This is a genomic window from Hymenobacter tenuis (genome assembly GCF_054780495.1).
Window position 1 is genome coordinate 287,217 of the sequence record NZ_BAAGWF010000004.1, and the last position, 57,671, is coordinate 344,887.

General features: G+C 57.5%; 46 protein-coding genes and 1 riboswitch. Of the genes, 22 read left to right on the plus strand and 24 right to left on the minus strand.

Annotated elements, in window-relative coordinates:
• The first annotated feature begins 180 nt into the window (after positions 1-180).
• The gene (locus tag ACYVGU_RS14635; protein WP_460622675.1) at positions 181-1,428 is read left to right on the plus strand and encodes a molybdopterin molybdotransferase MoeA; all 1,248 of its coding nucleotides are present in this window, start codon (positions 181-183) and stop codon (positions 1,426-1,428) included.
• Positions 1,429-2,101: 673 nt separating this feature from the next.
• On the opposite strand, the gene ACYVGU_RS14640 is transcribed toward ACYVGU_RS14635, so the two are convergent.
• The 8 genes from ACYVGU_RS14640 to metH form a co-directional block, all read right to left on the minus strand.
• On the minus strand, positions 2,102-2,530 hold the full coding sequence (locus ACYVGU_RS14640) for a putative signal transducing protein (RefSeq protein ID WP_460622676.1): 429 nt from the start codon (positions 2,528-2,530) through the stop codon (positions 2,102-2,104).
• A gap of 79 nt (positions 2,531-2,609) precedes the next feature.
• Positions 2,610-2,756 (minus strand): MFS transporter small subunit, encoded by a 147-nt coding sequence (locus tag ACYVGU_RS14645; RefSeq protein WP_460613367.1) that lies wholly within the window; start codon positions 2,754-2,756, stop codon positions 2,610-2,612.
• A 57-nt stretch (positions 2,757-2,813) separates the two neighbouring features.
• Positions 2,814-4,214, minus strand: a complete 1,401-nt coding sequence (locus tag ACYVGU_RS14650; RefSeq protein ID WP_460613368.1) for an OFA family MFS transporter — start codon at positions 4,212-4,214, stop codon at positions 2,814-2,816.
• 421 nt (positions 4,215-4,635) lie between these two features.
• Positions 4,636-5,160 carry a hypothetical protein gene (locus ACYVGU_RS14655; protein ID WP_460622677.1) on the minus strand — a complete coding sequence of 175 codons (525 nt, stop codon included), beginning with the start codon at positions 5,158-5,160 and terminating at the stop codon, positions 4,636-4,638.
• Positions 5,161-5,261: 101 nt separating this feature from the next.
• On the minus strand, positions 5,262-5,831 hold the full coding sequence (locus ACYVGU_RS14660; RefSeq protein WP_460613370.1) for an energy transducer TonB: 570 nt from the start codon (positions 5,829-5,831) through the stop codon (positions 5,262-5,264).
• A gap of 312 nt (positions 5,832-6,143) precedes the next feature.
• Complete coding sequence (locus ACYVGU_RS14665) at positions 6,144-6,614, minus strand: tetratricopeptide repeat protein (protein ID WP_460622678.1); 471 nt, start codon at positions 6,612-6,614, stop codon at positions 6,144-6,146.
• A 129-nt stretch (positions 6,615-6,743) separates the two neighbouring features.
• Positions 6,744-7,700: a methylenetetrahydrofolate reductase gene (gene metF, locus ACYVGU_RS14670; RefSeq protein ID WP_460613372.1), complete on the minus strand. Its 957-nt coding sequence runs from the start codon at positions 7,698-7,700 to the stop codon at positions 6,744-6,746.
• A 183-nt stretch (positions 7,701-7,883) separates the two neighbouring features.
• Complete coding sequence (metH, locus tag ACYVGU_RS14675; RefSeq protein ID WP_460622679.1) at positions 7,884-11,594, minus strand: methionine synthase; 3,711 nt, start codon at positions 11,592-11,594, stop codon at positions 7,884-7,886.
• Positions 11,595-11,666: 72 nt separating this feature from the next.
• Positions 11,667-11,781: riboswitch (SAM riboswitch) on the minus strand.
• A gap of 421 nt (positions 11,782-12,202) precedes the next feature.
• Between metH and ACYVGU_RS14680 the strand changes: the two genes are divergently transcribed.
• The 8 genes from ACYVGU_RS14680 (at position 12,203) to ACYVGU_RS14715 (ending at position 23,645) form a co-directional block, all read left to right on the plus strand.
• The gene (locus ACYVGU_RS14680) at positions 12,203-13,327 is read left to right on the plus strand and encodes a PA14 domain-containing protein (protein ID WP_460622680.1); all 1,125 of its coding nucleotides are present in this window, start codon (positions 12,203-12,205) and stop codon (positions 13,325-13,327) included.
• Between the two features lie 180 nt (positions 13,328-13,507).
• Complete coding sequence (locus ACYVGU_RS14685; protein ID WP_460613375.1) at positions 13,508-14,641, plus strand: alkene reductase; 1,134 nt, start codon at positions 13,508-13,510, stop codon at positions 14,639-14,641.
• 369 nt (positions 14,642-15,010) lie between these two features.
• Positions 15,011-16,012, plus strand: a complete 1,002-nt coding sequence (locus tag ACYVGU_RS14690; RefSeq protein WP_460622681.1) for a Rossmann-fold NAD(P)-binding domain-containing protein — start codon at positions 15,011-15,013, stop codon at positions 16,010-16,012.
• 318 nt (positions 16,013-16,330) lie between these two features.
• A complete protein-coding gene (locus ACYVGU_RS14695) occupies positions 16,331-16,930 on the plus strand; it encodes a gluconate 2-dehydrogenase subunit 3 family protein (RefSeq protein ID WP_460622682.1) in 600 nt (199 codons plus the stop codon).
• A 90-nt stretch (positions 16,931-17,020) separates the two neighbouring features.
• Complete coding sequence (locus ACYVGU_RS14700) at positions 17,021-18,712, plus strand: GMC family oxidoreductase (protein ID WP_460622683.1); 1,692 nt, start codon at positions 17,021-17,023, stop codon at positions 18,710-18,712.
• 209 nt (positions 18,713-18,921) lie between these two features.
• Positions 18,922-20,259, plus strand: a complete 1,338-nt coding sequence (locus ACYVGU_RS14705) for a glycoside hydrolase family 1 protein (protein WP_460622684.1) — start codon at positions 18,922-18,924, stop codon at positions 20,257-20,259.
• 471 nt (positions 20,260-20,730) lie between these two features.
• Positions 20,731-22,173, plus strand: coding sequence for a M16 family metallopeptidase (locus ACYVGU_RS14710; RefSeq protein ID WP_460622685.1), 1,443 nt, complete (start codon positions 20,731-20,733; stop codon positions 22,171-22,173).
• 8 nt (positions 22,174-22,181) lie between these two features.
• Positions 22,182-23,645 (plus strand): M16 family metallopeptidase, encoded by a 1,464-nt coding sequence (locus ACYVGU_RS14715; protein ID WP_460622686.1) that lies wholly within the window; start codon positions 22,182-22,184, stop codon positions 23,643-23,645.
• 345 nt (positions 23,646-23,990) lie between these two features.
• Here the strand turns inward: ACYVGU_RS14715 and ACYVGU_RS14720 are convergent, their stop codons facing one another.
• Positions 23,991-25,505, minus strand: coding sequence for a catalase (locus tag ACYVGU_RS14720; RefSeq protein ID WP_460622687.1), 1,515 nt, complete (start codon positions 25,503-25,505; stop codon positions 23,991-23,993).
• A 145-nt stretch (positions 25,506-25,650) separates the two neighbouring features.
• Between ACYVGU_RS14720 and ACYVGU_RS14725 the strand changes: the two genes are divergently transcribed.
• The 5 genes from ACYVGU_RS14725 (at position 25,651) to ACYVGU_RS14745 (ending at position 31,268) form a co-directional block, all read left to right on the plus strand.
• A complete protein-coding gene (locus ACYVGU_RS14725; RefSeq protein WP_460622688.1) occupies positions 25,651-26,580 on the plus strand; it encodes a LysR substrate-binding domain-containing protein in 930 nt (309 codons plus the stop codon).
• A gap of 120 nt (positions 26,581-26,700) precedes the next feature.
• Entirely contained in the window at positions 26,701-27,315 is a 615-nt protein-coding gene (locus tag ACYVGU_RS14730) for a TlpA family protein disulfide reductase (protein WP_460622689.1), read from the plus strand.
• A 91-nt stretch (positions 27,316-27,406) separates the two neighbouring features.
• Positions 27,407-28,147 carry an alpha/beta fold hydrolase gene (locus ACYVGU_RS14735; RefSeq protein ID WP_460622690.1) on the plus strand — a complete coding sequence of 247 codons (741 nt, stop codon included), beginning with the start codon at positions 27,407-27,409 and terminating at the stop codon, positions 28,145-28,147.
• Between the two features lie 186 nt (positions 28,148-28,333).
• Positions 28,334-30,343 carry a type I pullulanase gene (gene pulA / locus ACYVGU_RS14740; protein ID WP_460622691.1) on the plus strand — a complete coding sequence of 670 codons (2,010 nt, stop codon included), beginning with the start codon at positions 28,334-28,336 and terminating at the stop codon, positions 30,341-30,343.
• 85 nt (positions 30,344-30,428) lie between these two features.
• The gene (locus tag ACYVGU_RS14745; protein WP_460622692.1) at positions 30,429-31,268 is read left to right on the plus strand and encodes an MIP/aquaporin family protein; all 840 of its coding nucleotides are present in this window, start codon (positions 30,429-30,431) and stop codon (positions 31,266-31,268) included.
• 89 nt (positions 31,269-31,357) lie between these two features.
• On the opposite strand, the gene ACYVGU_RS14750 is transcribed toward ACYVGU_RS14745, so the two are convergent.
• The 6 genes from ACYVGU_RS14750 to ruvX all read right to left on the minus strand — a co-directional run bounded on the left by ACYVGU_RS14750 (position 31,358) and on the right by ruvX (position 37,557).
• Positions 31,358-33,694, minus strand: coding sequence for a patatin-like phospholipase family protein (locus ACYVGU_RS14750; protein WP_460613388.1), 2,337 nt, complete (start codon positions 33,692-33,694; stop codon positions 31,358-31,360).
• 193 nt (positions 33,695-33,887) lie between these two features.
• On the minus strand, positions 33,888-34,259 hold the full coding sequence (locus ACYVGU_RS14755; protein ID WP_460613389.1) for a DMT family protein: 372 nt from the start codon (positions 34,257-34,259) through the stop codon (positions 33,888-33,890).
• A gap of 377 nt (positions 34,260-34,636) precedes the next feature.
• Positions 34,637-35,614 carry a zinc dependent phospholipase C family protein gene (locus ACYVGU_RS14760; RefSeq protein WP_460622693.1) on the minus strand — a complete coding sequence of 326 codons (978 nt, stop codon included), beginning with the start codon at positions 35,612-35,614 and terminating at the stop codon, positions 34,637-34,639.
• Positions 35,615-35,647: 33 nt separating this feature from the next.
• Positions 35,648-36,421: a DUF4241 domain-containing protein gene (locus tag ACYVGU_RS14765; RefSeq protein WP_460622694.1), complete on the minus strand. Its 774-nt coding sequence runs from the start codon at positions 36,419-36,421 to the stop codon at positions 35,648-35,650.
• 129 nt (positions 36,422-36,550) lie between these two features.
• Positions 36,551-37,150: a peptide deformylase gene (gene def / locus ACYVGU_RS14770; RefSeq protein ID WP_460613392.1), complete on the minus strand. Its 600-nt coding sequence runs from the start codon at positions 37,148-37,150 to the stop codon at positions 36,551-36,553.
• Positions 37,147-37,557, minus strand: coding sequence for a RuvX/YqgF family protein (gene ruvX, locus ACYVGU_RS14775; RefSeq protein ID WP_460613393.1), 411 nt, complete (start codon positions 37,555-37,557; stop codon positions 37,147-37,149). The genes def and ruvX overlap by 4 nt, the downstream gene beginning before the upstream one ends.
• 423 nt (positions 37,558-37,980) lie before the next feature.
• On the opposite strand from ruvX, the gene ACYVGU_RS14780 reads away from it, so the two are divergent.
• Complete coding sequence (locus ACYVGU_RS14780) at positions 37,981-39,663, plus strand: S41 family peptidase (RefSeq protein ID WP_460622695.1); 1,683 nt, start codon at positions 37,981-37,983, stop codon at positions 39,661-39,663.
• A 68-nt stretch (positions 39,664-39,731) separates the two neighbouring features.
• Here the strand turns inward: ACYVGU_RS14780 and ACYVGU_RS14785 are convergent, their stop codons facing one another.
• A complete protein-coding gene (locus ACYVGU_RS14785) occupies positions 39,732-40,754 on the minus strand; it encodes a transglutaminase-like domain-containing protein (RefSeq protein WP_460613395.1) in 1,023 nt (340 codons plus the stop codon).
• Positions 40,755-40,946: 192 nt separating this feature from the next.
• On the opposite strand from ACYVGU_RS14785, the gene ACYVGU_RS14790 reads away from it, so the two are divergent.
• Both ACYVGU_RS14790 and ACYVGU_RS14795 read left to right on the plus strand, forming a co-directional pair.
• Positions 40,947-42,155: a homogentisate 1,2-dioxygenase gene (locus tag ACYVGU_RS14790; RefSeq protein WP_460613397.1), complete on the plus strand. Its 1,209-nt coding sequence runs from the start codon at positions 40,947-40,949 to the stop codon at positions 42,153-42,155.
• Between the two features lie 228 nt (positions 42,156-42,383).
• Positions 42,384-42,914: a hypothetical protein gene (locus tag ACYVGU_RS14795; protein WP_460613398.1), complete on the plus strand. Its 531-nt coding sequence runs from the start codon at positions 42,384-42,386 to the stop codon at positions 42,912-42,914.
• Between the two features lie 81 nt (positions 42,915-42,995).
• On the opposite strand, the gene ACYVGU_RS14800 is transcribed toward ACYVGU_RS14795, so the two are convergent.
• From ACYVGU_RS14800 to ACYVGU_RS14815, 4 genes are all read right to left on the minus strand, one after another.
• Positions 42,996-44,552, minus strand: a complete 1,557-nt coding sequence (locus ACYVGU_RS14800) for a hydroxymethylglutaryl-CoA reductase (RefSeq protein ID WP_460622696.1) — start codon at positions 44,550-44,552, stop codon at positions 42,996-42,998.
• Between the two features lie 86 nt (positions 44,553-44,638).
• The gene (locus ACYVGU_RS14805) at positions 44,639-45,040 is read right to left on the minus strand and encodes an energy transducer TonB (RefSeq protein ID WP_460622697.1); all 402 of its coding nucleotides are present in this window, start codon (positions 45,038-45,040) and stop codon (positions 44,639-44,641) included.
• A 124-nt stretch (positions 45,041-45,164) separates the two neighbouring features.
• Positions 45,165-45,932: an energy transducer TonB gene (locus tag ACYVGU_RS14810; RefSeq protein WP_460622698.1), complete on the minus strand. Its 768-nt coding sequence runs from the start codon at positions 45,930-45,932 to the stop codon at positions 45,165-45,167.
• Between the two features lie 76 nt (positions 45,933-46,008).
• On the minus strand, positions 46,009-46,779 hold the full coding sequence (locus ACYVGU_RS14815) for a WG repeat-containing protein (RefSeq protein ID WP_460613403.1): 771 nt from the start codon (positions 46,777-46,779) through the stop codon (positions 46,009-46,011).
• A gap of 224 nt (positions 46,780-47,003) precedes the next feature.
• Here ACYVGU_RS14815 and ACYVGU_RS14820 point away from each other — a divergent pair, with 224 nt between their 5' ends.
• A complete protein-coding gene (locus ACYVGU_RS14820; RefSeq protein ID WP_460613404.1) occupies positions 47,004-47,819 on the plus strand; it encodes a phytanoyl-CoA dioxygenase family protein in 816 nt (271 codons plus the stop codon).
• A 107-nt stretch (positions 47,820-47,926) separates the two neighbouring features.
• Positions 47,927-48,709 carry an SDR family NAD(P)-dependent oxidoreductase gene (locus ACYVGU_RS14825; RefSeq protein WP_460613405.1) on the plus strand — a complete coding sequence of 261 codons (783 nt, stop codon included), beginning with the start codon at positions 47,927-47,929 and terminating at the stop codon, positions 48,707-48,709.
• 145 nt (positions 48,710-48,854) lie between these two features.
• On the opposite strand, the gene ACYVGU_RS14830 is transcribed toward ACYVGU_RS14825, so the two are convergent.
• A complete protein-coding gene (locus tag ACYVGU_RS14830) occupies positions 48,855-49,493 on the minus strand; it encodes a phosphatase PAP2-related protein (protein WP_460622699.1) in 639 nt (212 codons plus the stop codon).
• A 192-nt stretch (positions 49,494-49,685) separates the two neighbouring features.
• On the opposite strand from ACYVGU_RS14830, the gene ACYVGU_RS14835 reads away from it, so the two are divergent.
• Together ACYVGU_RS14835 and ACYVGU_RS14840 are read left to right on the plus strand one after the other, a co-directional pair.
• Positions 49,686-50,996 (plus strand): zinc-binding metallopeptidase family protein, encoded by a 1,311-nt coding sequence (locus ACYVGU_RS14835; protein WP_460613407.1) that lies wholly within the window; start codon positions 49,686-49,688, stop codon positions 50,994-50,996.
• Positions 50,997-51,161: 165 nt separating this feature from the next.
• The gene (locus ACYVGU_RS14840; protein WP_460622700.1) at positions 51,162-52,046 is read left to right on the plus strand and encodes an ATP-grasp domain-containing protein; all 885 of its coding nucleotides are present in this window, start codon (positions 51,162-51,164) and stop codon (positions 52,044-52,046) included.
• A 186-nt stretch (positions 52,047-52,232) separates the two neighbouring features.
• Here the strand turns inward: ACYVGU_RS14840 and ACYVGU_RS14845 are convergent, their stop codons facing one another.
• Positions 52,233-53,015, minus strand: coding sequence for an SDR family oxidoreductase (locus ACYVGU_RS14845; RefSeq protein WP_460622701.1), 783 nt, complete (start codon positions 53,013-53,015; stop codon positions 52,233-52,235).
• Between the two features lie 288 nt (positions 53,016-53,303).
• Here ACYVGU_RS14845 and ACYVGU_RS14850 point away from each other — a divergent pair, with 288 nt between their 5' ends.
• Positions 53,304-55,781: a M4 family metallopeptidase gene (locus tag ACYVGU_RS14850; protein ID WP_460622702.1), complete on the plus strand. Its 2,478-nt coding sequence runs from the start codon at positions 53,304-53,306 to the stop codon at positions 55,779-55,781.
• A gap of 122 nt (positions 55,782-55,903) precedes the next feature.
• On the opposite strand, the gene ACYVGU_RS14855 is transcribed toward ACYVGU_RS14850, so the two are convergent.
• On the minus strand, positions 55,904-56,659 hold the full coding sequence (locus tag ACYVGU_RS14855; protein ID WP_460622703.1) for a hypothetical protein: 756 nt from the start codon (positions 56,657-56,659) through the stop codon (positions 55,904-55,906).
• 76 nt (positions 56,660-56,735) lie between these two features.
• Positions 56,736-57,461 (minus strand): tetratricopeptide repeat protein, encoded by a 726-nt coding sequence (locus tag ACYVGU_RS14860; RefSeq protein WP_460622704.1) that lies wholly within the window; start codon positions 57,459-57,461, stop codon positions 56,736-56,738.
• Positions 57,462-57,671: the final 210 nt, after the last annotated feature.

A 57,671-nucleotide genomic window follows, 5' to 3' on the forward strand; every position in this document is an offset into this window, starting at 1 on the left:
TACAGCCGCTCAAATTGGAAAGGCGAAGCGGCTTAAGCAACAGCTCCTGATACGCGAACCGTTACGTTTGCGCTGCCTAACTGGCCAGAACGAGTTGCCGTTGCGGCATCTTGCCAAACAACCAACCTAATTACCCGTTGGTTAACGGCGCAAGCTAACGCTTACCCTACATTCGTGCCCATGCTCACCGTTCAAGAAGCCACCCGCCTCGTACTCGCTACCATCCACACGCTGCCCCTAGAGCATCTGTCGTTGCCGTTGGCGGTGGGGCGCGTGCTGCGCGAAGACCTACGCGCCGATCGGGACTTCCCGCCCTTCAATAGGGTAGCCATGGATGGCATTGCGCTGCGGTTTGCGGCATTGGAGGCCGGACAGCTAGAGTTTCGCATCGAAAGCACGCAGTTTGCGGGTCAGCCCCCTACCCCCCTGCAAGACCCTAGCGCGGCCATTGAAATCATGACCGGCGCCGCACTGCCCGAGGGCCTTGATACGGTCATCCGCTACGAAGACCTCACCTTCCGGACTGATGAAGCTGGTAACCGCCTGGCCGCCGTGCAGGCGCTACCCCCGCGCCAAGGCCACAACGTGCACGCCCGCGCCGCCGACCGCCAGCAGGGCGACTTGCTAGTACCGGCCGGTACGCGCCTGGAGCCCGCCGAGGTAGCCGTAGCGGCTACTATAGGAGCCGCCACGGTTGCCGTCACGCGCCGGCCTAGGGTGGCCGTGGTTAGCACCGGTGATGAACTGGTGCCCATCACGGAGAAGCCCGCCGCCCACCAGATTCGGCGCTCCAACGCCCTGATGCTGCAGGCCGCGGCCTGGCAGGCCGGCGCCGAGGCCGACACCTTTCATTTTGATGACGACCCCGCGGCCCTGCGCCATGGCTTACCGGCGTTGCTGGAAGGCTATGATACTGTGGTACTCAGCGGGGGCGTCTCGAAGGGAAAGGCCGACTTTCTACCCGAAACCTTGCGGGAGCTAGGCGTAGAGCAGATTTTTCATGAGGTGCAGCAGCGCCCCGGCAAGCCGTTCTGGTTTGGACAGCATCCGGGCGGCGCCGTGGTGTTTGCCTTGCCGGGCAATCCAGTTTCCACCTTTGTGAATTTTTACCGCTACGCCCGGCCCTGGCTGCTAGGGGTACAGCAGCCCGCAACCCCATCAAACCTGGAGGTAGTTTCTGGTTTATTGGGTGGCCCAGTGCCTGCCGTGCTAGTAGAGGATATTCAGTTTCGGCCCCGCCTCACGCATTTCCTGCTTGTGAGCCTAACTCCTGGCCCCGATGGCCGCCTGCTCGCCATTCCCGAACGCGCCGGTGGCTCCGGCGACATGGCCAGCCTGCTCACGTCCAGCGGCTTTCTAGAGTTACCCCCAGAGCAGGAGAACTTTTCAGCCGGCAGCGTGCTACCCGCGTGGCGGTTTCGAGAATAAAAATTACTGCTTCAGTAGCGCGTGCAACGTTGCTCCTGTTTGGAGAATCTGCCGACGGTTTGGCTCTCGTCCTTCGCACTCCTCAAAATAGTCAGGTGCGTAAAAGCTGACTTCTCGCGCGCCAGTGCGAGTCAAGAGGTGTAGCGTAATGGTATCGCCATCGTCAATAACACATACAGTATGGGTAGCGCTGTTGCGGATGTGCCAAAGCTGAGTTGGACGCAGACTTCTCCATGCTTGTGCCGAGGTCAACGGTAGTACCGGCTGGAGCAGTAAATACTGGTTGGTATCGGGTAAGGTGCTTTTGAAACGACTTTGCCGTAGAGCAAATTGCTCATGTAGTTTACCCGGCACGTATCGGCCTATAGTGCCGTAAGGGCTCCGGTACGTAAAGAAGTACACATTCTGACCCTGCTTGGCTAGGATTAGCATGTTGGGCCCAGGTGACCATGTTGAAGCAGTTAGATACACCAGTGTGCTGTCGAAATGCTGCTGAAAAAACCGGAATAGTGGCGGGGATGTCGTCCGCTCCTGCGCGCAAGCTGGGTAGGAAACCAGACTAGTAAACAGCAGACTGCCCGCCAGCAGTAGAGGCAATAGCTTTATATATGATAACAAATATATCAAGCAGTGAAGGTGGAGAATAGAAAGTAAATCATAGGCGAGCTTATCCTTATCCCTCGAAATCGTGGCCGCAGGTGAAGCAGTGGCATTGGGGCTTTTCGGGGGCTAGTAGCCAGAGGCGCAGCTTGGTGAAGAGGGTATCGGTGGGTTGGGGTAGATGCCGACACACTACATCGTGGTGCTGGCAGCGGGGGCAGCGGGGCGTGCCAGCAGCGGTTTCGGCGGCTTCGTGGGGTAGTGCGTGCATGGGTGTGCGGTGCGGGTGCAGCAAGTCCTGTGCAGCCGCTACATCGGGCTCCCGCACATACAGGCGCACCCCACCCGAGAGCACCGAGCCATACGGTCGGTTTTCATTGCTCAGAAAGCACGGGATGCCCTCCGCATCGAGCCGGTTTTTTGCTAAGTGAGCCGCAATAGTATCCGCAAAGGTGTCGAGCAGCACAATGGCCGGACCGGCGGCGTCTGAATCAGAGAACATGTGCTTAGAAAGGGTTTGCCCAGTAACAACAAAAGCACCCGCGAAGGTGCTTTTGCTGCTGAAAAGTACTGGCTGGCTGTTACTTAAACAAGGCCAACGCTTTCACAAAGGTCTGGGTGACGCCCCAGGCCAGCGGAATGCCTACAATAAGCCAGGCAATGGCTACCGATACGGTCGAGCTGGGCGAGGCATCGGGGGCAGTGGTACGGTTTGCGGAAGTATCCATTTGCAAGTGAAGTCGGAGTAAGGAAAAATAAGACTAGGGCCTCGTGAGGCACCAAGCCTAGGCCACGGCTTTCTGAGGAGCAGCTTCTTTCTCGAAGTACTTTTCTGCCACCGGCTTTACCAAAAAGTTGGCAATCAGGCCAATGACAAGCAGGCCCGCCATGGCGTAGAACACGTTCTGATAAGCCGCCGCGCCTTGCAAATTGTTGGCTTTAGCATTGCTGTGCAGGAAATTCACAATCAGCGGGCCTAGTACACCGGCCGTGCTCCAAGCCGTAAGCAGGCGGCCATGAATGGCTCCTACCTGTACTTTCCCAAACAAGTCGGAGAGGTACGCCGGAATGGTCGCAAAGCCGCCACCGTACATACTCAGGATAACACACGACACCACCACGAACAGGGCCAGCGAAGCACTAGCTCCCAGGGTAGGCACCAAGGCATACAGCAAAATGCCCAGCCCAAAGTAAATGGCATAGGTGACCTTGCGCCCTAACTTATCGGAAGCCGACGACCAGAAGAACCGACCAAGCAGATTAAACAAGCTCAGCAGCCCGACGAAGCCTGCTGCGGCCGCGGCCGTTACGCCTCGGCCTGCCCCCATCACGTTATCCGAGAAAGACTCCTGAATAAGGGGCGAAGCAGTTTCGAGTACCCCAATACCGGCCGTTACGTTCGTGAGCAGCACCACCCACAACAGCCAGAACTGCGGCGTTTTGATGGCGTTATCGGCCGTAACGTTGCCACTTGTGATCAGCGCGCTGTGCTCGGTAGGAGCCACATAGCCCTCGGGTTTCCAGTCATCGGCCGGCACCCGAATGCTCCAGACGCCAAACTGCATGAAAATCAGATAAATGACACCCATGGCAATGAAGGTAGGCGCCACGCCAAGCGGTGCGGTATCCTTGAAATGGTCCATTAGCGCCACCGATAGGGGCGAGCCGATCATGGCGCCGCCGCCAAAGCCCATGATAGCCATGCCAGTTGCTACCCCCTTGCGGTCGGGAAACCACTTGATAAGCGTACTCACCGGCGAGATATAGCCAATGCCTAGGCCTATTCCGCCCACAAACCCGTAGCCGAAATACACCAGCCATAGGTTGTGCAGGTGCACGCCCAACGATGCAATAAAAAAGCCGCCGCTAAAACATAGGGCTGAGGCCATCATGGCCTTGCGGGGGCCAACCCGTTCCAGCCACTTTCCAAACACCGCCGCCGACAAGCCCAGCAGCACAATGGCAATAGAGAAAATTACGCCCAGTTGGGCCGGAGTCCAGTCGGTGGGAGCCGGAGCATCGGGGTTACCGCTGATGAGCGCCCCCAGTGGTTTCTTGAATACGCTGAACGCATACGCCTGCCCAATGGCCAGGTGAATGGCCAGTGCAGCGGGCGGAACAAGCCAGCGGTTGTAGCCTGGGCCGGCTATAGTTCGGCTGCGGTCCAGTAAGGAAGCGTTTGCCATACGTGAAGGGGTGTTTTTGTAGTAGAGAAAAGAACGGACTGACCACCCGTTAGCTGGCTGGAAGCGCTCAGCTTTACGTGTTGGTCCCTGATAAGGTAGAAGGCTTTTACAGGCTTTCTAAGGAAGAGTTCAACTATTTTTTGCTAACTACCTATAGCTTCAGCCGTTACATAGGGCTTTGACTTCCAGTGAATCTGCAATCCTACCAGTTCAGCTCAGGCTAATATCTGTATCTACATGCTTGTTTGAGGCTTTTTTCAGAAACCCTGGCAACCTGAGAACTGCTGAGTAGGGAGTGCGAAAGTGTTAGGTGCTGCTGTGCCCGCAACCTCTGCTGCCGACGCTAGGCTTCGGGCCCGGGCATAAAAAAAGCTCCACCGTGAGGTGGAGCTTTGGAATAGGGTTGAGGCCAGAAGGCAACCTAGGGCTGCTTTACGGCTTCGCCGAGGTCTTTTACGTCGCGGCCGGTTTCCAGGGCCGTAAACTCGGTTTGCAGCGCCCGGATGTGCAGCTCGTCGCGGCCCTTGATATCGAGGCGGATGGCCCGGAACTGTGCGTTCAGGCGGCGGCTGATGGTAGTGGCATAATCCCAGTCGCGCTGGGTCCATTGGGTGCGGTTGGCGCGCACCTGCTTCATAAACTGTACAAAGGCAGGCTCAATGGTTTGTGGAGTAAGCTGCTCTACGTTGGCATAGGTGCCGAGTAGCTCATTCGTGAAGGCTGCTTCTGCCGCTTTATCAAGCGGCTGCCGGCTGCGGGCCCGCGAAACGGAATCGAAGCGGGCGGCCCGGCGGCCGGCCGTGCGCAGCTTAGTTGCCGCCCGGTCAGCCAGAGTATCTAGCTTGCGGGCTTCTTCTTTCACAATATCCTGACGTTCGCGTGGGGTGGAGTCGCAGGCAGTCAGCAGCAGAGCAGCCGGAAGCACAAGTAAACGGAGGTAGTTCATGCCGGAAAGGTAAGAGTTGTACGCAATAGGTAGCGCCGCCTAGCCGGCGGCAGTACCTCGTACGGGAAAACCCTGGCGGAAGCTGCGCCGCTGCTAGGTGCTTACTGCGGCCGAAGCCGGAACGTAAACGGCAGCTCGTGCCGCGACACCACGGCCCGGCTACCAATGCGCGCCGGAATCCACTGGGCCGGAATGGTCCGGGCCACGCGCAGCGCTTCTTCATCGCAGCCGGAGCCAATACCCAGCAGCACCTGGTGGTTAGAGGCCTGGCCTAGCGTATCCACCACAAACGATACCAGCACCCGGCCCTGCACGTTCTTGCTTTGCGCCGACTCAGGGTAGTTGAGCTTCGACATGTATTGTGCCAGGGCCGCGTCGCCGCCTATAAAGAATACGGGGTGCGTAACCCGCTGGCGCGTCCATTCGCCAGAGGGCGTTTGCACCTGGTAGGGAATATCATCAAACGGACGATAAAACAATAGCTTCTTGGCGGTGTGGTCGTACTTCTGGGCCACTACTTGGCTTCCGTCACGGGTATAGGCGTAGTATTCCCACACGCCCACTTTTTCGCCTTTTTCAAGCGTACCGCTTTCAATTTCGTTTTTACGCAGCTTTTGCGCCTGGGCTGCGCTGGTACCCAATAGTAAGAGTAGAAGTAACAGGTGTTTCATGCTGTACATGACAAGAGTGGGAATTCGGGGAACGGGTAGGCAAAAAAGGGCAGGCAGCCGACTGAACGAGCAGTCGGTATGGAACCGATTGTAAAAACGAGTCTTAGTTTAGTTATATGCAGCGCCTGGGCTGCTAAAGGTGGGAATTAGGCGGGTGGGAGCATGTACGCACTGTTGTACGGCAAAAAAGAAGCTGTTATTGGTGGGGGGAGTTACCAATATCACAGCTAGTGCCGGGAAATTTACAAATTTCCATCCAGCCTAACAACAAACTTGTAAATGAGGTTGCTAGCACTCAGCAACTTAATCTTTTTACTCCTCTAGCCGGTCGCGCAGGTCGCGCAGCTGGCTCTGCAGGCCCGGCCACGCTGGGCATAGCGCCTCCAACCGACCTAGTACCCGCAAGGCGCCCCGGTCATCGCCAAGCATGCGCAGCATGGTGGCCCACCCCGAGAGAGCCCCAAAATGGCGCGGCTCCAGCCGCAGCGTTTCGCGCACATCGCGCAAGGAAGCATTGTACTCGCCCCGCAGATAATAGGCAGTGGCGCGTTTGTTCCAGCCCTCTGCATACTGCGGGCTGGCTTCAATAAGGGCATTAAACTCGCTGATGGCCGTGCTGTAGTTATCCGCTGCCAGGTACCGCATGCCGGCTTCTAGGTGCTTATCGAGCACCAAGTTGCCGGTAGTAAGCCAAATCTGCCAGATACCTTCCTGCAGCACCTCAATTTCGGCGGGCGTTGTGGCCTCCCGTAGGCGGGCAAATAAGTCGTCGAGGGAGTCCAAGTAGTAAAGTTATGAAGGGTGAAGTTGTGCGTTTTACGCACGGTTAGCGCCAGTGGTGCAGTCAATGATACTAAATCGGCTACTTACCTGCTACAGTGTTTCACAAGTTCACCCTTCACCAGTTCACTCTTAAAAAAGGGCCGCCGCCACCCGCCGGATGCTCTCCGATTTTCCCATACTATAGTAGTGCAAACAGGGCACACCATGGGCCATCAGCTCTTTGCTTTGGTTGATACACCACTCAATCCCGATTTCGCGGGCTGCATTGTTATCCGGCGCTAGGTGCACCGCATCGGCCAGCTCTTCCGGAAGGTTCAGGTAGAAAGAGCGCGGCAGCATGCTCAGCTGGCTTTTAGTGGTAAGTGGCTTCAGGCCAGGAATAATAGGAACCGTGATGCCCGCTTCCCGGCAGCGCTTCTCAAAGTTGAAAAACTGCTCGTTGTCGAAGAACATTTGGGTCACGATGTAGTCGGCGCCGCGGTCTACTTTGTGCTTAAGGTAGCGCAAGTCCGCCGCATAGTTCGGCGACTCAAAGTGCTTCTCAGGGTAGCCCGCCGTCCCGATGCAGAAGTTAGTGGCCCAGGTATCGTCCTGCTCCTCATCCAGATACGCGCCTTTATTCAAGTCAGCCACCTGCCCGATGAGGTCGGCCGCGTAGGCATGCCCGTCGGGGTCCGGCTTGAAATGGCCTTCCGACTTGATTGGGTCGCCACGCAGGGCTAGCACGTTGTCAATGCCCAGGAAGTGCAGGTCAATCAGTGCGTTTTCAGTTTCCTCCTTCGAGAAGCCCCCGCAGATGAGGTGGGGCACGGTATCTACATCGAAGCGGTTTTTGATGGCCGCGCATATGCCTACTGTGCCGGGGCGCTTGCGCACGGTTTTCTTCTCCAGAAACCCGTTGGGGTGCTGGCGGTACACGTACTCCTCGCGGTGGTACGTCACATCAATAAACGGCGGCTTGAACTCCATCAGGGGCTCAATGTTCGAGAACAGGTTCTGGATGTTCTCGCCCTTCTTCGGGGGCAGTACCTCGAAGGAAAACAGCGTCTTGCCGTCGGCGCGGGTCAGGTGTTCGGTTACTTTCATATAGAGCACCAGCGGGTGGCTAGTGAGTCGAGGGAGTAGTAATCTAAACTCCCCTCCTCAGATGAGGAGGGGCTGGAGGTGATTGAAGCGGCCTAGATTGATAACTAGCCTTAGTTACTAGCTCTAGTTTTTCAACCACCCCTAGCCCCTCCTCAGCTGAGGAGGGGAACTAGTTTTAGTGGCCTACAGCGCCGTTACGGGCACGCTGGCCGGGTCGTAGTTTAGGTTGGGGGCCAGCCAGCGCTCTAGCTCTGGCAACGGCATGTTCTTGCGCTCCGCAATGTCCTCTACCTGATCCTTGCCGATGCGGCCGAGGCCGAAGTAGCGGGAATCGGGGTGGGCATAGTAGAGGCCGCTTACCGAGGAGGCCGGATACATGGCTAGGTTCTCGGTGAGACGGATGCCGGTGGCGTTTTCCGCGTCGAGCAGTTCAAACAGGGTGATTTTCTCGGTGTGGTCGGGGCAGCCGGGATAGCCGGGCGCCGGGCGCACACCTTTGTATTTCTCCTGAATGAGGTCTTCGTTGGAAAGGTTCTCGGCTGGGTCGTAGCCCCAGAACTCTTCGCGCACGCGCTGGTGCAGGCGCTCCGCAAACGCCTCGGCGAGGCGGTCGGCCAGGGCTTTCACCATGATGCTGGAGTAGTCGTCGTGCTCCTGCTCGTACTTCTCCAGCAGCTTCTCGATGCCTAGGCCAGCCGTTACGGCAAACCCACCGATATAATCTTCACGACCGGTTTCCTTGGGTGCCACAAAGTCAGAGAAGGCCAAGTTGGGTACGCCGGGTGCTTTCTCGCTCTGCTGGCGCAGAGTGAAGAACTCGGTCTGAATTTCCTGGCGGGTGTCGTCCTTGAAGATCTGGATGGTATCGTAGCCTACGGTGTTAGCGGGCCAGAAACCGATAACGGCGCGGGCCGTTAGTAGCTTCTCGTCGATGATTTGCTTGAGCAGCTTCTGGGCGTCGTTGAAGAGTTGGGTGGCAGCTTCGCCCACGTTCTCATCGGTGAGAATTCGGGGGTAGCGGCCCTTCAGCTCCCAGGTCTGGAAGAAGGGCGTCCAGTCGATGTATTCGGCCAGTTCAGCTAACGGGTAGTCTTCTAGGGTTTTGGTGCCCAGGAAGCTCGGCTTTACTATGCGGCTGGTGTCCCAGTCAGCCTTGAACCCGTTTTCGCGGGCGGCTTCAATGGTCAGGTAGTTTTTATCACGCTGGCGGCCGGCGTAGTCCTCGCGGAGTTGGCGGTACTCCTCGCGCACGGTGCGGGCGTATTCCACATCGGCGGAGCCTAGTAAGGCTGCAGCCACGCCTACGGAGCGAGAGGCATCGTTTACGTGTACTACCGGACCGGAGTAGTTAGGCGCGATTTTCACGGCGGCGTGCAGGCGAGAAGTAGTGGCGCCGCCAATGAGCAGCGGGGTTTTGAGGCCGCGCTTTTCCATTTCTTGAGCTACGTACACCATTTCATCCAGCGAGGGCGTGATCAGGCCGCTCAGGCCAATCACGTCTACTTGCTGCTTGGCGGCTTCGTCTAGGATTTTCTCCAAAGACACCATCACACCCAGGTCCACGATGTCGAAATTGTTGCAAGCCAGTACCACGCCCACGATGTTCTTACCGATGTCGTGTACGTCACCTTTCACGGTGGCTAACAAGATTTTACCAGCCGTTTGCCGGTCGCCGCTTTGCTTGTCGGCCAATAGGTAAGGCTCCAGGTAGGCCACGGCCTTCTTCATTACGCGGGCTGATTTTACCACCTGAGGCAGGAACATTTTGCCGGCGCCAAACAGGTCACCGACTACGTTCATGCCGGCCATCAGCGGGCCTTCAATCACTTCGAGTGGCCTAGCAACCTGCTGGCGCACTTCCTCGGTGTCTTGGTCGATGAACTCGGTAATGCCTTTTACTAGCGCGTGCTGTAGACGCTCCTTCACCGGCAGGCTGCGCCAGGCGTCGGCTACTACCTCCACTTTGTCCTTCTGCTTCACCGTGTCGGCAAAGTCTACGAGGCGCTCAGTGGCGTCGGGGCGACGGTTCAGCAGCACGTCTTCCACCAACTCCAACAGATCCTTGGGCACTTCATCGTACACCGCCAGCTGACTTGGATTTACAATGCCCATGTCGAGGCCGGCCTGAATGGCGTGGTAGAGGAAGGCCGAGTGCATAGCCTCGCGCACTACGTCGTTGCCGCGGTAGGAGAAGCTGATATTGCTGACGCCACCACTGGTGAGGGCGCCGGGCAGGTGTTGCTTGATCCAGCGGACAGCCTCGATGAAGTCCAGCGCGTAATTGCGGTGCTCCTCCATGCCGGTGCCCACGGTCAGGATGTTGGGGTCGAAGATGATGTCCTCGGCTGGGAAACCCACTTCGTTCACCAGGATGTCGTAGCTGCGCTGACAGATTTCGATGCGCTTCTCCAGTGTGTCGGCCTGGCCCTTCTCATCGAAAGCCATAACCACCACGGCGGCGCCGTACTGGCGCACGGTGCGGGCCCGCTCCTTGAAGGTTTCTTCGCCTTCTTTAAGCGAAATGGAGTTGACGATACTCTTGCCCTGCACGCACTTAAGGCCGGCTTCCAGCACGCTCCACTTCGAGGAGTCAATCATGATCGGCACCCGCGAAATGTCGGGCTCCGAGGCAATCAGGTTCAGGAACGTGGTCATGGCCTGCTCCGAGTCGAGCATGCCTTCGTCCATGTTCACGTCGATGACTTGGGCGCCACCCTCTACTTGGTCGCGGGCTACTTGCAGGGCGGCTTCGTAGTTGCCGGTCCGGATGAGGCGGGCGAAGGCGCGGGAACCCGTCACGTTGCACCGCTCACCCACGTTTACAAACAGGCTTTCGGGATAAATGCCGAAGGGCTCTAGGCCACTCAGGCGGGTAGCTTTGGGTAGCTCGGGCAGCTTGCGTGGCTCGTACTTTTCCGCCAGACGGGCCAGCTCACCGATGTGCTGGGGTGTGGTGCCACAACAGCCACCTACCACCGTCACGAGACCTTCCTTGAGGTAGTTTTCCACTACCCCCGCAAATTCCTGAGCCGACTCATCATAGCCACCAAAGGCGTTGGGCAAACCGGCATTCGGGTACGCCGAAATATGCACATCCGCAATGCGGCTTAGCTCCTTTATATACACTTGCAGTTGATCAGCGCCGAGGGCGCAGTTCAGGCCCACGCTCAACAGGGGCAAGTGACGAATCGAGTTCCAGAAGGCCTCTACCGTTTGCCCCGAGAGGGTGCGGCCGGAAGCATCGGTAATAGTACCCGAAATCATGACGGGCACCACGCGGCCACCTTCGTCGAAGAACTTCTGCACGGCGTACAGTGCAGCTTTAGCGTTCAGCGTGTCGAAGATGGTTTCGATGAGCAGGGCATCGGAACCACCATCAATGAGGCCGCGCACCTGCTCGTGGTAGGCAGTGGCCAGCTCATCGAACGTCACGGCCCGGAAGCCGGGGCGGTTCACGTCGGGGGAGAGGCTAGCGGTGCGGTTAGTGGGCCCGATGGCGCCGGCCACAAAGCGAGGCTTGTCAGGGTTTTGGGCCGTAAACTCGTCGGCTACTTCCTTGGCTATGCGCGCCGACTCGTAGTTGAGTTCGTACACGATATCCTCCAAAGCGTAATCGGCCTGCGCGATGGTGGTGCCGCTGAACGTGTTGGTTTCCACCATATCAGCGCCGGCCGCGAAGTAGTCAGCGTGGATGCCTTTGATGATATCGGGCCGGGTGATGCTGAGTAGGTCGTTGTTACCGCGCAGAGGCTTGGGGTGGTCAGCGAAGCGGGTGCCCCGGAAATCATCCTCAGTCAGCGTGTGACGCTGAATCATGGTGCCCATGGCGCCATCCAAAATCAGGACGCGCTTGGCAAGAATATCGTGGAGCGGGGAGGTGGTGACGGTCGGCATATCGGCTCTTCAAGTAAATCGGCAACGAAAAAGTGCCTATCCAGAAAGAGCCGCGTGGAGGCGCGAGTCCTGTACTTATCTTCTTCCAACGCATACAAGCTGCATTGAAACGGGAGTTAGCACCTTGTGTTAAGTCAGGTTGCTAAGACGTCATAGGGCCCAATCCCTCGGTCTTTCTGGATAAGTAACACAGCGAAGATACAACCAGATTCTTCAAATTTCAATTCTGATGGCTGAAGGAGTGGCCTAGGCCAGCAGGTTTTAGCGTGGAGCAGGCCTAGAACAAAATCGTTGTCATGCTTGATCTGGCGTCCGCGTAGTCGAAGCATCTTTACCGCTTCGTCGCAGTTCTAGGCCAGTAGTTAGCCAGAGGTAGAGAGGCTTCGACTACGCGGACGCCAGATCAAGCAGCACAGTATAGTAGAGCGTGATAAATGCTGATAATTCGTTGCGCTCTGCCTAACGATATATCAGCATTTATCACGCTCTACTATATAGGCCTGGCAGAATGGTTCGTTGAACAGGAGAGGCGGGCTCGTTGAATAAACTTTGCGCCGCCTGATTTTCTGTTCATCTTATGGTCAATGCGTTAACAACTTATTGCTGCTATGATTCTATCTAGTCTTTATAAGAAAGCTCTAACCGCTGGTTTGCTGCTTGTAAGTGGCCTAGCGCTAGCCCAGCACCAGCCCGGCACAGGCCTACGCGGGCAGTACTACGAGGGCAAGAACTTCGAGAAGCTGGTACTGACGCGCACTGACCCAGGCATCGACTTCAACTGGACCATCGGGCCTACCGGCGACCATTTTGTATCACCGGGCCCGGGGGTGCCGGGCGAATACTTCTCCGTGCGCTGGGCGGGCCACATTTACGCGCCCGTAACGGGCCTGTACACCTTCCAGATTGCAACCGATGATGGTATGCGCGTTTGGATAGGCGGGAAGAAGGTGCTGGATTCGTGGCGCGACCAGCCCGCTACTACCTCTGTTGCGCACCTAAAGATGAAGTCGGGCGGCTACTACGCGGTGCGCGTGGAGTATTACCAGAGCGACCGGGATTCGAAGGCGCAATTAGCTTGGCAGCTGCCGAATACAACCGATGAGCCTCAGCCCATTCCGACAGATAATCTGTACCAGAGGCTACCTAGTAACGTGCTAGTGCTGATAGAAGCCGCGCCATCCAAACCTAAAGCCATTGCAGCGCTGGCTCCTACTCCAGCACCGGCAGCCCCTCAAGCGCTAGCTCCCAAAGCGGTAGTAAAGCCCGCTGCTGCAGTAGTGCCACGGGTGGCGCGCCGCACTAGGCCAGTAGCACTGCCAAAGCCTGCGCCCGCCAAACCACTTGCTCCTGATACCGTTGCCAACGAATTGCCCGACTTGACGGCGCTCAGCAAAGGAGCCGCCGTGACGCTGCCCAACCTCTACTTCACCCAAAGTACGGCGGCCTTGCTGCCCTCTTCGCGCCCAACACTGAATGCCCTGGCCCGCACTCTGCGCCAGCAACCCGCCATGCGACTGGAAATAGCCGGCCACACCGATAACGTAGGCGAAGCGGCCCTGAACCTGCGCCTCTCCGAGCAGCGGGCCCGCGTGGTGCGGCAGTATCTGGTGCAGCAGGGTATTGATTCCGTGCGGCTTACAGCCCGTGGCTACGGGGGCGCTAGGCCAGTAGCCGACAACCGCGACCCGCAGCAGCGCCCTCGCAACCGTCGGGTGGAAGTAATGGTGCAATAGCGCACTTGCGCTTCGGCAGCCCGCTGCATACGGGCGCTAGCAGGACCTAGGCCACTTGCGAGCTTACTTGGTTATCGGGAGCAAGGCGAAAAAAATATAGCTAAACGAAAACATATATGTAGCAACACCAGTTACAGTTCGCGAATCGGCATGGAGCTGATTCCCAAACTTTGTTTTGCTATGAATCACACTCCCCATCTTTTCTCGCCTGTACAAGTAGGCGCGCTTACTCTGCCCAACCGCTTTGCTATGGCCCCCATGACGCGGAGCCGCGCCACCAATGAGGCCACCGTACCCACGGAGTCGGTGGTAAAATACTACGTGCAGCGCGCCTCGGCCGGCCTGATTATCACGGAAGGTTCGCAGGTGTCGCCCCAGGGCGTGGGCTATATCAACACCCCCGGCATCTACTCCGAGGAGCAGGTAGCTGGCTGGAAAAAAGTAACCGATGCCGTGCACGCCGCCGGAGGCCGCATTTTCATCCAGCTCTGGCACGTAGGCCGCGTATCACACCCGTTCTTCCACAATGGTGAGCTGCCCGTAGCTCCCTCGGCCATTAAGCCCGAAGGTGCCAAAGCCTTCACGGGTCAAGGCTTCGAAGACGTGCCTACGCCACGCGCGTTGGATCTGAGCGAAATCCCAGGCGTAGTAGACCAGTTCCGTCAGGCCGCTCGCAACGCTAAGTTGGCCGGCTTCGATGGCGCTGAAATCCACGGGGCCAATGGCTACTTGCTCGACCAGTTCATTCAGGACGGCTCTAACCAGCGCACCGACGAGTACGGCGGCAGCCTGGAAAACCGCACCCGCTTCGTGAAAGAAGTAGTGCAGGCTGTAATAGGTGAGTTGGGTGCCGACCGCGTGGGCATTCGCCTGTCGCCCCAGGGCAGCGCCAGCATCAAGGACTCGGACCCGGTAAAAACCTTCAGTTATGTTACGGAGCAGCTCAACCAGTTCAACCTGGCCTACCTGCACGTAATTGAGGCGCTACCCGGTCATCCTATGGCTCAGCCTAGCGTACCGGCCGTAGCCGCGCACCTGCGCAAAATCTTCAAGGGCACCTTTATCCTGAACGGTGGCTACACCCAGGAAACCGCCGAAGAAGCGCTGGCCAACAACGAAGCCGACGTTATTGCTTTCGGCGTACCGTTCATTGCCAACCCCGACCTAGTGGAGCGTTTCCGCATCGGGGCTGCCCTCAATACCCCTGACCCCAGCACGTTCTACGTGCCCGGCGACAAAGGCTACATCGACTACCCCTCCCTCCAAGACCAAGGCGTAGATGTGAAAGAGCCCGTTGATTATCAGAACAACTAACTGAACTGGCCTAGGCCAGTCTGATTTACGGAAACCCGTCTCGGCGCAAGCAGGGGCGGGTTTTTGCTTTATGAAAAATTGTATGCCTCATAAGGCCGTCATGTAGAGCTTGGCGAGACATCTCGCGTGCTGACTTTCCCATACTATCTGTCATGCTTGATCTGGCGTCCGCTTGTCGAAGCATCTTTACCTCTGGCTAATCCAACTGGCCTAGCGAAGCGGGAGAGATATTTCGGCAAGCTCAGCATGACGGTCTTTGTAACCAAGGGCACTAGGTTGAATGGAACGACTACCCTAGTAAGCCAATGCTTTAGCTGTCGAGGCCGAAATCTGCGTAAGCAGAAACCTCAACTATATCCCACTACGCCGATGGCCGCTAAGAAAACTTCTGCCTCTTCAGATTCTGCTAAGCCTGCTTCCAAGGCTGCAACCACCAAAAAGTCTGCTGCTACGCCTGCCGCCAAGAAAGCATCGGCTGCGGCCTCTGCGGCCCCCAAACCTGTGAAGCGGCCTACGGCTAAGGAGATGAAGGAACACGCGCAAAAGTTGCCCTACCCCGGCAAGCAAGCCGATATGAAGCTGCAGCCCGCCATGAGCTTCTCCACTTACAGAGCCGCCGGCAAGCTGCAAGACAAAATTGCCCTCATAACCGGCGCCGATTCGGGCATCGGGCGGGCGGTGGCAGTAGCATTTGCCATGGAAGGCGCCAACGTGGCGGTGCTCTATAACGAAAACACCGTGGATGCCGAGGAAACTAAGCGCCTCGTGGAAGCCCAAAACCGCCAGTGCCTGCTGCTGCAGCTAGATGTGCGCGACCCCGAGCAGTGCAAACAAGCCGTGCGCCTGACGCGCAAAGAGCTGGGCGGCCTCAACATCCTCGTCAACAACGCGGCCTTCCAGATGAGCGCCGAAAAGTTCGAGGACATACCTGAGGAGCAAATCCGGCGCACTTTCGATACCAACATTCTCGGCTATATCTGGATGGCCCAAGCCGCCATTCCGCACCTCAAGAAAGACGACTGTATTATCAATACGGGTAGCATCGTAGGCCTTACCGGCATCCCAATTCTGGTGGATTACGCCAGCTCCAAGTCGGCTATTCATGCCCTTACCAAAAGCCTGGCTACCTACCTCGGCGAGCGGGGCATCCGGGTGAACTGCGTAGTGCCCGGCCCCGTCTGGACGCCCAACATTCCCGGAACTATGCCCCGCGAGGAAATCGAGAAGTTTGGCTATGAAGTGGCCCTAGCTCGCCCCGGTCAGCCCGAGGAGCTGGCGCCCGCTTACGTGCTGCTGGCCTCCCAAGATGGCTCCTTCATGACGGGCTCCTTGGTGCACGTAACGGGCGGCAAGATGAGCAGCGACCAGTAGGATAGATAATGAGGATACACTAGGTGTGGCCTCGCGCCCATGAGTGAGACCGTCCTGCTTGATCTGGCGTCCACTTGTCGAAGCATCTCTACCGGTTCGTCGCTGTTCTAGGCCAGTTGATTGGCCAGAGGTAGAGATGCTTCGACTACGCGGACGCCAGATCAAGCGTGACGGTCTTTTTTGCTAACCTAGACATGATTCATAAAAGCGCCTTCTCTGCTCAGGAAAGGCGCTTTTATTGTTCAGCTAAAACATTCGACTGGCCTAGCTCGTCAGTATAGCAGTAGCCCTTGTATCTCACGGCTGATTCTACTTCCCATGGCTTCCCCTCACTATCCCGAAGGCACCGTGCGCGCCCTGCTCCAAACCGACCTGGTGACGGAAGCTACCCGCGCGGCCCTATTACCCCGCCTCGACAACGCGCCCTATACGCCTCAGTTCTTCGATGCTGCTACCTACGAGTTGCTGCGCGCCGTAGCGGCCCGCATCTACCCGCAACCCGACCGTGCGGAGCCGATTGAGCTAGCCCCAGTGGTCGATAAACGCCTGGCCGAAGGCGACTCCGACGGGTGGCGCTACGATGTCATGCCCCCCGACCGCGAAGCGTACCGCCTAGGCCTAGGTGGCATCAACCAAGCGGCGCAGGCACAGTTTCAGCGGCTGTTTACGGAACTCACAGAAGCCGAGCAAGACCAGGTTATTGAGGCCGTAGCTCTGGCCAATGCTCCCGGCGAAAACTGGCAACAGCTCCCGGTTACCCGCTTTTTTGAGGAATTGCTGGCTGAGCTAACGGAGGCCTACTACTCACACCCCTTAGCCCAGGAAGAAATTGGGTATGTGGGCATGGCCGACGTGCCGGGCTGGACCCACATCGAGCCCAACCAGCTAGATGCCCGCGAGCCGGAAGCGGTGAAATAGAGCACTGGCTGAATAGCGAGTTTGGCGCTTTGTAAAGCTGCTAATTCAGCCGCTCACAGTTTATCATTTCACCACCCACTATTGCACTTTATGCCTGACGAAGAAGTAGCCGAAGAAGGCGTGCTGAACCCGGTAAAGCCCGAAATTCAGGACCCTTTGCTCAAAAGCATACTAGCCGATAACGAAGCTGCGCCAGCAGAAGCACCTATTGAATTAGAACAGCCCGCCCCGCTTCCTGACACAGAACATGAAGTAGATTGTGTCGTGATTGGTACTGGCGCCGGCGGTGCGCCCTTGCTGGCGCGCCTAGCCATGGCTGGTCTAAAAGTGGTTGCGCTGGAAGCCGGACCTAGGCGCGACCCCACCAAGGACTACGCCACCGACGAAAAGGCCCAGCACTTCCTGTTTTGGAACGATGAGCGCCTGTCGGCCGGCCAGAACCCGGTTTCGTTTGGCAACAACAACTCCGGTACTGGCGTGGGTGGCTCTACGCTGCATTATACTGCCTATACGCCGCGTGCCCACCGCGGCGACTTGCAGTTGTTCACCGATTTTGGAAAGGGTGTCGACTGGCCTTTCGGGATTGAGGAGTTGGAGCCTTACTACGAGGAGCTGGAACACTTCCTGGGCATCAGTGGGCCCACACCGTACCCCTGGGATGCCAAGCGCCGCAAAGGCTACCCGCTGGCTCCGTTGCCGCTCAATGGCGCGGCGCTGCTCATGCAGAAAGCGTGTGCTGGCCTAGGAATTAAAACGTCGCCAGCTGCTAACGCGGCACTATCGGCGCGTTACTACCAAGAGAGTATTGGCTGGCGCGAGGCGTGCACCAACCGGGGCTTTTGCCAGGCCGGCTGCAACCGCGGTGCCAAAGCCAGCATGGACGTTACCTTCCTGCCCTTGGCCGAAAGCTATGGTGCTGAAATCCGGGCTGATGCTTTCGTGACGGAGATTGAGCGCGATGCTAAGGGCCGCGTAAAGGCGGTTGTCTACACCCAGAACGGTGAGCAAAAGCGCCAGCGCTGCCGCCATCTGTTCCTGTGTGCCGGAGCCGTAGAAACGCCGCGGTTGCTGCTGCTCAACGAGCTAGCTCTTACTAGCGGACAAGTCGGCAAGAACTTCATGGCTCACCCTGGTATCCAGGTGTGGGGTACATTCAACGAAGACATCCGTCCCTACAAGGGCATTCCCGGCGGGCTTATTTCCGAGGATACGCACCGGCCTAGCGACGCTGATTTTGCCGGCGGCTACCTGCTGCAAAGCATTGGGGTGATGCCCGTCACGTTTGCCTCCCAAATGGTGCGCAAGCGCAAGCTTTGGGGCCAGCCGCTGCGTGAGTATATGCGCACGTACAACAACACGGCCGGCATCAATATCCTCGGCGATTGTCTGCCCCACGAGGCCAATTTTCTGGAGTTAGCCGAAGAGAAAGACGCCCGCGGCCTACCCAAACCGCGCGTGCACTTCACGGCTCAGGAAAACGAGCAGCGCATGAATGCCCACGCCGAAAAGCTGATGCGTCAGATTTGGGAAGCCGCCGGCGCCCGCGACATCTGGGCGATTGAGCGCTATGCGCACACCATAGGTACCGCCCGCATGGGCCTTTCCGGCGACGATGCCGTAGTAAATGCTGACGGTCGTGCCTTCGATGTGCCCAACCTCTACATCTGCGACAACTCCGTCTTCCCCAGCGCCCTCAGCGTCAACCCAGCTCTCACCATCATGGCCCTCAGCCTGCGCACCGCCGATAAATTCCTGGCCGCTCAGCAACGGCTGGATGGGTAGCAAAACAGAACGTCAGCTCCCCTCCTCAGATGATTTCGCGCATCAAGCGGCGAGGGGCTGGGGGTGGTTGATAGTTGTTAGAACAATTTTCACCACCGCTTTTCTCCTCCATCAACTAGCAATACTAAACAGAAAGCCAGCACCGTGGTCAACCACCCCCAGCCCCTCCTCATCTGAGGAGGGGAGCTGACGTTCACCTCTCTTCCTTCATGGCCAAAAGCTTCCTAACGCACATAAAAAACACCTTCGGCGACGGCCTCTATGAGGGCGACGAGTATGGAGGAGCGGCCGGTCATGACGGGAGTGGCCTACCGACTAATAGCCCGGGCAACTTCATGTTTGCCACCGGCATCGAGTGCTCTTACCCCACTATTGCCAACGGTACCATTCGGCGCGACTTGCTGGCCGAAACCGACCACTACAATCGGTACAAGGAAGACCTAGCCCTAGTAAAGGAAATGGGCCTGAAGGTGCTGCGCTACAACCTGCCGTACTACCTGATTCATAAAGCGCCGGGCAAGTTCGATTGGGAGTTTGCCGACAAAGCCATGGCCGAAATTCAGCGCCTGGGTATCACGCCCATTTTGGACCTGATGCACTTTGGCGTACCCGACTGGATTGGCAACTTCCAGAACCCTGAGCTGCCCGTGCACTTCGCCGAGTACTGCGGAGCCGTAGCCCGGCGCTATCCCTGGGTGCGCTTCTACACGCCCGTAAACGAGATATATGTAACGGCCCGGGCATCGGCTAAAGATGGCATCTGGAACGAGCAGCTCAAAGACGACCGGGCCTTCATCACGGCCATGAAGCACATCACGGCGGCCAGCATTATGGGCAATCAGCAGATTGCCAAGTATCGCCCCGATTGCATCATTGTGCAAAGCGAATCGGCGGAGTACATCCACGAGATGCGCGCCGTGCCTACCCCGGAAATCTGCCTGATCAACAAGCTGCGCTTCCTGTCTTTGGATTTGCTCTATGCCCATCCCTTGGATTCAGAAGTGCTGCTCTACTGCCTCGATAACGGCATGACGCGCCAAGAGCTCGACTGGTTTATGGCCGGCGAGCCGCCCGGCTACCAAATCATGGGCAACGACTACTACGGCCGCAACGAACGGATTATCAAGCCCAACGGCGACTGGTGCGCTGCCGAAGACGTGCTGGGTTGGTACACCATGACGCGCCAGTACTACGAGCGTTACCGCAAACCCGTGTTCCATACCGAAACCAACACCTTCAACGCCAAAGACGCCGAGTGCTGGCTCTGGAAGCAGTGGGTAAACGTGCAGCGCATCCGCCAAGACGGCGTGCCGGTCGTTGGCTTCACGTGGTACAGCCTCCTCGATCAGCTCGACTGGGACATCAGCCTCGCTGAAAAGCGGCTCAGTGTCAATGCCTGCGGCCTCTACGACCTCGACCGCAACATCCGCCCGGTAGGGGAGAGCTACAAGATGATGATCCGCGAGTTCGGCCAAATCACCATCATGCCCCACGGCGAAATGTTCGAATTCACCTCCCGCCCCGCCACTCTGAAGGTAGAGAAGTAAGATTGGCCTAGCTTGGTAACTAGAAGCTAGTATTTAAGAAGCTCCCCTCCTCAGATGAGGAGGGGTTGGGGGTGGTTGAAGTGGCCTAGAACGACCACGTTATAACGTCCCATTGGCCCGTCATGCTGAGCGCAGTCGAAGCATCTCTAACGCTTCGCTAGGCCAGTAGGCTCACCAGAGATAGAGATGCTTCGACAAGCTCAGCATGACGTTCCTTATAAACAACGATTATCAACCACCCCCAACCCCTCCTCATCTGAGGAGGGGAGCTTCGGTCTTGTCGTAATGCTTACTAGGCCATTCTTAGCGCTAAAGCGCCCGTATTCGTTGAGCAAAACTAGCTGCGAACCCCCTGCTAGGCCACGTTTGTTGATAAACAACTATTCTTATATAAGGTAGGATTAATTCTTTGCGTTAGATTATGTAGGTTGGTGTCGATTCCTGATTCTCTACCCTACTACCTCTCTGACTATGAAGCTAATTACTCCCCTAGGCCACGCGTTGGGTTGGAGCGCGGCCTTCCTGCTGACCCTGGGCGCTTGTAGCCCCAAGGCTACCTCAGTGGCCAGCACCAGCGCCACCCCGCCGCCCACCGCCGAAGCAGCGCCAGCCCAGCCCGCTGTCTCGTCGTTTCAGATTCCAGTAGAGTATTACACGCTACCAAATGGCCTGAAGGTGGTACTCTCGCCCGACCACACGGCCCCCACGGCTACGGTAGCGGCCTACTACAACATTGGGTTTCGGAATGAGCCCCGCAACCGCACCGGTTTTGCACATCTGTTTGAGCACCTGATGTTTCAGGGCTCGCAGAACCTAGGGAAGATGGAGTTTATTCAGCTCATTCAAAAGAATGGCGGCATCCTGAATGGCTCTACTCGCTTCGACTTCACCAACTACTTCGAGGTAGTGCCCGCCCACAAGCTCGAAACCATGCTCTGGGCGGAGGCCGACCGAATGCGGGGCCTCGCCATCAACCAGGCTAACCTCACGAACCAGCAAGGTGTAGTGAAAAACGAGGTGCGCGTAAATGTGCTCAACCAGCCCTACGGCGGCTTTCCGTGGCTGGATATGCCCCAGTACGCCAACAAAAACTGGAACAATGCCCACAACTTTTACGGCGACCTGAAAGACCTCGATGCCGCCACGCTGGAAGATGCGCAGCAGTTCTTCAAGACCTACTATGCGCCCAACAATGCCGCCCTGGCCGTAGTCGGTGACTTTGAGCCCGCCGAGGCCAAAGCGTGGGTAGAGAAGTACTTTGGCAACATTCCGGCCGTGACGCAGCCGCCCAAGCCGGACCTCACCGAGCCGCGCCAGGAAAAGGAGCAACGCTTCACCAAGGATGACAAGCTAGCCACCAAGCCGGCCCTGGCCTTCGCCTACCACATGCCAGAGCGCAACACGCCCGAGTACTACGCCCTCATCCTGCTCGACCAGATTTTGCTGCAAGGCAAAGACTCGCGCCTTTACCAAGCAATGGTGCAAAAGCGTGGCCTCACCGACGACGTAAGCGGCGGCATCAACTACCTCGGCAATGCCTTCAACTACGCCGGACCCATGCTCTGGATGGGCAACCTCGTGTACGACCAAACCGTGAAATCTGACTCCGTGGTGAGCGTGCTGGATCAGGAAATCAACCGCTTAACCAAAGGCGGCATCGACCAATCGACGCTGGATTTGGCCGTGGTGAAGCTCCGCTCCAACCTCTACGACCAGCTTTCCGGCTCCGATAACTTTGGCCGCGCCGATATGCTAGCCGCTTTTGCGCTGTTCGATAACGACCCTTCGCGCATCAACAAGCTGGAAGATGAGTTCCGCAAAATCACGCCTGAAGTGATGCAACGCACTATTCAGGAATATCTGCGCCCCACCAATCGCACGATTGTGGTAGTAAACCCACTGGCTAAAAGCTAACCCGACCTATGAAAACACTGTATCTCGGGTTGCTAAGCGCCGCCCTACTCTCCACTGGCCTAGAAGCCTCAGCTCAAAAGAAACCGGCCGCCAAACCAGCTACGGCAGCTAAGCCCGCGGCCGCGGCGCCGGTTGCCACAAAGCCCAAAGAAACGCCTCCACCCGGCGGTACGCCCCGCGACTTTGCCTTGCCCGCCAAGGAAGAGTTTGAGTTGCCGAATGGCTTGAAAGCCAAGCTGGTGCCCTACGGCCAAGTGCCCAAAGTCACGATGATGGTTTCCATTCAAGCAGGCAATGTACACGAAGCCGCCGACCAGGTAGGCGTAGCCGATTTGGTGGGCCGCCTCATGAATGAAGGCACTACGACCCTCAATGCCACCCAACTAGCCGATAAAGTAGCCCGAATGGGTGGCTCCCTCAACATCTCCGTGGGCCAGGATCAAACCAACATTTGGGCTTCCTGCCTCTCAGAGTATGCGCCGCAATTGGCTATGCTGCTGGACGATGTAGTGCAGCACCCCGCCTTGCCGGCCAGTGAGCTGCCTCGCATCAAGAGCGACTTTAAGCGCCAGATGAACCTAGCCCGTGCCCAACCCGGCACCCAGGCCCGCCAGAAGTTTACCGCTGCGCTCTACGGCAACCACCCCTACGGTAGGCCACTTCCCACCGATGCGGCCATCGACGCCCTCACGCTGGAACAGGTAAAAGCCTTCTACCAAAGCCAGTATGGTGCCCAGCGCACTAGCGTATACGTGGCCGGCAAGTTCGACCAAGCGGCTTTGCGCGACGCCATCACCAGAAGCTGGAGCGACTGGGCCAAAGGCCCCGTACCCCACATCGAAATTGCCAAAGCCCAAATCCGCCCCGATGTAATCACGCTGGACAGGCCTAGCGCGCCCCAATCCACTATCGTCATCGGGATGCCCGTAGTAGACCCCTCGCACCCCGACTACATGAAGGTGAGGGTGATGAACTCCCTGCTGGGTGGTTCTTTTGGCTCACGCATCACGCGCAACATCCGCGAAGACAAGGGCTACACCTACTCGCCCTATAGTTTCGTGGAGACGCATTATCGCGCCGGTAACTGGAGCCAGAACGCTGATGTAACGACCCAGGAAACTGGCAACTCACTCAAGGAAATCGTGTACGAGATTGAGCGCCTTCAGAAAACGCCTCCTACCCCAGAGGAGCTGGAAGGCATCCAGAACTATGAGTCGGGCCTGTTTGTGTTGCGCAACTCCACGCCCAGCGGCATCATCGGCCAGCTCAACACCCTAGACCTGCACGGCCTCCCCGACAGCTACCTCACCGAGCAGGTAAAGAACATTAATGCCGTAACGCCCCAGCAAGTCTCGGAAACCGCCCGCAAGTACGTCCGCCCCGAGGCCATGACCATTGTAGTAGTTGGCGACAAAAAGATCATCGACCCACAGATCAAGAAGTTTAAGGAAAGCCGGAAAAAGGCGTTGTAAACTAGAGCTAGAAAGTTAGTTCCCCTCCTCAGATGAGGAGGGCTAGGGGTGGTTGACTGGCCTAGAACGAACTGTGTATAACAACCCATTAGCCCGTCATGCTGAGCTTGCCGAAGCATCTCTACCTCTGGCTAACTAATGAACTAGAAACAATTCAACGAAGCGGTAGAGATGCTTTGACTCCGCTCAGCATGACAACGATTCTGTTCTAGGCCAGGTCAACCACCCCCAACCCCTCCTCATCTGAGGAGGGGAACTGATGTTCTCAGTATGATCTTAAAACAAACAGCCGCCCCGGAGTCCGGAGCGGCTGTTTTGTGCAATGGGTGTGCGAGGTTGGATTATTTATACAGCCGCTTCTGCGGGCTGGGGGTGTTGCGTGGGCATTTCTACATCCACGCCTAGGCCTTTGGCAATGGCCATGCCCAAGCGGATATCGGCGCGGAACCAGTGGCAGAGTTGGCGCTGGGTGATGAGGTCCTTTTTCGGGCCGTTGATGCCGCTCATAGAGCCCACTACGTTGTCGATGAGGTTGCGCTGGGCCTGAGCGTCGAGGAGGCGGAAGAGGTTGCCGGCTTGCGTGTAGTGGTCGTCGTTGCCGGGGCCTTCGTTGCGGTCGTAGCGGGCGGCAAAGCCGTCGAGCTCCTGGGCGGGCTCACCCTGGGTTTTGTCCTCTACGGGACCATCGAAGGAGTTGGGGAAGTAGTTTGGGCCGGGGCCACCGTTGTCGCCGAGGGCCATGTGGCCGTCGCGCTGGTAGTTGCTGAAGCCGAAGGGGCAGGCATTTACGGGCAGGTGCTCGTAGTTGGCGCCAATGCGGTAACGCTGGGCATCGGGGTAGCTCAGGATGCGGCCCTGCAGCATTTTATCGGGCGAGTAGCCAATACCATCTACCACGTGGGCGGGGGCGAAGGCGGCCTGCTCTACGTGGGCGTGATAGTTTATGGGCACCTCGTTGAGCTCCATCACGCCTACTTCTTGCAGCGGGAACTCGCCCTGGGGCCACACTTTAGTCAGGTCGAAGGGGTTCCAGCGGAAGTCGCGGGCCTGCTCCTCGGTCATAGTCTGGATGAACATCGTCCACTTCGGAAAGTTGCCGTTATCGATGGCCTCTACCAAGTCCTGCTGCGCGAAATCGGGGTTTTCACCTTTTAGGCGGGTTGCCTCTTCGCTGGTCAGGTTCTTAACGCCTTGCTGGGTGCGGAAGTGGAATTTCACCCACACCCGCTCATTCTCAGCGTTGATCAGGGAGAAGGTGTGTGAGCCATAGCCGTGCATGTGGCGGTAGCCGTAGGGCGTGCCGCGGTCCGACATCAGGATGGTGACCTGATGCAGGCTCTCGGGGTTCAGGCTCCAGTAGTCCCACATCATCGTGGGCGACTTCAGGTTGCTGCGCGCCTCCCGCTTCTGGGTATGGATAAAGTCCATGAACTTGATGGGGTCCTTCACAAAGAACACGGGCGTGTTATTGCCCACCAGGTCCCAGTTGCCGTCTTCTGTATAGAATTTCAGGGCGAAGCCGCGGGGGTCGCGCTCGGTGTCGGCGGAGCCTTTCTCGCCGCCTACGGTGCTGAAACGGGCAAACATCTTGCACTCATTGCCCACCTTGCTGAAGAGCTTGGCGCGTGTCAGGTGGGTGATGTCGTGGGTGACGGTGAACTTACCGTAGGCGCCGCTGCCCTTGGCGTGCACCACGCGCTCGGGGGTACGCTCGCGGTTGAAGTGGGCTGATTTCTCGTGCAGGAAGTAATCCTGAAGCAACAGCGGACCGCGCGCACCGGCCGATTGCGTGTTTTGGTTGTCAAAGATTGGACGACCAGAAGCGGTGGTCAGCTTCTTCGGTTGAGTTGATTCTTCCATGGGGAAAGAGAGAGTAGAATAGGAGGTTTCGGCAGTTGGCTGCGGCCTGATGAGGCTGCAGATCTTGGACAAAGGTTGAGCTTAGTTATGTATAAGAGAAATCGATTGTTTTTATACTACTATAGCGTGTGTCTATATTTGATGCATGAACATTCAGCAGCTGGAGTACCTAGTAGCCCTCGACACGCACCGGCAGTTTGTGCTGGCCGCCGAGAAGTGCCACGTCACGCAGCCCACACTTAGCATGCAGCTTCAGAAGCTGGAAGAGGAGCTAGGTGTACTGCTCTTCGACCGTACCACCAAGGGTGTGCAGCCCACCGCGGTGGGGGCGAAAGTGGTGCAGCAGGCCCGGCAGGTGCTGCGCGAGGTGAAACAGCTGCGTGAGGTAGTGCAGGTAGAGAAAGACGAGCTAGTGGGCGAGCTGCGCCTGGGCATTATCCCGACGCTGGCGCCCTACTTGGTGCCGCTGTTTCTGGTGGAGCTAGTGGAGCGCTACCCCCAGCTGCGGGTGCAGGTAGAGGAGCTGCAGTCAGCGCAAATCATGCAGCAATTGAAAGATAATCAGTTGGATATCGGCCTGTTGGTAACACCCCTTGATGACCGGCAGCTGCGCGAGATTCCGGTGCTGGAAGAGCCGTTTTTGGGCTACATTTCCGAAAATCATGAGCTGTATTCGCAGGCCACCATCAGCCCCCAGGACATGGGTGCGCCGGGCTTGTGGCTGCTACAGGAAGGGCACTGCTTCCGTCATCAGGTGCTCAACATCTGCTCTCCGGCCCCGGTAGATACCACCCGGCCCTTCACCTATGAAAGTGGCTCCATTGAGACCCTTAAGCAGTTGGTACGCCACAACCACGGGTACACGCTAGTGCCCGAGTTATCGGTGCTGCCTGAGCTGGACAACCCCATGGTGAAGCGTTTTGAAGCGCCCGAACCCGTGCGGGAAATCAGCCTCGTGGTACACCACGGCTTTGTGCGTCTGCCGCTGCTTGCTACCCTCCGCGATATTGTTCTGGGCCAAGTGCCGGAGCGCCTGCATGCGGGTAAAGCCGGTCAGAAAATCCGATGGAAATAATATTCGGTACCTAGAATGCATGGCGGCATTAAGGAGGTACGTTAGGGAGCTGTACTAGGGCAAGTGCACGGCTGAACTCATCCTCAGCCCTACCTTGTTGGCTTATATTACCTACCAACTATGCAGTTCTCGAAAATAAAATGGACCACCGCTGCCCAATGGGTAGGGCTGGTTGCCTTCCTGGTGATACTGGCCACCGACCTACGTACGCCGGTATTGGGCGGAATGCAACGCGCACTGCTGGCTACTGGCCTGTGGCGCCCTACGCTACCTGCCGCTCCGGCCCAAGCCCCCGTGACGCTAACGGCAGGCTCCTACCCACACAACCTGCCGCTCCTCACTCTAGACGGCAAAGTTGTGAACCTGCGCGACTTACAAGGCAAAGTGGTGCTAGTAAATTTGTGGGCCAGTTGGTGCCCGCCCTGCGTAGCTGAAATGCCAGGCCTGCAGAAGCTTTACAACCAGGTTGATAAGCGGAAAGTCGCCTTCGTGATGCTGTCGATGGACCAGAATGCGGCCAAAGCGCGCCGGTTGGTGGAACGCCGCAGCTATACCTTTCCGGTGTATTTTCCAACTGGTCCGCTGCCACCGGCTTTCGACTCGCAGGCCATTCCGACTACCATCATTCTCGGCCCCAATGGACAGATAGCAGCCCGCCACGAGGGTATGGCCGACTACGATACGCCTGAGTTCAAGGCTGCTTTGGAGAAACTGGCAGGCCCAGCTCGGCTGTAACCCGCCGAATCTACGTACAGCCGGTACCCCACCCCCGGCTGCAGCAGGGCGCTGTTGCAGCCGGGGTGGGGTGTCATCTTGCTCCCTCCATATGCCTGCTGTACCTGCGCTTACCTTTATTGGCCTGCACTATTGGGCTGGCTCCGGCCGTGAGTTTCAACGCGTAGCCGAGCTGTTGGCCCCCGATTATCCCTTTCTAGCCCCCGATTTACTAGGCTTCGGGGAAGCACCAACCCCAGAGGTGCTCAGTTTTTCGCTAGATGCCTATGCCAACCAGGTAGCCGCGTTTGTAGCTGAAAAGCAAGTAGAACGATATGTGCTGGTAGGGCATAGCATGGGCGGCAAAATTGCCCTGGCCTTGGCTGCCCGCCAACCTAAGGGTTTGGCTGGAGTAGCGCTGCTCAGCCCGTCGCCTCCTTCGCCGGAACCCATGACTGACAGCGACCGAATGAGCAGTATGCGCGCCTACGGTAAGCAAACGGAAGCCGAAAAAACCTTGCAGAATATCACCGCTAGGCCTCTGCCGGAGGCAATCCGACAGCAAATTCTAGAAGATAACCTGCGCAGCACCCGGCTGGCCTGGGACGCCTGGCTACTGCACGGTAGCCGCGAAGACATAAGCGCCCAGATGTACAATGTGCACATACCCTGTACCATACTAGCCGGCGACCAAGATAACGTGATGTCGCCTTCAGTGCATGGGCTGGAAACACTACCCTTGCTGCCAACGGGAACCCCTCTGGAAATTATTGGTGGCGCTGGGCATCTGCTGCCCTACGAGGCGCCAGAGGAGGTAGCCGAGCTATTGCGGGCGTTTGTCAGAAGGCTATAGGGCTTGCCTGCGACCTAGTAGGAAGTTGAGGCACAAGCCTTCTGACACTTTACTAGGTGCTGCTACCTAGTAAAGCAACGCCGTATGGATGGGTTTGCGCTAATTACTAGGGATAGTGAAGCTGTAAACCGAGTGCTTCGCGCTCCAGCCTAAAACTCCGAACTTACGGGCTCATTCCCGACCCGTATGAAATTCTGGTTTCTGCTACCCTTGCTCCTGGCCCTAACTACTCTTACCACCTGCCGCACGGCCCGCGTAACGGATGCGTACGCCGCGTACCCTACCTATGACGGACCCGACCTGGGCCTGACTTTTGTGCGCGGCCAGGCGCAACTGCGCGTGTGGGCGCCTACGGCGGAAGCACTGGCACTCAAGCTGTACGCAGCAGGAACCGGGGGCGAGCCAGTGGCCGAGTACGCTATGCAGAAATCAGTGGGTGGCACTTGGCTTTACACCTTGCCGGCCCAGCCGCCCGGCCGTTTTTATGTGGTGCAAGCCACCATTAAGGGCAAGCAGATGGCCGAAGTGCCAGACCCCTACGTGCACGCAGTGGGCCTGAACGGGCAACGCGGCGCCCTGCTCGACCCTGTCACCGCTAGCCCGCCGCAGTGGGACGAGGATTACCGCCCTAAAATGAAGCACCCCACCGATATTGTAATTGGGGAGCTGCACATCCGCGACCTGACCATGCATCCACAGTCGGGGGTGCAGCACAAGGGCAAATTCCTAGGTGTGGCCGAAACCGGGACCCGCGGTCCGGGTGGCGTCCGGACGGGCCTTGACCACCTCACCGAGCTAGGCCTCACGCACGTGCACGTGCTGCCCACCAATGACCATGCCTCCGTAGATGAAAGCCGGCTGCACGAAAACCACTACAACTGGGGCTACGATCCACTTCACTATTCCGCGCCTGAAGGCTCCTTCGCCACCGACCCCGCTGATCCCGCCGCCCGCATCAAGGAAATGAAGCAAATGGTGCAGGCCCTGCACAACCGCGGCCTGCGGCTGGTGCTTGATGTGGTGTATAACCACACCGCCGATGCCGTCCGCAGCTCCTTCGAGCAGTTGGTGCCCGGCTACTACTACCGCCACAACCCCGATGGCTCGTATTCCAACTCTTCGGCCTGCGGCAACGAGGTGGCCTCGGAGCGGCCTATGGTGCGCAAACTCATCGTGGAGTCGGTGGCGTACTGGGCCCGCGAGTTTCACGTAGATGGGTTCCGGTTTGACCTGATGGGCATTCTAGACATTCGCACCATGCGCTCGGTGCGCGTAGCCCTGGACCAAATTGACCACAGCATCTTGGTGTACGGCGAAGGCTGGGCAGCTGGCGCTAGCCCCTTGCCCGAGGCCGAACGTGCCCTGAAAGCCAACGTGCCGAAGCTCGACCGCATTGCCGCCTTCGGAGATGAGTTGCGCGATGGCGTGAAAGGTCACTTCGCCCGCCAGACGGAACGCGGTTTTGCCAGCGGCCAATTAGGGCTGGAAGAAAGTGTGAAGTTTGGTATTGTGGGCGCCACCCAACATCCGCAGCTCGACTACAGCAAGGTAAATTACTCAAAAGCGCCTTGGGCCAACTCGCCCATGCAGGCCATCAACTACGTAGCCTGTCACGATGATCGGGTGCTCTGGGATAAGCTCGTGGTGGCTAATCCTGGCGCTTCGGAAGAAGAGCTAATCCGGATGAATTTGCTCAGCAACGTCATCGTATTTACTTCGCAGGGTATTCCGTTTTTGCCCGTTGGAGATGATTTCCTGCGCACCAAAGGCGGCTCGCACAACTCGTTTAACCTGCCCGACAGCGTAAATCAACTCGACTGGGCGCGCAAAGCCAGGTATCAGCGCATCAATCAGTTTTACCGCCAGCTCATTGCCATGCGCCGGGCGCATCCAGCCTTTCGGCTACCTACCCAAGAGCTAGTGCAGCAGCATCTGGAGTTTCTGCCCAATCTGCCGGCCACTACCCTTGGGTATCGCCTGAAAGGCCATGCTGGCGATGATGCCTGGAACAACATTGTGGTGCTGTTCAATGGCAATCGCCAACCCGCTAGTCTGCCTATTCCGGGTGGCCGCTATTCGGTGGTACTTGCCGCCGACCAGATTAATCTGCAAGGAATCAGGGCGGTAGAAGGCGCTGGAGAAACTATGATGGTGGAGGTTCCGGCTTCCTCGGCTTTGATTCTGGTGCAACCCTAGTCTTCCGTTGCTAGGTCTTGTATAGGTAACCACCACAGGCCAGGCGCGTTGTACTAGGTATCTGCTGCCTCTGAACCTGCCGCCTATGTCCTTTGCTGTTCGCTTGTATGCTGCCTTGCGCCGCCATTGGGCGCATTATGTGGCGGAAGCAGCCGGCATTGCCTTTTTCATCATCTGTGCCGGCTCCCTTACAGTGCTGCTAGAGCATCCGGAGTCGCCGCTGGCTCCGGTAGTGCCGGCTACCCCGATGGGGCGGCGTGTACTGCTGGGGCTGGGCATGGCCGTGGTTATTCTGCTGATTGTGTACAGCCCCTGGGGAAAGCGTTCCGGCGCCCACATCAATCCGGCCGTGACGCTGGCCTTCTGGCAGTTAGGTAAGCTCCGCACCCCCGATGCCGTTTGGTACGTGGGGTTTCAGGTGCTGGGGGCCCTAGTAGCGGCTTTGCTGATGCGGGAAGTGCTGGGTGAGTGGTATGCGCACCCGGCCGTGAAGTTCACCGTTACAGAGCCTAAACCCGAGCCAGGGGGCGTGGCGTTGGCCTTCGCCGGCGAGTTCATCATCTCCTTTATCCTGATGGGCGTGCTGCTGTCGGCCCTGCACTCGCGCCGGTTTAAGGAGCGCGCCGGCTGGCTGATTGGGGCGTTGTTGGCGCTATACATCATAGTGGAGGCACCCTTGTCGGGCATGAGCCTGAACCCGGCCCGCTCCTTGGGCACTGCCGTAGCCGCTAATAAGTATGAAGGCCTGTGGGTATATTTTGTGGCGCCGCCGCTGGCTATGTGGCTGGTTACGGTGCTGTTCCGGCGCTTTTATCATGGCGAAGACCTGGAGTGTGCTATTCTGGCCGGCTGCGGCCCCAGTCCTTCCTCCCCCCACTCGCCCGGCGAAGAACCCCCACACTACCCCGATGAACAGGCCGCATAAGCGGGCACCAAACAGCGAAGGGGTTGAGCCCGCAACTGCCCTAGGCCGGTCGCGGGCTCAACCCCCTCATTGGTTTTAAACGGGCCGCACTACTCCAACGAACGGTCGCGGAAAAGGACGTAGCCGATGTGTGCGAAAACCCCGAAACGGTGGTTCCGGTCGTCGTAATGAATAGCCTGCACCGACAGCGGGCCGACGGGTGTCTGATACACTAGGCCGGTCATGAGGGTAAGGTAGGGGCGGCTCACTGTGTTTTTGCGGCGCACCAGCACGGGGTTTTCGGGTACCTGCTCCCACGGGCGTACCAGTACGTGAGCAAACGCCTCCGTGCGCCATTCAATACCCCGGAAAATGCCCTTCACATAACGCAGGCCACCTCCGGCGTAGGCGGTGCCTCGGTAGTTATCCAGAAATAGCGTGCGCGAGTCGGGCAGGGGCATGAAGGCCGAGGAGGTAGTAAGGGTAGAGCGGTAGGTAGCAAATGGGCCCTGAGAGGTAGCCACGGCATCTACCACCCAACCCCAAGAGTTGGTTTTGGTGCCTACCGAGTCGCTTTTGCTTAAGGAGAAGTACTGTTCCGAAAACACTGACATTTTAAGCCACCGCTGGTTTTTGGTGCGGTCGGGCACTTCGTTGGCAGTGGTGCCGGCCTCGTATTTTTCCTGCCCCGTTACGCCCCGAAATGCAAACCGCACCCGCCGGCCTTTGGTAGCATACTGGCGCTGGTCGAGGGAGTTGCGCTCAAACCGAATGCCGCCCGTCAGGCCCTGAAAGCGGTTTAGATCCAGCTCATCGGTGCTGCTAACTTCGGGCGTATTGGCAAACCGGTCGCGGTTGGTGAAGGCCCCAATATCTAGAATGTAGCGGCTGCGGTAGTTGGGGCTGATGCCCACTTGCAGTGCTGTTTTTAGGTCGCGCTGTACCAGCTGGGTATTGTCGGCGCTGGCACCTAGCAGGGAGCCAGTGTCCTGGTAGTTCAGGTTATTAAAGGTCACAATGGGCTCAAAGTAAATCGGAATCTGGCCCGGAATACTGATGCGGAAAGAGCCCTGCACAGCGTTATAAAAGCGGCCAATGGTGGCGTTGGCCCGCACGGTGTAGAGGTAGCGGTTGAGGTAACGGTAGGCGCCGCCCAGATAAAAGTTGCTCATCGAGCGAGATGACAGCAGCACGCCCAAATCGGCGGTGAGGTTGTTGGCCTGACGGGCATCAATACCGAGGGTGTAGCCTTTTTGCTCCTCGTTGTAGCGGACGCGCGGATACACGTTGGTGAAAAAGTCGTTGCTAACGAGGCGGAAATACCCTTCCTCAATGTCGCTGGGCGAGTAGGTGGAGCCGCTGCGCTGGAAAAACCGCCGCACAAAGTCCTGCTGCTGGCGCGGTAGGCCCTGCACCGTGATGCGGGTAAAGTTGGGCCGCGGTGCCCGCTCCTGAAACGCCCGGCGTCGCTGCTGCAGAGCCACTGTATCTTCCCGCCGCGTGATGCGCTTCATCATCTCATCGAGCTTGTCTTGCGTAGCCGTTTCGCCTATGGCTACTAGGCGGCGTACGCGGCCAAAGTCGGCGGCTGTGTAGTCGGCTACATCGGGCTGAATGAAGATGCCATTGGGGCCTACGGATAGGGTATCGGCCGCATTCGAGCCTAGGAACACCAGCGTGCTGGTCAGCAGCTCATCATCCTTCTCCTTGGGGTACTTGCGGAAGGCCACGTCGCCCACGTTCACCCCAATAATCACATCGGGCTTAAATTCCTCACGGATAACACCGGTTGGGAAATTGTCGACGACGGCACCATCAAATAGGTAGCGGCCATCTTCCTGCCGGATTGGCCGGAATGCCAATGGAAACGCCATGGAGTTACGCACCGCATCAGAAAGAGAACCGTTGCGCTGCACCACTTTCTGGCGGGTAAACACTTCCGAGGCCACCGCTCGGTAGGGTACAAAAAGGTTATCGAAGTTGTAATTAGCTACGGCACTGGCGGGTGCCAACATGGTGGCCAGCACGTAGTTAAGTGTGGCATCGTTAATAATGCGTGGCGTTACGCGGGTCCGGAACGACGAGTCGATGGCCAGGCCTAGGTGCAGGGCCGCCGGCGAAGGGTCTGCATCGTAGAAGTTGAACACCTTGCCTTCGAGCGGGCGGTTAGCCACCCAGTTCTGGAACTCCGGCTTGAGTACGATTTCCTCGATTTCGGCAGGTGAATAGCCAGCGGCGTACATGCCGCCCACAATGGCGCCCATGCTGGTGCCCACAATGTAGTCGATGGGGATACGGTTCTTTTCCAGCACCTTCAGCACGCCTACGTGGGCCAGCCCTTTGGCGCCCCCGCCGCTTAATACAAGCCCCACTTTTTGGGCTTGGGCAAAAGAAACACCTAGCAACCAAACGAGGAGCAAGGTACATACACGGTAACAGTGAGGCATATAGCAGGGAAGTAGCAACGAAGAAAGCCCGGCACTAGGGGCGCGTTTCCTACGCATATCCCGGAGCGGAGTTGTCGGCAATTCGCTAGGCCTTGGCTGATTGTTGCCGCCGGAGCGTTTTCTGCTTAAGCTCAGCACTACTTACGGCTCAGCGAACAGTCGGTTTGGCCGCGCAACACAGCTAGTCGGCCCGTTACCACTTCTTAAAGATAACGTAGACGGCGGCCACCAGCAAAGCAAACCCGACCACGTGGTTCCAGGCCAGCTTATCAGTTTTGAAAACGTACACCGCGCACAGTGTAAACACCGTGAGCGAGACGACCTCCTGAATTACCTTCAGCTGAAACAAGCTGAATGGCCCGCCATTCTCCTCGAACCCAATGCGGTTGGCCGGCACCTGAAATACATACTCGAAAAAAGCCAGCCCCCAGCTTACCAGAATTACACCCACCAAGCCCAGGCCATGTAGCCAGCTGATTTTCTTGAACTGCAGGTGCCCGTACCAGGCAAATGTCATGAACAGGTTGGAAATCAGGAGCAGCGTAATGGTGTACAGGCTTTTCACGAGGTGCGGGTTGGGCAAGAATTATTGATATGGCCCGATGAGGAACGGGCAGGCTATCTACCTTTTTTGGGTGGTTAAGTTTTCGCCGCTGCCTTCTGCGCCATATTCTTCGGTCCAGGCACTAAGTGGCAAGCCATAATATTCTTCAGCTATTTCCATGCAGTCTTGTATAGTGTCTTGCAAGTCATCAAAGGTGCAATGGCCATTGGAGTAGACATACAAATACACTCCTATATCAGGAGAATCTTCCTCTATCTTGAAAGTAAGGTCTGGCGTAGTTGCTACGAATGTCTTAAAGTGCATACTGGTGTTATGTGTCAGTAAGCGAATAGCCTGCGCCTGCTAAAGCTGGATTATTACCTATATATTCTGTGGGTTTACTCTTCGTGGCCGGCTAGTGGAACTGGGGTAGCTTCGGCTTGCTGTTTGGCTTCCTGGGCCAGGCGTTGTTGTTCTTTTTCGGAGGGCATGCGAGGTAGCTTGTCCAGGTCGGGCTGGCCGGCATCAACCCAGGCAGTGTACCAGAACGCGCCCACTAGCCGGAGGGCCAGCCGCATCTGCCGCTCTACCTGTCGGTTGAGGCGCTGGTGGTATTCGCGGGCAAAGTCGCGGGAGTACGTGCGTACTGTTTGGGTGCCGCGCTGCTCGAAGCCGTACTTGCGGTCATCTGGTGTTTTCCGGCTTACCTCCCGCTCCATGCCTAGTACTGAGTCGAGGGCGGCGTACGAACGGCCCACGGCGGTCCAAATGGCATCCGTAGGACGGTCGAGGTAGGGTGCTGGGCCAGTAAAGAAGTCGTAGTCGGAGCTGAGCAGTTCGGGCAGGCGGCTTTCCCACAGCGCATGAATGCCCCGCTGCCCCGTTAGCTGGCCGTTATAGTTGTGGGTGGTATGCAGGGGCACGCAGGCATCGGCTACGTAATGTCCTAGGTCGGCGGAAAGGTGCAGAATCCGGTCGGTGTCGTGGGCCGCGAAGGCCGCCGTGAGTTGGCCTTTCATGCGCGCCACCTGCCAGGGCACAATGCCGTGCTTTAACAGCGAATCTTCCCCTAGCAGCGCTACGGCATCGGGGTAGGAGCGGGGTAGCTTGTACAAGGCCGAGTCGCCGTACACGTCCAGATCCAGGAAGTGGCGTGCAGCCTCGCCGGGTACTACCGTGCGGCGCGAGTCGGGCCGGGTGGCATTGTCGGTAAGGTAGTCGATGTTCGTTTTATAGAACCCAATCATTTCACGCGGCAGCGTGTACACCGCCAGCCGATTGATAAGCCGATGACTGAAAAAGCCCCACGCCTGCACCGTAACAGTGGAAGTGAGGACAAGTAACCCAGTGATGCAGAATAAAAATAAACGCCGCATAAGTAGATAGTAAACGAACAGAAAAGAAGTCCGTTACCAAGAAATAACCTGAAAATCGGTTAGCAGCCGGCAGGGTTGGCGCTGGGCATCCAGGCCCACGTAGGTGGCATAGTAGCCATCCCCAAAGCCTGTGGAGAAGGTCGCTACGGTATCGGGCGGCATGGCGTATAGAAAACCCGTACTCGACGAGTTTGTGTCCAGCTGGAAGCTTGTAATCATCAAGTTTTCAGAGGCCTCCCTGTTGGCCAGATACCGCATTAGGGGCTCAACGCTGGCCGCATCCATAAAAAAGGCCATGCCTGCATCAACGGGGTAGCCGTAATACTCTTCGCTGCGGAGCGGCAGCGGCTCCTGGCCGGGCAGTAAGGCTGGCTCCCAACTCACCACGGGCGCATCTGAGAACAGAATACGGGCAAAGGCTACACGCTCGTCGCCGCTGAAGCGAGCTACAGCCAACTCTACCGGAAACCGGCCCCGGGGAAAGCGGCTCGTAAACGGCAGGGTTTGTGGATGCAGCGAAACAGGATCAGCAGCCACTATCTGGCCCGATGGCACAGGCAGGTTGCCCAAAAAACGGCCGTGCAGCGTACATTGCAGGCTATCCTGGCTGATTTGGGTGCCGGGAAAGAAGCTGGTTTCAAAGATGGCTGGCTCGGCCTGTACTTCATACGGAAGCCGGTTGACCGTTGCTCGTCCTGGTGAAAGCACATAGCCCGTAACTACAGGCAAAGTATAGGTTGTAGGAGCGGTGCAACTACCTAGTAGCGCGGCTGCTACCGTAAACCGGGCTAGAATAGAAATAAACACAACGCAATATGATAAGAAGAGTAAGGTAACGAGCTCCTAAGGCCTCTATGCAAACAGGTGGCAAAATAATGCTCCGTTGTTCGGAACATAATCTTGCCACCTGTCATTAGAAAACTTGCCTTACCGGGTTTACCGCCGGCCCTGGCCCACAAAGCGCATGCGGTAATCAGCGCTTACGTCGCCTTTGCTGATGCGCGCTAGCTTTCCTTTGAGCAACTGCTTTTTCAGGCCCGAGGCATAGTCAGTGAACAGAATGCCTTCCAGGTGGTCGTACTCATGCTGGATAACGCGGGCCGTCATGCCCGAGAAGGTTTCTTCGTGCTGCTGGCGGTTTTCGTCTTCGTAGCGCAGCACAATGGTAGAGTGCCGCACCACTTTCTCGCGGATGCCCGGAATGCTCAGGCAGCCTTCCTCAAAGCCCCATTCCTCGCCGGTTTCGCTTACCATGCGGGGATTAATGAAGGCGCGCTTTACCGGGGCCGCGGTGGCTTCTTCTACAATGGGGTTGCCGTCCTCATCCTCATCCAGCATGGGCTCGGAGTCGATAACGAACAGGCGGATGCTTTTGCCAACCTGCGGCGCGGCCAGGCCCACGCCGTGCGCGTGGTACATGGTGTCGTACATGTCGGCAATAATCTGCTTGAGCTCACTAGGGGAAAAGTCAGCCGGAATGTCTTTGGCCAGCGTTTTGAGTACTGGGTCGCCGAAGGCAACAATGGGGTAAATCATCGGGATTCGAGGAAAGATTGCAAAATGATGGTGGCCGACACCCGGTCGACGGTGGCTTTGTCGCGGCGGTCTTTTTTGCTGAGGCCACCCGCCAACATGGCGGCGTGGGCCATCCGGGAAGTAAACCGCTCATCTACCTCATGCAGCGGCACCTCCGGAAACTCCTTGCGCAGCCGGCGCACTACGCCCACTACGGCACTGGTAGAGTCAGTGGCTTCGTTGTTCAGGTTCTTGGGCATGCCAATTACCAGCGCCGCCAGCGGCTCGCGCAGGTGGTAGGCTTTCAGGTAGGCCAGCAAGTCCTGGCTGTGCACCGTTTCGAGAGGAGTAGCAATGAGTTGCAGCGGATCCGTCACGGCCAGCCCCACGCGCTTATGACCGTAGTCGATGGCAAGTATACGCCCCATCGCAAAAATAAAAAGTAGAAAGCCAAGTAGCAACGGTTCAGTCCATTACCCCGCGCCACATCCCAAAGATACGATACCGCCTCGGAAAGGTGACACTAGGGTAGCGCAGCAGTGCAATCCGGTCGTGCGGCGGTAAGGGCGGTTTATCGGCAAAAACCGGGGCTTAAACGAGTCAGGCACATCTTTCCAAAATCATAAAATAATATTTGCAGGTAGTTCATCTTCAGGGCTTTTTACCACGGGGCTAACCCAGAATAAATGGGCTTTTTATCGTTTAAGAAATAAAAAATTGCATTGTTATTTGAAAATGCCTATTCCCCTATGTAGTAGATGGGTTTCTTGGAATTGTTTCAATATTTTTGAAGAACTGTCTGCCTTGATTACTGCTGCTTATAGCTTAAACTATTACTCTCTCAACGCTTTATGAACATCGAGCCGAACGACTCGTCGCATCCTGCGTCGGAGCCTGCCCCGCGTAATACCCGGCGGCAGGTACGTCAGCCGTTGTTACTGGCCCTAACGTTGGCGTGCGGCATCCTACTTGGTGCTAACCCGTTCCGGCCAACCGGGCAGAACCCCGACCTCACCGCCCGTGGCTATCTAAAGTTCAAAGAAATCCTCAGCTACGTAGACCGCGACTACGTGGACTCCGTGAATGCCGAGGAGCTTTCAGATTACGCCATCAGCCGCATGCTGGAGCGCCTCGATCCGCACTCGGTGTTCATCCCGGCCAAACAACAGCAGCAGGCTTCCTCTTTTCTGCAAAGCGACTACGACGGTATTGGGGTTGAGTTTAATCTGTTTCGCGACACCGTAACAGTAGTATCTCCGTTAAGTGGCGGCCCCGCGGAGCAGGCTGGCCTGCAGCCCGGCGACCGAATTCTGGCCGTAGACGGGCAGCGGGTGTCCGGCGTGAATACCACTACAGAGCAGATGTTCGGGCAGCTACGCGGCCCCCGTGGCAGCAAAGTGCAGCTCCAAATTATGCGCCGCGGCCAAGCAAAGCCCCTGAGCGTGCAGGTAACGCGCAACCGCATTCCAAACTCCTCAGTCGATGTGGCCTATATGGTAGATAACCAGACGGGCTACATTAAAGTAAGCCGTTTCGCGAGCGGCACATATGATGAGTTTAAATCGGCGCTAGGTGATTTGCGCCGTCAAGGCCTGGCGCGCCTTGTGCTTGACTTGCGTGGCAACCCCGGTGGTTACCTCGACCGCGCCACCAAAATGGCCGACGAGTTCATTGGGGGCACTAAGAAGATTGTGTACACCGATGGCAAAGGCGACCAGTACGATACCCAGACGTTTTCGCGGGTAGTGGGCGAGTTTGAGGAAGGCTCCTTGGTAGTGCTTGTGGATGAAGGAAGTGCCTCTGCTGCGGAAGTGCTGGCCGGTGCCCTGCAAGACCACGACCGCGCCATTCTGGTGGGGCGCCGCACGTTTGGCAAAGGCCTGGTGCAGCAACCCATTGCCCTAAATGACGGCTCGGAGCTTCGGCTGACCATTGCACGCTACTACACGCCTTCGGGCCGCAGCATCCAGAAATCGTACCGCGGCGGCTTGGCCGAATATGAAAAGGACTTGCAGAACCGGCAGCGCCGGGGCGAGTTCTTCCACGCCGACAGCATTCACTTTGCCGACTCCTTGCGCTACCGTACTGCCCACGGCCGGGCAGTGTACGGCGGCGGTGGCATCATGCCCGACCTCTTTGTACCGCGCGACACCAGTGCGTACTCGGCGTACTACACGCGTTTGCAAAGCCTGAACTTGGTGCGCGAGTTTGCCCTCGATTACTACCAGCAGCACAAAGCCGAACTGGAAGGCCTGCGCTTCGGGCAGTTTAACCAATCGTTCCGCATCACGGATGCGCAGCTGCAGCAGTTGGAAGCCAAGGCAGCCAAAGATGGCGTAGCACCTAATGCCGCCGATATGCGCCGCAGCGCCGCATTACTCCGCAATCAGCTGAAGGCCCTCATTGCCCGCAGCGCCTACGGCAAATCGGCGTATTACCAGGTGCTGAACCAGGATGATGCGGAGATGCAGCAGGCACTTCGCACTATTCAGGAGCCTAGCAACACAGTAATGCTAGGGTTGCTGGAAAAGTAAAGCGCCTACAATGCAACAGGCCCGCCGCGCTCAGAGCGCGGCGGGCCTGTTGCATTTAAATTGGGTTGCTATTTCTTCACTACATCCTGCACCCGAAACTCCTGTTTGATATTAGCAAGCGGCTTGCCATCGGCCTCGGCGTAGGGGTAAATGAAGTAGTTGAGGGCCGGGTTGTTCTGGCGCGGTACCAATACTAGGTCGCGGCCGCGGGTGAACTCCAGGCGGTTTTCATCGTGGGCCCCAAAGAAGTAGTTGCGGCGGTCGGGGTTTTTGGCAGCTTCCGAGGCATCGACAGGTACCCAACCGGTTTCGGGGGTGTAGAACTCGGCCCAGCAGTGGTAGCCTTTAATTTCGGCGGTGCCGCGCTCAGGTGGCAGCGGAAAGCCAATGCTGAAGCGAGCCGGAATGCCTAAGGCGCGGCAATAGCCAATGAACACAGCATGAAAATCGGTGCAGTTGCCGCGGCGGGCGTCGCAGGCGTAGTAAATGTCGCCGCGGCCCCAGCCTTGGCCGGTTTTGTCGTACTTCACGGTGCTTACCACGTGCTCGTACACGGCGCGGGCTTTCTCCAGGTTGGTATGGGCGTTGGCTTTACTAGCTACCTCCAGGGCCCAAAGCCGAATCTGCGGATCAAGCGGCACGAGGCTGTCGGCGGCCAGCCAACGGTTCAGGTTAGGGTCGGCGGCTTCGCGGGGCGGGCGTTGGCCATTAAAAGCGGGGGCCAGATGTTCGCGCCGAGTCGCTTTCAGGCGCATATCCACGGTAAAGCCTTCCAGAGCCTTGCCCGTGGCGCGCAGATGCAGAATACGGTTGCCATACGCACCGGTTTCAATGGCATACGGCACGGGCGAGGTTACCTGCAAGTCGCGGATATCCTGTGATTTATCGTCGTGCGGCACCGGCAGCCATAAGTCTACCACCTTGGTGCCGGCGGGCTGAGCCGGAATAGTAGCCGCGTAATCGAAGGTGAAGGTGCGGGTGCGAGGGGCCGGGGTAAGGGGCCGCTCCAGCGTCAGAACGGAAAGCAAGGGTAGTAAAAACGAGAGCATAGCAACAGCAGGGGCAACAGCCGAGTCCCGGCCGGTAATCATAGTGCAAAGAAACAACCCCGGCGTTTGTTATGGTTCAGAAAGTCAGAATACACCGGCGGGCTAGGGCCTGAGCAGGTGCCAGCCTTAGCCAGGCGGTTTGCCCGTACCGTAGGGGTAGTAGCCTACGCCAAACTTTGTACCTTCACGCTACAGCCTACTACCCGCGTACTTCCACCCGAAATTTCCACCCGTATGCCTTTTTATCAACGACTAGGTCAGATTCCGCGCAAGCGGCATACCCAGTTCCGGCAGCCCGATGGCTCGCTCTACCACGAGCAGTTGGTGGGCACACTGGGCTTCCACGGCGTTTCGTCGCTGCTGTATCATCGCCACGCGCCCACCGAAATCCGGAAGGTAGGTACTCCCGAACCTTACGCGCCCAAGCTGCTGAAAGACCGACCCCTGGAGCCGGCCCATTTGCGCACCCTGGCCCAAACCAGCACCGGCGGCGACTACCTGCAGGCCCGCCAAACCTTGCTCGGCAACGCCGACGTGACCATGAGCATCTGCAACCCCACGGAGCAGCGCATGGACTATTACTACAAGAACGCGCTGGCTGATGAGGTGATTTTTGTGCACGAAGGCCGCGGCGAGCTGTGGAGCCAGTTGGGCAAGGTAGCCTTTGAGCCCGGCGACTACCTAGTGATTCCGCGCACCATCATTCACCAGCTGCACTTCGAGGAAGGACCGGTGCGCCTGCTGATTATCGAGTCGTTTAGCCCCGTGGAAACGTGCCGGCGCTACCGCAACCACTTCGGGCAGCTGCTGGAGCATGCCCCGTATTGCGAGCGGGACTTCCGCGGCCCCTCGGAGCTAGTAGAAAACGACGTGCGCGAGTCGGGCGAGTACACCGTGCGCGTGAAGAAAGACGGGCTGCTGCACACCTTGGTCTATGGCCACTCGCCGTTTGATGTGGTCGGGTGGGATGGGTATTTCTACCCTTACGCTACCAGCATTCATGATTTTGAGCCCATTACTGGCCGTATTCACCAGCCGCCACCCGTGCACCAGCAATTCGAGGGCAACAACTTTGTGATCTGCTCCTTCGTGCCGCGGTTGTTCGATTATCACCCCTTGGCCATTCCGGCGCCCTACAACCACTCCAATGTCGACTCCGACGAGGTGCTGTACTATGTGGCCGGCAACTTCATGTCTCGGCGCGGTGTCGATCTGGCTTCGTTTACCTGGCACCCCAGCGGCATCCCGCACGGCCCGCACCCCGGTACAGTGGAGGCCAGCATCGGCAAAAAGGAAACCCATGAGCTAGCCGTGATGGTAGATACCTTCCGGCCGCTCTACCTCACCGAAGCTGCCCTGCCTTACGTGGATGGCCGCTACCCCATGAGCTGGCAACCCGACTTCAAGCACGACGCGCCACGGGCAGCCGATATGATGGATTAACGGTAGTGCAGTTACAGAGAAAACGCGAGGATGTTGGGCAACCAGCATCCTCGCACTGCTTTCACGTAAGGTTATATGGATACTGAACTGCAGAAGTAAGTGGGCAAGCTCAGCATGATGTTCTTTGTAGCTGCTGATACAACGGCTACGGTTGCTTTTCTACTAGGTAGCTCGGCACTAGAAACCAGTAAGAAAAGGATTTCGTAACTTCGCCGAAACTGCAACTCCATGAAAAAAATCCTGTTTTTAGCCCCACTGCTTCTGGTGCTGGCCGTACTGTCGAGCTGCGACAAGCTGGATAAGCTGCTGACTTTTTACATCGAAGATTCTCAGTCGGTGAAAATTGCCAGCAACTTCCCCTTTGGTCAGTTCGCGCCGCTTTCCCCCATTCCGGTTACCACGCGCTCCGACGAAAAATTCAAGAACGAGAACACCAGCGCTAACTTGGTGAAGGATGTGAAGCTCGACCGGCTTACGCTCACCATCACTGACCCCAACGCCGAAAACTTCGATTTTCTGCAAGGCATTAACATCTACATCAGCACCGAGCAGAGCGACAAAATTCTGCTGGCCTCGTTGGACAATGTGCCCATGGGCGTGAACACGCTCCAACTGACGCCCACCTCTGAGAAGCTGGATAAGTACGTGAAGGCCAACAGCTACACGCTGTCTACGGAAGCTAAAATCCGTAAGCCTATCAGCCGCGACATCACCATCCGGACGGATACCCGCTTTAAAGTAACTGCTGATCCGCTATAGGCTCCGGCAGTACTAGGCCCCCAAAAAAGCCGAACTCCACAGCAGGGGTTCGGCTTTTTTTAGAGCCTAGTGATTTCAAGGTTAGCGGTTGCGGCCATATTGCTCGTGGCTACTCACCCAGTCAGACGAAGAAATGGCCGAGCCCAGGCTTAGCTCGCCGGCCAGCACCACGCCCGCCACAATTTCCGCAAACTTATTCACGGTTCCGCGCCCCACACACCCTAGCATTCGGAGGCATTCGTTTTGGGTGGCCAACCCGGTGCCGCCGCCGTGCGTGGCCACAATCAGGGAGGGAATGGTAATGCTCAAGTACAAGTCGCCTTCGGGCGTCACTTCGGAGTACAGCACCCCCGCCGACGACTCCGACACGTTGGCTACATCCTGGCCGGTGGCAATGAACATGGCCGTGATGCCGTTGGCGGAGTGGGCCCCGTTGTTGTTCGCACCGGAAAGAAACGCGCCCACATTACTTACCTGGCCATGATAAGCCAATTGCTCGGGCGTTACGCGCATGCGCTGTTGCAGCACGTCGCGCTTTATCACGGCCTCGGCCACTACGCGCTTGCCGCGGGTACGCATCACGTTAATCTGCGAAGCTTTTTTGTCGGTGGCGAAGTTGGACTCGAGGTAAAAGTGGCGAATGGGCGCGCCCTTGTAATGCTCCAGAATCCAGGAGCAGGCTGCGAAGGTAGCGCGGCCTACCATGTTCTGGCCCGCCGCATCGCCGGTTGAAAAGTTGAAGCGCAGGTACGCGAACTTATTGGCCAGGTAGGTATCAATGTACTGGAGCTTGGCCACGCGCGAGGTGCTTTCAGCCTCGGGCCGGATTTTCTCGATTTCCTCTTCCACCCACTTGCCAAAGTCGCGGGCGCCACGGGCATCATCAAACACAAACACCGGGGCGCGTTGCATGGCGTCGCCGATGACGGTACACTTCACGCCGCCACACAGGTTAAGCACCTGAATGCCGCGGTTGTAGCTGGCCACCAAGGTGCCTTCGGTGGTCGCCATCGGAATGAGGAAGTCGCCCTGAGCGTGCTCGCCGTTTACGTGCAGGGGGCCGGCTAGCCCCACCGGAATCTGGGCCACGCCCGTGAAATGCTCACAGTTGCCTTGCAGCATGTGGGCGTCAAAGGAGTAGTGCTTCAGGTGTTTAAACTCCTCGCCCGAAAACTCCTCGGCGAACTGCTGCCGGGCCTGGATGGCGGTTTCTGAGTAATCGTCTTCGTCGGAGCGCGGAATACGGGTGCGGTTTTCGGGCCGGTTTACAATGGCGTCTTCTACCTCCACGGTGAGCTCCCCAAACGGGTCAGCGGCAAAGTGCACCTGCACGGTATGCAGTCCTTCTTTCAGTGCCTCCGTGTCAAGGTGGAACGTAGCCGACTGCCCCACGGGAAGCGTGAAGCCGGTGCTATCGGCATTAAACGCAGTAGCGGGCCGTACGTCGCCTTCGCCCAGATCCAGCGCAATTTGCTCCACACCAATCTTTACTCCATCAATCTGCACATAGTCAACGCGCGTAATGCGCACGGTGTCGAGGCGGTTTTTGATGCTAAAGGCCACGCCTTCGGGCGTATTGCGGAGGCTGCCGCGCGTATAGAGCAGCTTGAGCAGCATGGGGCTGGGCGTGAAGATCATCGGGCGGGAGAGGGTTAGTTAGTATTGCGGGTAATGTCTGAAACTTCTGGTAAAAAGCGAGAAGCCGCAGCTTTTTATGGGTTACGTTAATTCAGGAAGAAAGAAACTGGTACCACCATTTCGTGCGGCCGTGCTACTCCGCCGCATACGGCTGGCGAAAAGCGGCCAGACAGTAACTGGACTGCCCGTAAAGCTTCCGCATCAAAATCCGGATGGAGTGATTTTAGGATTTTGGTATGGTACACGTTGCCGTCTATACCAACCACAAAGGAAACGAACACCTTGCCTCCTATATCCATTCTCAGTCCTATGGCAGGCCAATGCAAGTTCTCTTGAATGAAGCGAGGAAGGCTATCTTTTTTGTTGCGCTTTATATAAGCCGGCATGACTTCACAAAGCATTGGAATAGTGCCTCTTTTGTAAGCTGACTCGTAATCTGCTAGCGTAATAGTGTCTGATAAGCCATCCTTTTGCAGAGTAATGGCCATGGCCTTCATGGGTACGTACCGCAGTTCAGCGGTATTTAGGACCGCGCCTACTTGGGCAGCGGCAGGCTGGCTACCAAAGGACAGGAAAATAACTCCTAGGAAAACGAGTAGCTTATTCATCATGCTAGCGTTTACTAGGTAAGGCTGGCGCTGCTGATCCTTGAAACGTAATCGGAACGGTGTAGGTAACAGATACGGGTCGGTTGTTCTGCTTGCCTGGAGTGAATTTGCCGTCGAGCAGTTTTACTACTCGTACCGCTTCTGTATCCAGGGCCGGATGTAATCCTTTCAGCACGCATACGTTGCGCACGGCCCCCGTTTCGGTAATTAGAAATTGGACGAAAATGCGTCCATTCAGCGTATTTGGGGCTGCATCAGGCCACTGAATGTTTTGACCTATAAAGCGCAGTAATGCTTCCTGGCCGCCCTTATACACAGGCATTTGTTCTACGACCATTCCAAAAAATGGCGGGGAAGTTGATGAATCTTCGCACTCTTTCTGACGGCTAAGTAGCTGTTTATCTGGTATCTCTTTAGGGTTTTCGGCTTTCTGTGCAGAGAAAGGCGTAATTGAAGGTTTCAGTACCTGTGCTATGGCCTCTTGTCCCGTCAGCCCCAGGCCGCATACCAGCACCAACGCCACCAGAAACCGGCTAAGGTGTAGCCGCAGCCGGGGCCTAGGCGCAAGCTGTTCCGGCCGGAACTGCCCGCACACGCGGCCATCAGAAGAAGCTTGGAAGGCAGCTGCTAGGTCGGCCTGAGAAGAAGAGGTGAAATCGAGGACAACCCGCTCGCAGGCGGCGCAATACAGCCCTTTCGCTACAGGTGTCATCTGCTGCCAGTCTTCGTGGCAAGCGTTCAGTTGCACATTGAGGATAGGCAGCGGTAGCATAGGGGCCAGATAACAGCAGGAATATACGAAACGGCTATTACTCAGCCCTTCGTGTCCGCTGATCTGCTAGGCCTAGTTAATCCCAGAACTCCTGGCCGTTAGCGTTGATGTAGCCGGGCTGCCCGTCGGGGGCCAGTACGCGGGCTATATCATTCAGAAATGGCTCGGCCTGGGGGTAGCGGATGTCGGTGAGGGTATTGCCTTCCTCATCAAGGTAGCCAAACAGCTGGCCCTGCTGCACTACCGGAAACATGAGGTTGCCGGTCAGGCGAATGGCATCATACTGCAGAGGCTGCACCAACTTGCCGCTACTATTAATGATTCCCCATTTTGTGCCTTGGCGCACAAACAGCAGCCCGTTGTAGTTTTCACGGATTTCGTCGTAAATGGCGGGCACCGTGGCCGTACCTACGGTAAACCGAAACCCCACCTTGCCCTCCTTGCGGACCAGGTCGCCGTGTTCCAAGGGTTCTTCCTCCGGTTCGGGCAGTGCGGGCTCCAGAAGGCGCTGGCCGGTTGGACTTAGCTCGAAGGTTTCGCCGTTGAGCTCCACGGCTGCCCGGCCCCGGCGGAAAGTAGCCGCGCGGGTAAACCGGATGGGGGTCACGGGGTTGCCACCCCCATCAATATAGCCGTAGCGCTGGCCCTGGCGCACCCAGGCAATCTCATCTACGAAGGGGCCGGTTTCGTCGTAGCGAAGGGGTAGTACCAGGCGGCGCGACTGATCAGCATATCCCCATTTGCTGCCCTGCCGAAAGGGTACGAGGCGGGAAGCTGCCGTTTGGGCCTCCAAATAATTGGGGGCAGTAAGCAACAGTAAAAGTAGCAGTAACAGAGGGCGTTTCATGCGTAAGTAGACCCGATGAGCACCGGCTATTTCAGCTAAGGTACGCAGTTGGCGTAAACCAAATAAGAGGGGCGTGGTTGATTCACTCGTTCTTCACCAAACGGAGCAAATCTTGCCCATGGTTTTAGAATAATACCAGTATTGTACCGGAGGTTTCTGTGTGCCGGGATGGGTATTGTATCTTTGCTTCTCCTCAACGGGCGCCTTGTGGGTCGCCTTCGCTTATGGCATCAACATTCAGATATCCGCTATTTACGTTAGAAGAGAGCTTGACTACCGAGCAACTAGCTTTCTTTCAGGAGTATGGGTTTCTGCACTTTCGGAAGTTTATTTCTTCTGAAACGGTAGAAAGTTTGTTGCAGGCTTCGCAGCAGGTGCAACAGCGCTGGCTGGCTGAACGGGTGCAAAAGGTAAACGGAGTGCCTATTAAGTACGGCAAGGATGTTGATGGCTCGCCCATTGTGCAGCGCTTTGCCTTTGCCTCGCACCACAGCGCAGAGCTGCACGAGTTTCTGCAGGACCCGCGGTTTCGGGCGCTGTTTCCGCTCTTGGAAGCACCCGGTGGCCGGGTTGGCGAAGATGAAAAGGACGGGCTGGTCATCAACCACTACGTAAACGTGCCTGGCTCCGAGTTTTCGCAGATGGGCTGGCACACGGACTCGTTGCGCGACGTGTTTTACGGCAAGAAAATCGGGCCGATGCTGAACGTAGGCGTGCACCTCGATGGTACTCCGGCGACCAACGGCGGCCTGCGCCTGATTCCGGGCACGCACCGCCAGAACCTGCGCGACATCCTCTTCCGCAAGAAGTACTACAAAGACGTAGGCCCCGACCCCAACGAAGTAGCCGTAGAAACCGAGCCCGGCGACTTAACCGTGCACGATGGCCGCATGTGGCACCGGGTGGCGCAGTCGCCGCTGGTGGGCGAGGCCTCGCGCCGCCGCGTGATGTACGTGCCCATCATTGCTGGCAAGTACGAGCCTAAGCACGAAAACAGCCCTACACCGTTCTATCTGCGGTTTTTGCATCTTGTTAAGTAGCCACAACCGACGAAATAGGTTTGACCTCCGATAGGGCCTAGGGGCTTTTGAACCTCAAACCCCTTTCTTCAGGAGCGTACGCATTCACCTCTTTACCCTTTTTGCTTTTGAAAACTGCCCTTATTACCGGCGCTTCCCGCGGAATCGGGCGGGCCATGGCGCTGGAGCTGGCCCGCCGCGGCTACAACCTGCTACTGGCGGCCCGTTCTGCTGATCAGTTAGAGCAGGTAGCGGCCGAGGCGCGGCAGTTGGGGCGGCAGGCGCAGGTGCTAGCGCTGGATCTGGCCATGCCCGGCGCAGCAGTTGAGCTGGCTACCTGGGCTAGTGCGCAAACGCAGGAGTTGGCGGTACTCGTAAACAATGCGGGCTACGGCTTGTGGGGGCGTTTTGAGGAGCTGCCGCTAGCCCAGCAGCATAATATGCTGCAGCTTAATATGCACCTGCCCGTGGAGCTTACGCATGCGTTGCTACCAGCTTTGCGTCGTCAGCCCACAGCGTATATTCTCAATGTTGCTAGCACGGCCGCGTACCAGGCGGTGCCTACGCTCACGCTGTATGCTGCCAGTAAGGCTTTCCTGCTGAGCTTTTCCCGTGGGTTGCGTTTCGAGCTCCGCGACACCAGCGTATCGGTAACGTGCCTGAGCCCCGGCGCCACCACCACCGATTTCGCCGACCGCGCCGGCATGAACTCGGAGCTGCAAGCCGTGGCCAACAAGGTTTCCATGACACCCGAGCAGGTAGCCCAGTTTGGAATTGCCGCTATGCTGGCCGGAGAGGCAGAGGTGATTCCGGGCGCTCTCAATAAGGTGTCGGCCGCCCTGACCTCCTTGGTTCCCAAAGGCCTCACCGAGCGCATTGCGGCCGGCATCTATGAAAAGCACTTAAAGTAAACAGGCTGCACTAGGTGGGGTGAGCAAGTGAACCTAAGGAAGCATTAAATAAGCACTCAAAACAACGGTCATGCTGAGCTTGGCGAAGCATGAGCGTTCGGGTCTTAAGCTACAGGCTAGTACGAGGTTGGTCGAAAATAAGGCCCTAGGCGGCTGATGAGTTGCCAACTAGCTTACGAGCCAGCCAGAAGCTCAGGCCTGCAAACAGCGGCGCGGCCAGCACATCATAGGTGTAGTGCGCATGCTGCACCAGTACCAGAACGCCAATGATAAAAGTGCCCGCTGCCAGCACCCAGCGCCGCCAGCCGCGGGGCACCGCCAGCGCCAGCAGAAACAGCGTAGCCGTGTGGCCCGAGAAGAACAGGTCTTTGGTGATGGGAACCGGAGCGGCGTAAAAAAACTGGTCTACCAACGGGTCGTGCAGCAGCACGAGGCCTGTTGGTGGCTCTAAGGGTAGTAAGGCCAGCATCAGGCACCGAAACCCGTGCAGTAGTAAATAAGCCAGCAGGGCGCGCAACAGGTGCTGTGGCCGAGGGAGTAGCGTGGCAACTCCTAACCCAATTCCCAGATAGATAACGCCGAATGCCAACCCTGAAACATCGTAGGCAGGCAACGCCGCGAGCAGCGGATCAGGAAGCTGGTAGCCAGGGCGGGCCTCAATCCAGGCAAAGAAACGCGGAAGCAGGGTGGCCAGCAGCAATAGCCCCCCGAGTACGAGCAGCAGTTGATGCCGGAACTTAGTGTAGCGCCAGGCCTCAGGCCACGAAACAGAATCAGGTATCATGTACGCGTAAGCAAGTCCGATCAAGTGCACTAGCCCCACGGTGCTACCCAAGTGACCAGGCTGCAAACCTACCGCCAAATTGGGCACGGCCGTGCAAGCAGGTTTTTCTTCGGCAAGATTCGGGCAAAAGCAGTTTGCGGCGTACCTTTTCAACCGACTGTTTTTACCTGCCTGCTTTCCATTCCTCTGCGCATGAAGCTTCTGTACACTGCTTTCACGGCCGCTTTGCTCGGGGCCGTTCCGGCCCTAGCCCAAAACACGGCTCTCTCTGACCAAATTGCCAAGCTGGCACCCCAGCAGGAAGCCAAAGTAATAGCTTGGCGCCGCGACCTGCACCAAAACCCGGAGCTGGGCAACCAGGAAACCCGCACCGCCGCCCTCATTGCCGAGCAGCTCAAGCGCCTCGGGTTGGAGGTGCAGACGGGGGTAGCGCGCACCGGCGTAATCGGGGTGCTAAAAGGAGGAAAGCCCGGCCCTGTGGTAGCCTTGCGCGCCGACATGGACGGGCTGCCCGTCACGGAAAGCAACAATCTGCCGTTTGCCTCCAAAGCCCGCACCACCTACAACGGCCAGGAGGTTGGCGTGATGCACGCCTGCGGCCATGATACGCACGTGGCCATGCTGCTAGGCGCGGCCGAAGTGCTCAGCCAGATGAAAAAAGACCTGCCCGGCACGGTGAAATTCATCTTCCAGCCCGCCGAAGAAGGCTCATTGCCTGGCCAGGAAGGCGGTGCCCGCCTGATGGTGAAGGAAGGCGCCCTCGAGAAGCCAAAGGTTGATGCCATTTTCGGGGTGCACATTCAGGCCCAGACGGAGGTAGGCAAGCTCTCATACCGGCCCGGCGGCGAAATGGCCTCGTCGGATGTATTTACCATCAAAGTGAAAGGCAAATCGGCGCACGGCGCCTACCCTTGGCTTTCCGTCGATCCGGTTGTAACAGCCGCCCAAATTATCCTAGGCTTGCAAACCATTGTAAGCCGCCAGACCGAGCTGACCGAAGATGCCGCCGTGCTGACGGTGGGCATGGTGCACGGGGGCGTGCGCAACAATATTATTCCGGAGCAGGTGGAGCTGACAGGCACTATCCGCTGCCTAAACAAAGAAACCCAGCAGAAAGTGTGGGCCGCCGTGCGCCGCACAGCCAAGGGCATTGCCGAAAGCGCCGGGGCTAGCGCCGAGGTCGAGATTGTAAACTACACGCCCATCACCTTCAACGACCCACGCCTGACCGAGCAGATGGTGCCAAGCCTTAACCGGGCGGCCGGCGCCGCTAACGTGCGCGTGCAGAAGGCCGTGACGGGGGCCGAAGACTTTGCCTACTACCAGGAAAAAGTACCGGGCCTGTTCGTGTTCGTGGGTGGCATGCCCAAAGGAAAGAACCCGGCCGAAACGGCCCCGCACCACACTGCTGGCTTTTTCATCGATGAAAGCGGCCTGACCCTAGGGGTGAAAACCTTAGCAACCCTCGCTACCGATTACCTCTCGGCCGGCGCCAAAAAATAAGCCGCCGGGTAGCGCTGGTTTCCTGAAAGATTTCGGCCAATTCAGCCTAAACACGCAACCGCACACCGTGCTATACGTCTGATAGCGCGGTGTGCCGGCTTGTAGCGTGTGCTGCGCGGCATGGCATCCGGCTGCCAATTCTCCCACCTTTGTTCTGTTTCGCTGATGAATATTGCCCTTGTTACCTGTGAAAGTCTGGCCCAGTACGCGGCCCCTAACGTGGAGGACGAGGATGGCCTGCTGACCCGCTACCTGCGCGAGCAGGGTCACACCGTAGAGCCCCGCGTGTGGAGTAATCCGGCCGTAGATTGGCTGCGCTATGATGTGGTAGTAGTAAAGTCGCCCTGGGATTATTTTGATCGGGTAGCTGAGTTTTATGAGTGGCTTGAGCGCATGGAGAGCCTAGGCGTGAAGCTCTTGAACCCAGCCGCTACGGTGCGCTGGAACGCCGATAAAAAGTACTTGCTGGAAATGGAGCAGGCCGGCGTGCACATTGTGCCCACGCACTGGCTTTCGCGCGGGCAAGCCGTGGAGGCCGAGGCACTGTTTGATGAGTTGGGCAACGATACGCTGGTAGTGAAACCGGCCGTGAGCGGCGGCGCCAAAAATACGTTTGTATTTACCCGCCAGGAGTCGGCCATTCGGCAACCACTGCTACAGGATTTGCTGCGCGACGAAGACTTTCTAGTGCAGCCATTTCAGCCCGAAATCCAGCAGGAAGGCGAGTGGTCGTTGATTTACTTTGGCGGCGAGTTCAGCCACTGCGTGCTCAAAACCCCCAAATCCGGCGACTTCCGGGTACAGCACTACCTAGGCGGCGGCATTGAACCCCGGGAGGCACCCGCCCACCTCCGCCAAGCCGCCGACGCCATCGTGCGCCAGTTCGCCACCGGCTGCCTCTACGCCCGCGTAGATGGGCTAGACCAAGGTGGCCGGTTTCTGCTCATGGAGATGGAGCTGATTGAGCCCTTCCTGTACCTGGCTTCCTCCGAAGGCTCCTTACCGCGCTATGAAGCCGCCCTCAAGCGGCTGAGCACCAGACAACACTAGCCCTCGAAATCTACCAAACCGCAAGGCCGTTCAGTGGGGCGGCGACTAGGGTTGTATCATGCCTGAAACTCTCGTAACTACGACCGGTTCAGGCACAATATAACCCTAGGCGCTGCCCCACTGAACGGCTTTGCTGCTTTCCGGGCCTAGTGACTGTCGGTCCGTGAAATTCGGCTAAATCCGTGATTAGAAGCCGTACACGGAAAAACCACCGTCCACGCTGAGCGTTTGGCCAGTAATGTACCCGGCTGCAGGTAAGCACAGAAATGCCACGGCTGCGGCTACTTCTTCGGGCTCGCCAATGCGCTTCAGGGGCGTGCGACTCAGCACGTCGTTCAGGTAGGCCTCATTGCTCAGCACGCCGGCGGCTAGCGGGGTCCGGATATACCACGGTGCCACACAGTTCACTCGAATTCCGAGGCTAGCCCATTCCACGGCTAGGTTTCGGGTGAGCTGCACCAGCGCGGCTTTGGTCATGCCATAAATGGCGCCGGTGCGCACGTGCGTCAGGCCCGCCACCGAAGAAATATTCACGATGCTGCCGCCCCCCGCCGCTTTAAGCAGCGGCTGCACGCCCCGGCTTAATTCCCAGGCCGAGTCGAGGTTGGTAGCCAGCAAATAGCGGTACTCCTCTGCAGTATACTCCACGGACGGCTTGCGGATGTTGGTGCCTACGTTATTTACCAGGATGTGCAGCTCAGGCCAGCGCCGGCTAACCTCCGCGAGCAAGTGCGCCCGGCCGGCTTCGGTGCTGATATCAGCCGCTAGGGCGTGAGCCGGCAAGCCCTGCTGTTGCCACTGTGCCACCTGCTGCTCCAAATCGGGGGCCGTGCGAGCCACCGCTAGTACGGTTGCGCCCAGCTCTAAAAGCTCTTCGGCTACCGCGGCCCCTATTCCTTTGGAGGCTCCAGTAACCAGCGCAATTTGACCCGCCAGCGTCCAGCGAGATGACAAAGTGGATGTCTGCATATGCGTTTCTAGGAATGTTTAAAATTTCGAGCTGCAAAATAGAAACTTACGCTGGGCTGCCAGGTAGGGTGGTGAAAATCAGTAAACTGAAAGATATTATAAATGCTATATGAATAGGATTGTTAAATTATGAATGTTGCAGCAAAAACAACTTTCATTATTAATTTCATCAATGATTGAACTTATTATTAAAAAGTATTTAATTTACGCCCTCTTTACTTGCCAACGGTCGTAGTTGGTGAGTGTACAAGTTCTGTTCAATTTTTCTTCACAACCAAATCGCACTCTATGCTCAACAAATACTCTGCGGCAACCCTGTTGCTGCTAGGTGGCCTGGCCTCAACTGCCTTCGCCCAGGACTTTTCCCGGGTGAAAAGCAAAAACCTCAACGACAACGGCACGCCCTTTTTGGTGCAGTTCCGCTCTGAACTGAACGCGTACAAACTCAGCGAGTCGGGCAAGGTGCTGAAGGACCAATTGGAGCTGACCTCCGACGACCAGATGCTACGTGCCACCACCGAAATTGATAACGCCGGCTTTGTGCACGAGAAGTACCAGCAGTACTTTAAAGGCATTAAGGTAGAGCACGCTACCTACTCCGTGCACGCCCGAAAAGGCAACGTGGAAAGCATTAGCGGCCAGTTTGAGAAGATCAAAGGCATCAACACCACCCCCTCACTGGATGCCAGCGCCGCGCTGCAGCGCGCACTTGCGTTTGTGGGAGCCAAAAAGTACATGTGGGAAGATGCCCGCGAAGAAGCTGGGCTGAAGCAGCAACAGAACAACCCAAACGCCACGTTTAAGCCTCAGGGCGAGCTAGTGATTGTGCGCAAGGGCTACACCCGGGATGCCGCTTCGCTGGGCAAGCCCACTCTGGCCTGGAAGTTTAACGTGTACGCCCAAGCTCCTCTGAGCCGCGCCTTTATTTACGTGGATGCCCAATCGGGTGAGGTAGTACTCCAGGATAACATCATTAAGCACGCAGCGGCTACGGCCACCTTCGCTACGGCGTACAGCGGCACCCGCTCGTTAGCAAATGGCACGGCTACCGGTGGCTACAACCTGCGGGAAGTTACCCGCGGCCTGGGCATTGAAACCTACAACGCCCGCAAAGGCAACAGCTACACCGCCGCCGTCGACTTTATTGATGCCGACAATAACTGGACAGCTGCTGAATACAACAACGCCAACTTCGATAACGTAGCCGGCGACGCGCATTTCGGCGCTCAGGCTACCTACGATTACTGGAAAGCGGTGCACAACCGTAACTCCTACGACAACGCCGGCGCCAAAATCAAGAGCTACGTGCACTTCGATGACACGCCCGGTGACGGTGTAGGCTACGAAAACGCCTACTGGAACGGCTCGGTAATGACCTACGGCGATGGTGCTTCTACCTTCAAGCCGCTGGCCTCTATGGACGTGTGCGGCCACGAAATCGGCCACGCCGTGTGCGAAAAAACCGCCAACCTGACCTACCAGAACGAGTCGGGCGCGATGAACGAAGGCTTCTCCGATATCTGGGGTGCCTGCGTGGAGGCGCGCGCCGTGAGCACTTTCGGCCTCACCGGCAAAAGCACCTTCCTGATTGGGGAAGAGGTAATGAAAGCCGGCGGCGCGCTGCGCTCCATGAGCAACCCTAACCAGTACGGCCAGCCTGATACCTACAAAGGCACTTACTGGAAGCCAACCACTACCTCGCCTACCCAAGCCAACGACTACGGCGGGGTGCACACCAACTCGGGGGTATTGAACTTCTGGTTCTACCTGCTCAGCCAGGGCGGCTCGGGCACCAATGACATCGGCAGCGCGTATTCGGTAGCCGGGGTGGGCATTGATGCCGCCTCGAAGATTGCCTACCGCACCGAAAGCGTGTACCTGACGGCTTCTTCTACCTTCGCTAACGCCCGCACGGCTGCTATTTCGGCCGCTACCGATTTGTATGGCGCTGGCTCGGCCCAGGTAACGGCCGTTACCAATGCGTGGTATGCAGTAGGAGTAGGCGCCGCGGCCGGTGGCACCACGCCTCCGCCTACCACGGTTACCTACTGCGCTTCCAAAGGCACCACCACAACCTACGAGTGGATCGACTACGTGAAGCTGGGTACCATTGCTCGCACCTCAGCGGCTGATGCTGGCTACTACAACGGCACCGCTACGTCTACCTCGGTGGCCGCTGGCTCTTCGCAAACTATCAGCTTCTCGGCGGGCTTTGCTTCTACCGCTTACACTGAGTACTGGAAAGTATACATTGACTACAACCAGGATGGCGACTTCATCGACTCCGGCGAGCTAGTAGTATCGGGCTCTTCGGCCAGCACTGGCACGCTATCGGCTACCTTCACGGTGCCTGCTACGGCTAAGTTGGGTGCTACCCGTCTGCGGGTTATCATGAGTGATGCCTCGGCTACCACCAGCTGCAACAGCTACAGCTACGGCGAAACCGAAGACTACACCCTGAACATTTCGGGTGGCACGTTGGCTGCTGCCGGCGTCGCGTCTATCACGGGTGGTTCTAGCCTGAGCAACTCCCTCGAGAAAGCCATTACGCTGTTCCCGAACCCTGCTTCGGATGAACTCAACATCGCATTGTCCAGCAAGGCAGAAGTGATATCGGCTACGGTAACCGACCTGCGTGGTGCGCGCGTAACGGGTGCCCGCTTCGAGAACGGTAAGCTCAACGTAAGCGGTCTGGCCAAAGGCATCTACCTGCTAACCGTTAGCGACGGACAGAAGTTTTTCCACGAGCGTTTCGTGAAAGAGTAGTCACGGGTACTAGGTGCCGTTTTTACGAAAACCCCGCCAGCTGGCGGGGTTTTCTTTTTAGCCTATATCGCACAAAAAAAGCCTGACTCTTAAGTCAGGCTTTTTTTGTGAAGATTGACCGCTTATCGGGCCCACGGAGCATACTCCAGCTTCAGCTCAACTTGGCCGTAGCCGTCGTTTTTGCCCGAGCTGGAGCGCCCCGAAACCGGGCTGATATCATCGAGCTGGTCGGTGGTGGTGAAGGTGTAAGAGCCTTCCAGGCCTGCATTCAGTTGCGAGGTAAGCTTCACGGTAAAGCCCACACCAACCGGAAGTATGCCGGCCAAAGCTGGGTAGTCGTTGCGCTCAGCCCCCAGATACTCGGGGGTAGAGTTGCCGGAAGGCCGGGTAGTGCCCCGGAACGCTTTGGGATTATACAGCAGGAGTCCTACGCCCGCTTTCACGTAAGGCTTTACAAGGGAGGCATTGCGGCGAGAGGCGGCGTAGGCACCGGCATCATGAAACGGCTCCCACCGCACATACGAAATACCGGCGAAGTTGGTACCCTGGAAGGCAAGCCCGCGGGACGTAAGGTAGTCTTTGGCGCCCAGGCGGATGTAGGAGCCTTCGCCGCCTACCTGCCAATGCGGGTGCACCTGATACAAAACGCCCGCACTCAGGCTAGGGCCAATAAACTGGTCGCCGAGGCTGCTGGTTAGGTCGCCGCTGTAGAGGCCAATGCCGCCCCCCAGCGTAAACCGCACCGGCCCGCGGTAATACGCGCGCGCCTGCCCATCGTAGTGCCGGCGCCGACGCTCAGGGCCACTATTCTGGGCTGCAACGGAATGTGCTGCCGCAACAGAGAAGAATAACAGAGGCAAAAAAGGACGAAACTTCACGCAGAAAAGCAAAAGGTGAGGTCCCGGCATACGCGGCCAGGACGTTACTCGTTGTCTAACGCCCTAGGGTCATGGTTTATTTGAACTTGCCTTCTGGGTCGGGCAGGTGCGTCAGCAGGTTCGACACGAGGTCAAAGTCAACCGCCGAAAAATTGATGTTTTGAGCTTTATGAATGGCAGCCCAGGCCTCAGCGTACTTCTCTTGGTGGTAATAGGCTTGCCCCAGCTGCTGCCAGGCGGCCACGTTGCCGGCATCCTGGGTGGTAGCTTTTTCTAGGAGTGCTGTGCCACTGGTGAGGTCCTTTTTCTTTTTGGTTTGCTCGTAGCGCAGCAGGTAGCTGGTGCCCAGGTCGCTGAGTAGCATTGAGTTGGTGGGCGCCAGCGCCATTCCCTTCTGGAGCAGCTCAATAGCCTGATCGGGGGAAGGGTTGCGGTTAGCGGCCACAATGCCCAGGCCGCGGTAGGCATCGGCGTTTGAGGGGTCGAGGAGCCAGGCCAGGTTGAATCGGTAGGCGGCCGTGTCGGCTTGGTTTTCGGCTAGGTACTCATAGCCTTTGTTGCTGAAAAAGCGGCTGGCTTCGGCTTTGGAGGCAAAGCTGCTTTCCAGACTAGCTAAGAAAGACGCTCCAACCGCTTGCGTGGCCTGCTCTGGCGTAAGGCCACCAAATAAAGGCTGGAGTCGGCGCGCAGCCACCGATACGTTGGTAGAAGCAGCGGCCGGAGTTTTGGATTTACGCTGCGCCTGCGCCGATACCGATACGCTAAGCACTACGGCCGTCGCGAGTAAATAAGAGAATTTCATAAGGAGCCAGAAGGAAAGTAGGTGCACAAGGGCTACTCTCAAAGATACAGCGGCTGCGGCAACCGCAGTTCCTTTCTGCTAAGCGCTTTTCGCACTAGCCCTTTTAGGTTGCCAAACCGTTGAGTTTGTGTTTGCTCTCGGGCTAGTAGATCTTGCTTTGTGGCGGAGTCAGTTGTGCCACTAGGCCTGTAGTTGCCACAAACCGGTAAC

Excerpts from the sequence above, each read along its gene's own strand:
- ACYVGU_RS14730 (WP_460622689.1), top strand. The coding sequence starts at position 26,701 with ATGCAGTTCTCGAAAATAAAATGGACCACCGCTGCCCAATGGGTAGGG.
- ACYVGU_RS14810 (WP_460622698.1), bottom strand. The coding sequence starts at position 45,932 with ATGCTACCGCTGCCTATCCTCAATGTGCAACTGAACGCTTGCCACGAA.
- ACYVGU_RS14635 (WP_460622675.1), top strand. The coding sequence starts at position 181 with ATGCTCACCGTTCAAGAAGCCACCCGCCTCGTACTCGCTACCATCCAC.
- ACYVGU_RS14640 (WP_460622676.1), bottom strand. The coding sequence starts at position 2,530 with ATGTTCTCTGATTCAGACGCCGCCGGTCCGGCCATTGTGCTGCTCGAC.
- ACYVGU_RS14840 (WP_460622700.1), top strand. The coding sequence starts at position 51,162 with ATGAATATTGCCCTTGTTACCTGTGAAAGTCTGGCCCAGTACGCGGCC.
- ACYVGU_RS14830 (WP_460622699.1), bottom strand. The coding sequence starts at position 49,493 with ATGATACCTGATTCTGTTTCGTGGCCTGAGGCCTGGCGCTACACTAAG.
- ACYVGU_RS14850 (WP_460622702.1), top strand. The coding sequence starts at position 53,304 with ATGCTCAACAAATACTCTGCGGCAACCCTGTTGCTGCTAGGTGGCCTG.
- ACYVGU_RS14655 (WP_460622677.1), bottom strand. The coding sequence starts at position 5,160 with ATGAACTACCTCCGTTTACTTGTGCTTCCGGCTGCTCTGCTGCTGACT.
- ACYVGU_RS14745 (WP_460622692.1), top strand. The coding sequence starts at position 30,429 with ATGTCCTTTGCTGTTCGCTTGTATGCTGCCTTGCGCCGCCATTGGGCG.
- ACYVGU_RS14800 (WP_460622696.1), bottom strand. The coding sequence starts at position 44,552 with ATGATCTTCACGCCCAGCCCCATGCTGCTCAAGCTGCTCTATACGCGC.
- ACYVGU_RS14795 (WP_460613398.1), top strand. The coding sequence starts at position 42,384 with ATGAAAAAAATCCTGTTTTTAGCCCCACTGCTTCTGGTGCTGGCCGTA.
- ACYVGU_RS14650 (WP_460613368.1), bottom strand. The coding sequence starts at position 4,214 with ATGGCAAACGCTTCCTTACTGGACCGCAGCCGAACTATAGCCGGCCCA.
- ACYVGU_RS14720 (WP_460622687.1), bottom strand. The coding sequence starts at position 25,505 with ATGGAAGAATCAACTCAACCGAAGAAGCTGACCACCGCTTCTGGTCGT.
- ACYVGU_RS14845 (WP_460622701.1), bottom strand. The coding sequence starts at position 53,015 with ATGCAGACATCCACTTTGTCATCTCGCTGGACGCTGGCGGGTCAAATT.
- ACYVGU_RS14680 (WP_460622680.1), top strand. The coding sequence starts at position 12,203 with ATGATTCTATCTAGTCTTTATAAGAAAGCTCTAACCGCTGGTTTGCTG.
- ACYVGU_RS14685 (WP_460613375.1), top strand. The coding sequence starts at position 13,508 with ATGAATCACACTCCCCATCTTTTCTCGCCTGTACAAGTAGGCGCGCTT.
- ACYVGU_RS14700 (WP_460622683.1), top strand. The coding sequence starts at position 17,021 with ATGCCTGACGAAGAAGTAGCCGAAGAAGGCGTGCTGAACCCGGTAAAG.
- ACYVGU_RS14735 (WP_460622690.1), top strand. The coding sequence starts at position 27,407 with ATGCCTGCTGTACCTGCGCTTACCTTTATTGGCCTGCACTATTGGGCT.
- ACYVGU_RS14805 (WP_460622697.1), bottom strand. The coding sequence starts at position 45,040 with ATGGCCATTACTCTGCAAAAGGATGGCTTATCAGACACTATTACGCTA.
- ACYVGU_RS14835 (WP_460613407.1), top strand. The coding sequence starts at position 49,686 with ATGAAGCTTCTGTACACTGCTTTCACGGCCGCTTTGCTCGGGGCCGTT.
- ACYVGU_RS14780 (WP_460622695.1), top strand. The coding sequence starts at position 37,981 with ATGAACATCGAGCCGAACGACTCGTCGCATCCTGCGTCGGAGCCTGCC.
- metF (WP_460613372.1), bottom strand. The coding sequence starts at position 7,700 with ATGAAAGTAACCGAACACCTGACCCGCGCCGACGGCAAGACGCTGTTT.
- ruvX (WP_460613393.1), bottom strand. The coding sequence starts at position 37,557 with ATGGGGCGTATACTTGCCATCGACTACGGTCATAAGCGCGTGGGGCTG.
- ACYVGU_RS14660 (WP_460613370.1), bottom strand. The coding sequence starts at position 5,831 with ATGAAACACCTGTTACTTCTACTCTTACTATTGGGTACCAGCGCAGCC.
- ACYVGU_RS14705 (WP_460622684.1), top strand. The coding sequence starts at position 18,922 with ATGGCCAAAAGCTTCCTAACGCACATAAAAAACACCTTCGGCGACGGC.
- ACYVGU_RS14790 (WP_460613397.1), top strand. The coding sequence starts at position 40,947 with ATGCCTTTTTATCAACGACTAGGTCAGATTCCGCGCAAGCGGCATACC.
- ACYVGU_RS14750 (WP_460613388.1), bottom strand. The coding sequence starts at position 33,694 with ATGCCTCACTGTTACCGTGTATGTACCTTGCTCCTCGTTTGGTTGCTA.
- ACYVGU_RS14820 (WP_460613404.1), top strand. The coding sequence starts at position 47,004 with ATGGCATCAACATTCAGATATCCGCTATTTACGTTAGAAGAGAGCTTG.
- ACYVGU_RS14710 (WP_460622685.1), top strand. The coding sequence starts at position 20,731 with ATGAAGCTAATTACTCCCCTAGGCCACGCGTTGGGTTGGAGCGCGGCC.
- ACYVGU_RS14715 (WP_460622686.1), top strand. The coding sequence starts at position 22,182 with ATGAAAACACTGTATCTCGGGTTGCTAAGCGCCGCCCTACTCTCCACT.
- ACYVGU_RS14785 (WP_460613395.1), bottom strand. The coding sequence starts at position 40,754 with ATGATTACCGGCCGGGACTCGGCTGTTGCCCCTGCTGTTGCTATGCTC.
- ACYVGU_RS14760 (WP_460622693.1), bottom strand. The coding sequence starts at position 35,614 with ATGCGGCGTTTATTTTTATTCTGCATCACTGGGTTACTTGTCCTCACT.
- ACYVGU_RS14645 (WP_460613367.1), bottom strand. The coding sequence starts at position 2,756 with ATGGATACTTCCGCAAACCGTACCACTGCCCCCGATGCCTCGCCCAGC.
- ACYVGU_RS14690 (WP_460622681.1), top strand. The coding sequence starts at position 15,011 with ATGGCCGCTAAGAAAACTTCTGCCTCTTCAGATTCTGCTAAGCCTGCT.
- ACYVGU_RS14725 (WP_460622688.1), top strand. The coding sequence starts at position 25,651 with ATGAACATTCAGCAGCTGGAGTACCTAGTAGCCCTCGACACGCACCGG.
- def (WP_460613392.1), bottom strand. The coding sequence starts at position 37,150 with ATGATTTACCCCATTGTTGCCTTCGGCGACCCAGTACTCAAAACGCTG.
- ACYVGU_RS14815 (WP_460613403.1), bottom strand. The coding sequence starts at position 46,779 with ATGAAACGCCCTCTGTTACTGCTACTTTTACTGTTGCTTACTGCCCCC.
- pulA (WP_460622691.1), top strand. The coding sequence starts at position 28,334 with ATGAAATTCTGGTTTCTGCTACCCTTGCTCCTGGCCCTAACTACTCTT.
- metH (WP_460622679.1), bottom strand. The coding sequence starts at position 11,594 with ATGCCGACCGTCACCACCTCCCCGCTCCACGATATTCTTGCCAAGCGC.
- ACYVGU_RS14860 (WP_460622704.1), bottom strand. The coding sequence starts at position 57,461 with ATGAAATTCTCTTATTTACTCGCGACGGCCGTAGTGCTTAGCGTATCG.
- ACYVGU_RS14695 (WP_460622682.1), top strand. The coding sequence starts at position 16,331 with ATGGCTTCCCCTCACTATCCCGAAGGCACCGTGCGCGCCCTGCTCCAA.